General features: G+C 64.4%; 31 protein-coding genes. 23 read left to right on the top strand and 8 right to left on the bottom strand.

Going from position 1 to position 40,587, the window contains the following annotated elements; all coding sequences use genetic code 11:
* The first annotated feature begins 446 nt into the window (after positions 1–446).
* The gene (locus tag SMA01S_RS19195) at positions 447–2,255 is read left to right on the top strand and encodes a diguanylate cyclase (protein ID WP_066826278.1); all 1,809 of its coding nucleotides are present in this window, start codon (positions 447–449) and stop codon (positions 2,253–2,255) included.
* Positions 2,256–2,486: 231 nt separating this feature from the next.
* Here the strand turns inward: SMA01S_RS19195 and SMA01S_RS19190 are convergent, their stop codons facing one another.
* From SMA01S_RS19190 to SMA01S_RS19180, 3 genes are all read right to left on the bottom strand, one after another.
* On the bottom strand, positions 2,487–3,473 hold the full coding sequence (locus SMA01S_RS19190; protein ID WP_084250443.1) for a purple acid phosphatase family protein: 987 nt from the start codon (positions 3,471–3,473) through the stop codon (positions 2,487–2,489).
* A 10-nt stretch (positions 3,474–3,483) separates the two neighbouring features.
* Positions 3,484–6,105 carry a TonB-dependent receptor gene (locus SMA01S_RS19185; RefSeq protein ID WP_157094044.1) on the bottom strand — a complete coding sequence of 874 codons (2,622 nt, stop codon included), beginning with the start codon at positions 6,103–6,105 and terminating at the stop codon, positions 3,484–3,486.
* A gap of 149 nt (positions 6,106–6,254) precedes the next feature.
* Complete coding sequence (locus SMA01S_RS19180) at positions 6,255–7,271, bottom strand: YncE family protein (RefSeq protein WP_157094043.1); 1,017 nt, start codon at positions 7,269–7,271, stop codon at positions 6,255–6,257.
* A 180-nt stretch (positions 7,272–7,451) separates the two neighbouring features.
* Here SMA01S_RS19180 and SMA01S_RS19175 point away from each other — a divergent pair, with 180 nt between their 5' ends.
* Both SMA01S_RS19175 and SMA01S_RS19170 read left to right on the top strand, forming a co-directional pair.
* The gene (locus tag SMA01S_RS19175) at positions 7,452–8,123 is read left to right on the top strand and encodes a response regulator transcription factor (RefSeq protein ID WP_066826267.1); all 672 of its coding nucleotides are present in this window, start codon (positions 7,452–7,454) and stop codon (positions 8,121–8,123) included.
* A gap of 142 nt (positions 8,124–8,265) precedes the next feature.
* On the top strand, positions 8,266–9,549 hold the full coding sequence (locus SMA01S_RS19170; RefSeq protein ID WP_169804277.1) for a sensor histidine kinase: 1,284 nt from the start codon (positions 8,266–8,268) through the stop codon (positions 9,547–9,549).
* A 140-nt stretch (positions 9,550–9,689) separates the two neighbouring features.
* On the opposite strand, the gene SMA01S_RS19165 is transcribed toward SMA01S_RS19170, so the two are convergent.
* The 4 genes from SMA01S_RS19165 to SMA01S_RS19150 form a co-directional block, all read right to left on the bottom strand.
* Complete coding sequence (locus SMA01S_RS19165) at positions 9,690–10,625, bottom strand: polysaccharide deacetylase family protein (RefSeq protein WP_066826262.1); 936 nt, start codon at positions 10,623–10,625, stop codon at positions 9,690–9,692.
* A 380-nt stretch (positions 10,626–11,005) separates the two neighbouring features.
* Positions 11,006–11,302, bottom strand: coding sequence for a helix-turn-helix domain-containing protein (locus tag SMA01S_RS19160; protein WP_169804276.1), 297 nt, complete (start codon positions 11,300–11,302; stop codon positions 11,006–11,008).
* A gap of 69 nt (positions 11,303–11,371) precedes the next feature.
* Positions 11,372–11,887 carry a DUF2141 domain-containing protein gene (locus SMA01S_RS19155; RefSeq protein ID WP_066826256.1) on the bottom strand — a complete coding sequence of 172 codons (516 nt, stop codon included), beginning with the start codon at positions 11,885–11,887 and terminating at the stop codon, positions 11,372–11,374.
* A 79-nt stretch (positions 11,888–11,966) separates the two neighbouring features.
* Entirely contained in the window at positions 11,967–13,460 is a 1,494-nt protein-coding gene (locus SMA01S_RS19150) for a glycosyltransferase family protein (RefSeq protein WP_369405677.1), read from the bottom strand.
* Between the two features lie 306 nt (positions 13,461–13,766).
* Here SMA01S_RS19150 and SMA01S_RS19145 point away from each other — a divergent pair, with 306 nt between their 5' ends.
* The 5 genes from SMA01S_RS19145 to SMA01S_RS19125 all read left to right on the top strand — a co-directional run bounded on the left by SMA01S_RS19145 (position 13,767) and on the right by SMA01S_RS19125 (position 19,300).
* Positions 13,767–14,639, top strand: a complete 873-nt coding sequence (locus SMA01S_RS19145) for a glycosyltransferase family 2 protein (RefSeq protein WP_084250440.1) — start codon at positions 13,767–13,769, stop codon at positions 14,637–14,639.
* Entirely contained in the window at positions 14,614–15,417 is an 804-nt protein-coding gene (locus SMA01S_RS19140) for a ChbG/HpnK family deacetylase (RefSeq protein ID WP_066826253.1), read from the top strand. The genes SMA01S_RS19145 and SMA01S_RS19140 overlap by 26 nt, the downstream gene beginning before the upstream one ends.
* A 17-nt stretch (positions 15,418–15,434) precedes the next feature.
* Positions 15,435–15,992, top strand: coding sequence for an RNA polymerase sigma factor (locus tag SMA01S_RS19135; RefSeq protein ID WP_084250439.1), 558 nt, complete (start codon positions 15,435–15,437; stop codon positions 15,990–15,992).
* The gene (locus SMA01S_RS19130) at positions 15,982–16,932 is read left to right on the top strand and encodes a FecR family protein (protein WP_066826290.1); all 951 of its coding nucleotides are present in this window, start codon (positions 15,982–15,984) and stop codon (positions 16,930–16,932) included. Before SMA01S_RS19135 ends, SMA01S_RS19130 begins: the two co-directional genes overlap by 11 nt.
* Before the next feature lie 133 nt (positions 16,933–17,065).
* Positions 17,066–19,300, top strand: coding sequence for a TonB-dependent receptor (locus SMA01S_RS19125; protein WP_084250438.1), 2,235 nt, complete (start codon positions 17,066–17,068; stop codon positions 19,298–19,300).
* 387 nt (positions 19,301–19,687) lie between these two features.
* On the opposite strand, the gene SMA01S_RS19120 is transcribed toward SMA01S_RS19125, so the two are convergent.
* The gene (locus tag SMA01S_RS19120; protein WP_157094042.1) at positions 19,688–20,707 is read right to left on the bottom strand and encodes a YncE family protein; all 1,020 of its coding nucleotides are present in this window, start codon (positions 20,705–20,707) and stop codon (positions 19,688–19,690) included.
* A gap of 229 nt (positions 20,708–20,936) precedes the next feature.
* Between SMA01S_RS19120 and SMA01S_RS19115 the strand changes: the two genes are divergently transcribed.
* The 15 genes from SMA01S_RS19115 to SMA01S_RS19045 all read left to right on the top strand — a co-directional run bounded on the left by SMA01S_RS19115 (position 20,937) and on the right by SMA01S_RS19045 (position 40,336).
* Positions 20,937–21,221 (top strand): PepSY domain-containing protein, encoded by a 285-nt coding sequence (locus SMA01S_RS19115; protein WP_066826247.1) that lies wholly within the window; start codon positions 20,937–20,939, stop codon positions 21,219–21,221.
* Positions 21,222–21,230: 9 nt separating this feature from the next.
* Entirely contained in the window at positions 21,231–21,908 is a 678-nt protein-coding gene (locus tag SMA01S_RS19110) for a response regulator transcription factor (RefSeq protein WP_066826245.1), read from the top strand.
* Positions 21,901–23,226, top strand: a complete 1,326-nt coding sequence (locus tag SMA01S_RS19105; protein WP_066826243.1) for a HAMP domain-containing sensor histidine kinase — start codon at positions 21,901–21,903, stop codon at positions 23,224–23,226. The genes SMA01S_RS19110 and SMA01S_RS19105 overlap by 8 nt, the downstream gene beginning before the upstream one ends.
* Before the next feature lie 375 nt (positions 23,227–23,601).
* A complete protein-coding gene (locus SMA01S_RS19100; RefSeq protein ID WP_066826240.1) occupies positions 23,602–24,288 on the top strand; it encodes a response regulator transcription factor in 687 nt (228 codons plus the stop codon).
* Positions 24,278–25,657, top strand: a complete 1,380-nt coding sequence (locus SMA01S_RS19095) for a sensor histidine kinase (protein ID WP_066826237.1) — start codon at positions 24,278–24,280, stop codon at positions 25,655–25,657. The genes SMA01S_RS19100 and SMA01S_RS19095 overlap by 11 nt, the downstream gene beginning before the upstream one ends.
* A 227-nt stretch (positions 25,658–25,884) precedes the next feature.
* Positions 25,885–26,736 (top strand): hypothetical protein, encoded by an 852-nt coding sequence (locus tag SMA01S_RS19090; RefSeq protein ID WP_157094041.1) that lies wholly within the window; start codon positions 25,885–25,887, stop codon positions 26,734–26,736.
* Between the two features lie 21 nt (positions 26,737–26,757).
* Entirely contained in the window at positions 26,758–27,831 is a 1,074-nt protein-coding gene (locus SMA01S_RS19085; protein WP_084250437.1) for a YncE family protein, read from the top strand.
* Between the two features lie 83 nt (positions 27,832–27,914).
* Positions 27,915–31,013 (top strand): TonB-dependent receptor plug domain-containing protein, encoded by a 3,099-nt coding sequence (locus SMA01S_RS19080; protein ID WP_066826230.1) that lies wholly within the window; start codon positions 27,915–27,917, stop codon positions 31,011–31,013.
* Positions 31,014–31,044: 31 nt separating this feature from the next.
* Positions 31,045–32,082, top strand: a complete 1,038-nt coding sequence (locus SMA01S_RS19075) for a YncE family protein (RefSeq protein ID WP_066826228.1) — start codon at positions 31,045–31,047, stop codon at positions 32,080–32,082.
* A 3-nt stretch (positions 32,083–32,085) separates the two neighbouring features.
* Positions 32,086–33,435 (top strand): 2-hydroxycarboxylate transporter family protein, encoded by a 1,350-nt coding sequence (locus tag SMA01S_RS19070; protein WP_066826226.1) that lies wholly within the window; start codon positions 32,086–32,088, stop codon positions 33,433–33,435.
* Positions 33,435–34,160 carry a hypothetical protein gene (locus SMA01S_RS19065; RefSeq protein ID WP_066826223.1) on the top strand — a complete coding sequence of 242 codons (726 nt, stop codon included), beginning with the start codon at positions 33,435–33,437 and terminating at the stop codon, positions 34,158–34,160. Before SMA01S_RS19070 ends, SMA01S_RS19065 begins: the two co-directional genes overlap by 1 nt.
* Before the next feature lie 26 nt (positions 34,161–34,186).
* Positions 34,187–34,705, top strand: coding sequence for a hypothetical protein (locus SMA01S_RS19060; protein ID WP_066826220.1), 519 nt, complete (start codon positions 34,187–34,189; stop codon positions 34,703–34,705).
* 134 nt (positions 34,706–34,839) lie between these two features.
* Positions 34,840–36,246, top strand: a complete 1,407-nt coding sequence (locus SMA01S_RS19055) for a TolC family protein (protein WP_084250444.1) — start codon at positions 34,840–34,842, stop codon at positions 36,244–36,246.
* Complete coding sequence (locus tag SMA01S_RS19050) at positions 36,243–37,262, top strand: efflux RND transporter periplasmic adaptor subunit (protein ID WP_157094040.1); 1,020 nt, start codon at positions 36,243–36,245, stop codon at positions 37,260–37,262. Before SMA01S_RS19055 ends, SMA01S_RS19050 begins: the two co-directional genes overlap by 4 nt.
* Positions 37,259–40,336 carry an efflux RND transporter permease subunit gene (locus SMA01S_RS19045; protein ID WP_066826215.1) on the top strand — a complete coding sequence of 1,026 codons (3,078 nt, stop codon included), beginning with the start codon at positions 37,259–37,261 and terminating at the stop codon, positions 40,334–40,336. Before SMA01S_RS19050 ends, SMA01S_RS19045 begins: the two co-directional genes overlap by 4 nt.
* Positions 40,337–40,587 lie beyond the last annotated feature (251 nt).

Below are 40,587 nucleotides of genomic sequence, written 5' to 3'. Positions count from 1 at the left end.
GGGCCGATTCCGGACTGACCGCTTCTAGGACTGCGGCCGGCCAAAGCGGACGTAGCTTGGCCAAGCGTTCCGATGGCAGCAACTGGGCCGCTAGCGGCCAGTCCGCCTTTCAAATCGGGAGCCAATATAGCGGACTTGGATGCCGCATCGTGCATATTTGCCGCGGCCCGAAGAATCCCGTTAGGCGATCGTCTTCACCCATCGGATTGTTTTGCTTTATGCGCCAAATTCCGCCCGTTCGGCTTACAAAGGACCTCCGCAAGGGCTGCCGTTCGTTAATCTCATTGGTTCAACCGACGTAGAGCGCGAATGCGAGAAACCTAGATTCAAACTCGATCAGGCCTGTGTGATCAATGTTCGTCGACAGTTGCCGCTTACCTGTTTTCTGCAGGTCCACTGAGGGCGGCCTTAACCTTTGGGTGGTGTTCGCTCGATAAATTAGAGAGATGCGGCTCGCGACTATCACCAACTGGGCCTATGGCGCGACAGTCGCCCTGACCCTCCTTTCCGGCGCGACGATGATTCTCGCCTCAAATGCGCAGGATCGCGAGCGCTCGGCTGTGGAGCAGCGCTATCGGCTCGACCAGGCGACGGAAAAGCTTGGCGACGAGGTTTTCGCGCTGACGGATCGAGCGCGTCAGTATCTCGACACCGCCGACCCGACCTACCGCCTTCTCTACAAACGCGAAGCCGCGGCCCTCGGTTCGGTCGAGAACCGCATCGCTCACGTCGGCGATGCTGGCGCCAATACCGACGAGTTGGATACGCTGAAGGAAGCGATCCGCTGGGCAGACACGCTACGCGACGAACAGCGCGCAGCGATCACCGCGTTCGATGGCGGCGATGAGAAGAAGGCGCGTGCCCTCGTGTTCGGCGCAGAATATGAGCGCGAGCTCGACCGCACTCGTTCCATGATCGAGCGTTTTCAGTACCGGCTGGACCAGCGTACCGAGGCGCAGGTTGCCGCGGCTACCCAGGCCGCACGTGCTTGGAAGAACGTATCCGAGGCGGCCCTTGCCGTCACCGCTCTGCTCTTCTTGTTCGTCCTCTATTTCGTATTCCGGCAGCGCGTGCTGAAGCCGGTCATCCGCCTCAGCGACGTGGTGAATCGGCTTGCGGCGCAGGATTTTGCCGTCGAGCCGCTGAATTTGAGCCAGATCGACGAGATCGGCGACATGGCACAGGCCATTCAGATATTCCGGGAGAACGGCCTCGAACGCCAGCGTCTGCAGGATGAACGGGATGCGGATCGCGCGCTGCGCGATCTTCTTTCGCGTATGACCCAGCGCATGCAGGGCTGCGATACACTTCGCGACCTGGAGGAGATCGCACGGCGCTTCATTCCGGAAGTCGTCCCCGATCTCGCCGGCCGGCTTTACCTCGTCGATGCAAAACGCAACGCGGTCGTCGAAGCCTGTAGCTGGCTCGCTCCACGCTATTCGCAGCGGGAATTCGCGCCCGCCGCGTGCTGGGCGTTACGGCGCGGCTTGCCGCATCGTCCCGCCGGCGCGGCGATCGACGTCCCGTGCGATCATCTCGACATCCAGGACGAGCTGGCATTCGATACATTGTGCCTGCCGCTGAGCGCTCACGGCGAGACGTTTGGCCTTCTCTATTTCGAGCGGAAACCCGAGACGTCCGATGTACCGTCGACGCCGGAAACATACCTGACCATGCTCGCCGAGAATATCGGTCTGGCACTCGCCAATCTCCGCTTGCGTGAGCAGTTGCGGGCGATGGCCATGGGCGACGCGCTTACCGGTCTTGCCAATCGCCGCCAGCTCGACGCGACACTCGAAGATGTGCTGGCCGATGGTGCGCATGCAAAGCAACCGGTCAGCTGCCTGATGGTCGATGTCGATCACTTCAAGCGGTTCAACGACAGCTTCGGCCATGATGCCGGCGATGCGGTGCTGCGCGAAGTCGGCGCTGTGCTTCGTGGCGCGGTGCGTGAGAAGGAGTTGGCTTTTCGCTATGGCGGCGAGGAATTCCTGCTCTTGCTCCCTGGGCTCGACGCCGAGCAGGCAGCGGCGCGCGCCGAGGAAATTCGCGAACGCATCGCCGGCCTTTGCCTGATCCATGAGGGCGTCACGCTTGGACCGGTAAGCGCATCTGCGGGCATAGCGACCGCGCCGGTTCACTGCCCCATCGATCGGCTAGTGCAGGCCGCCGATGCTGCCTTGCTACGGGCCAAGGCACGCGGGCGGGACAGGGTTGAAGTTGCGACCGTGCGCGGTAGCCGAAGTGCGGCTTAACAACCTGACCGTGTAACTCGCGTCAATTGACACGCGGGTAGTCGTTGGCGGGACCTGCCGCGGCTACGCTCGCGGATAGGCGCGCGGTCTCTTTCTTTCCGGCTACCTATGAGGCGCAGTTGACCTGCCAACTTGGCGCGAATTCGGTCGGCGGCCTAACATAAACGAATGGCGGTTTTCAGCCCGTGCGATTTGAAGTTTCTACGACCGAGATTAGGGGCGTTCCTGTCATCAGTCATCGGTCTGCTTTGGCTTGGGTTTAAGGTCCTGTATTTCCCCGCCATTGCGAAGGATCGATGCCTCATACACCTTGGAGGCACCCCAGTCGTAGAATGCGAAGTCGAGTTGTTCCGGGCCCAGGCGCCAAAGCGACAGACCCGATTGCGACATGACGAAGCGGGTACCCTCGACTTGGTTGACGGGCCGAACGGTCGAGCCGCAGCCGGTCGCGATGAAGTGCATCCCGGATTTATAGATATGTTGCATGTCGTGATCGTGACCACAGACATAGGCCTGCACGCCGTGCCGTTGCAGGATCGGAAGAAGATTGAGGATCAAGTCCGGACCGTTGCCGTGCTGGCCCCCGGAGAAGATCGGATGATGGCCAAAGACCAGTTTCCAATCCGCTTTCGACTGGCCCAATGCCTTGTCCAGCCAGCTATATTGCGCATCCGCATTCTGGTCGTGCACCCGATGCTCAGCTGTCGCCGCAGGCTCCTTGCGGTATCCCGAGACCAGCGGCGAGGTGTCGATCATGAAGATATCGGCATTGGGCACGCCGATGCTCGCCCCTGAAATGACATAATATCGGCCTGGCATGGTCCAGCGCGAACTCTTGCGCGAATAATCGATCTGCGCCTGCGGATTGCCCTTATAATCATGATTACCGAGAAGGGCGTACCAGCGGCGCTGGAGTGAGGGCGCTGTGTAGACGTCCTCGAACGATTGCTTCCAAAGCGGATCGTCGACCGACTGGACCCCCGCATTGTAGAAATTGTCGCCAAGCGCGAGCGTGAAACGGCTGTCGATCTGCGTGGCAAGCCGGCCCATCTCGTCCGCCACGCCGCGCTGATGTGGCTCGCCGCGGCGACCCCAGTCGCCGATGGCGAGGAAGCTGATGGCGCTGGTGGGTTGCGCTTTGAGACTGCCGAACGGCGCCGCAGCGGCGGCTGCGGCGATACCGCCCAAAAGGGCGCGGCGATTGGTCTGCATAATCATGGATCAGCCCTCAGAATTTGAACTTGATGCCGCCCTCGAAGGTGCCGTCGTAGAATTCACGCTGGATCGGACGATCGGGACTGCCTTCGTAGATGCGCAGCGCCTCGTTGGTGAGGTTCTTCGCGTTGAAATAGACCCGCACGTTGCGGGTCAGGCCGATCGACGAGGTGAAGTCGAGCGTGGTGCGCGGGCTCTGGAAGACGTCGAGCGCGGGTGTATCGCCGATACCGAACAGGTTCGTGCCGACATATTGCGCCGACAGCCGGAGCTGGACGCCATGCGCCTCGTAATAGACCGCGGCGTTCCAGGTCCATTTCGAGGTCGCCGGCAACTGCCTTTTTTCGCCGCTGCGGAGTTCGACCTGGCTGTCGACATAAGTGACGTTGGCGCCGACCCCGATCCCGTCGAACGGCGCCGGCAGAAAGGCGAAGCGCTGGTCATAGGCGGCTTCGACGCCGCGAGCATACGCGGTCGGAATGTTCTCGAACGTGTCGAACTCGACCTTGGTCACGCCGGGAAAGTTGACCGGATCGGTGCCGAACGCTGTGCGCTTCGCGACGTAATTGCGCAATTCCTTGTCGAACGCGCCGAGCGACAGAATGCCCGAATGCGGCAGGTATTTCTCGATCGAGAGATCGAAATTGTTGCCGGTGGTCGGCTTCAGGTCCGGGTTGCCGCGCGTGATGATCTCGTTGTCATGGTCGATCGTGATCGGCGCGGCGACCTGAGAGAAGCCGGGCCGGCCAATGCCAGTCGAATAGGTGGCGCGGATCACCAGGGTCGGGTCGAGCGAATAGCGCAGCTGCACCGTCGGGAAGACGTTGGTGTAATCGCGCCTGCGCGTGACGGGATCTGGGCTGAGCAGGTTGCCGTCGGCGTCGAAGCTATAGCTCTGGTACGTCGCCTTGGTATGTTCGACGCGCACGCCGACGACCCCGCCGAGCTTGCCGGCGTCGAGCGTGTACATCGCATAGCCCGCATAAATGTCCTCCCTGGCCCGGAAATAGCCACCGAGGTCGGGGGTGAAGGCGGACGGCGACGAATTCGCCGCCAGCGCCTCGATCCCCTTTTCGTCGATCTGCGGCCCATTGCTATAGCGATCGCCGTAGAAGTCGGTGATCGCCGACCCGAGCAGCGCGCCGGCCGTGGTCGGCGCCAGCGTGAAGCTTTGGTTGAACGGGGTATCAGTCTTGGTTCGCAGCCGCACCTGGCCGCCGAATTGTAACCGGTCGTTGGATCCGATCCAATGCGTGTCGAGCGCGCCGTTGGCGGCGTAGGACCATTCGTGGTCGTCGGCCTTTTCCTTTGTGTTGCTCAGCTTGGCCAGCTTGTAGAGCGACGCGTTGTTGGGATCGGTCGCGCCGCCGACGATCGCCAGCGCCGGAAAGTCCGGGTTGCTATTATCGTAGCTGAACGGAACGTTCTTCGGCCCGTTGAAGGTCGTGCCGTAATTGCGGCCGACACTGAATGTCGCCTTCGAATAAGCCGCGTGATAGTCGAGCGTGAACGCGCCGAACCGGTCCTTGCCGCCGATCACATAGACCTGGTTGCGGTGCGTCTCCTCCTCGTCAGTACCCTTGATCGTTATCGCCGTCGTGGTCGCATAGCCGGCTGGATTGGTCGGATCGATGCTGAGTGTGTCCGCCTGCTTGGTGTTGTCGTCGAATTCGCCGAGCTTGTCGTAGGTAAGACGGTTCTTGAGCACGGATTCGACATAGCCGGCAACCGATGCGCGCAGATAATATTGGTGATTCTCGTTGGGCGTGTAAGCGAACTCGCCTCCATAGCCGAAACGGCGACGGTGATAGTCGTAGCGCCGCAACTGGTAATCGGCGACGGCCTTGTTCACTTGACCTGCCGAAAACGCCGGCCCCGCCGCCGAGGTCAGGCCGGGTTCGTCGACATAATCCTCCTCGATATCGTCGAAGCCGCGGCGATCCTCGCGCCACGAGCCGGTCAGCACGATCGAGAAGGGCTTGTTCGCCCCGCCGAAGCGTCCGCCGACCGCGAGGTCGAGATTGAGCGGCCCGCCATGGCGGTGCTCGGGCTCATAGCCATAGCCGATCGCGCCGTCGGCGAAGGGGTGCGTCACGTTGGCCGCCGAGCGCGGCGTCAGTTCGATAGAGCCGCCCAACCCTTCGGCATCGTGGTTGGGCATGCCGGTCTTGGTGACGATGAAGCCGTCGATCGCGCCGGTCGGAATGGTGTCGAACTCGACCGCGCGGCCGCTGCCGAAGACGGTGCCTCCAGGATTGGTGTTGAGCAGCACCACACCGCCATAGGTGGCACCGTTGAGATTGCCGTCAATGCCGCGGATGTTGACGAAACGTCCCTCGCCGGTGTCGCTCGATAGTGAAATGCCGGGCACACGGCTGAGCGCCTCGGCGGCGTTGAAATCAGGATATTTGGCGATGCTCTCCGCCGATTGGACTTCGACGATGTTGAGAGCGTTCTTCTTGACCTCGCGCGCCTTCTCCTGATCGCGCGGCGCGGTGATGACGATATCGTTCGGGGCAGGCGCATTCTGATCGGCGTCGCTCTTTCCGTCTTTTTCCGCCTCTGCCGCATAGGCCGGCGCGGAACCGCACGCGAGCACCGCGCTGGTCGCCAGCAGGATCGCCAATTTCCTCATGATCGTGAGCCCCTTCAACCGAAAGACCGACGGTCCGCGCGAGCGCTCGCCTGTCGCTGTGCGGCCGGTGAGCCGGGATTGTGACGCTTGGGGGACTCACGATCTGGGTTGGCGTCTTTTAATGTCTGTGTCGCTTCCGGACTCGCCGCTCAACGCGATGTGACGACCAGAATGTGGAATGTACCCGGCTTCGGCTGTGGCTTGCCGCCCGGCGTCGCCGGCGGCGCGAGATCCGCGGTCGGAAGGTAGATGGCGCCGGTATCGGAATCGAGCGCCGCGGTTCGCGCACCCGGCTCGGTGGGAATCGAGCGGATGACGCGCGCGCCGCCATCCAGCGCGATTTGCACCAATGTACCGTCGCCGCCGCACGGAATGAACGCGACGCGACGCCGGGTGTCGACGACCACCGTGTCGGGGCCGGCGCCAATGTCGAGCAAGCCGACCAGGCGATGATGGCGGACATCGATGATCGCGGCCTTGTGATTGGCGCAAGCACTGATCGCCTGTCCCGTCGCCGGGTCGAATGCGAGGCCGGTCGGCCCCTCGCAGCCGGTCAGCACCAGCGCCGGGCCGGCCTTGCCGGTGCGGAGGTCGGCCGTCTCGACCTCGCTCAAATCTTCATTGTTGACGATCAGCGTGTTGCCGTCATGCGTTGCCGCCTCAAGACCCGGCTTCAGGGTGATCGTTCCCGTCACCTTGCGGGCGACCGGATCGACCAGCGAGATCGTGCCCCCTTTCGCATTGACGACGACCAGGCGCTGGAGGGAGGCGTCATAATAAGCCGCGTCGGGATCATTGCCCACCGGCACCCTGGCCAATTCCTTTCCCGTTTCGGTGTCGAACAAGCGGACGGTATTGTCCCGTGCGCTCGTGACCGCGAGCAGGTGTCGGTTCGGGATCGGCACCGCGGCGTGTCCTTTGGCGATACCGGAGAACGGCGCCTTGGCGGTGTTCCGCACGACATCGGCCGCCACGACGATGTCGCCGTGCGTGACATAGACCTGCTTTGTCGCCGAATCGATCGCGGCATAATCCCAGCCGCCATCGCCGGGCGCAGCGATCCGGCCAGTGACTGCATAGTTGCCGCCGCGGTCAGCGGCTGGGGCGGCGGACGCCGCGAGCAACGTTGCTGCGAGAAGCAGGGAGTTTGACAATTGCCGAGGCATGACCGGTTCCTCAATTGGTGGTTGGACCGCGCGAGTTGCCGCGCTTTCGGGGAGCCCGCCAAGGCCGTGGGCAGGACATTGGGAACTTTCAATCCCTATGACGGCCGGGAGTCGCCCGAACCGAGCTTCCGCCCAACTCCGCTCTGGACGGCGAGGGTTGCACAGCGGCATCTACGGACCATGCGAATTCTTCTGGTCGAGGACGACATCCAGACGGCGCTGTTGATCGAGAGCGGGCTCGCCCGCTCTCACACAATAGTGCATGTCGCGTGCGGCGCGGAGGCCATCGCTTCCGCGCGCTCCGGCGAATTCGACGTCGCCATTCTCGATCGGATGCTGCCCGATATCGATGGCCTCGCGGTTCTCGACGCCTGGCGCTCGCTCGACATCCGGATACCGGTATTGATGTTGACCGCGCTCGGGACGGTGGCGGATCGCGTCAGCGGCCTTGAGGGCGGGGCCGACGACTATCTCGTGAAGCCGTTCGCGATGGACGAGTTGCTGGCCCGGATCGCAGCGCTCAACCGGCGCTCGATCCGCGACGATCCGCCGACGCACTATCGGGTCGGCGACCTGTCGCTCGACCTACTGCCGCGGCGGGTCAAACGAGGGGGCCGCGACGTGCATCTGCAACCACGCGAATTCGATCTCCTCTATCAGCTGATGCGCAACCCTGGACAGGCGGTGACGCGCAAGATGTTCCTAGCCAGCGTCTGGGGCATCCATTTCGACCCGAACACCAATATCGTCGACAGCCATATCAGTCGCCTGCGCGCCAAGCTCCGGCATGGCGGCAGCGATCCAATCGAGACGCTGCAGGGCGTGGGGTATCGGTTGCGCGTCGATGCGTGAGTTGTGGCGGAGCGCCGCCTATCGCCTGGCCTTCGGCTATACCGCTCTCTGCGCCGTGGCGGTTCTGGCGACCGGCTTCGCTGTCTATTACGCCGCGAGCGCCATGGTGTGGCGCGATTTCGATCATGCGATCACCGAAGAAGTGACCGGGCTCAAGCGCGAATATGGCGAAGGCGGGCTGCCCGACCTGATGGACGCGCTCACCCGCCATGCGCGCCGTCCCGGTAACCCCTATCGTTATGCGCTGTTCGACCGCGGCGGCGGCGTGGTGGTGAGACAATCGTCACTGCCGGACGCGGTGCCCGGCTGGAGTGAAGCGAGGCTGGAGCCATCGGGGCAACCATCCTGGCATGCACGGTTCTTCGCCGAGCGCCTCCCCGATGGCGAAACGTTGATCGTGGCGGGGGACACGAGCGAGCTCGACCGCTTGCGCGACAGGCTGTTCGGCGCCCTTGCCATCGGCTTCATCATCATTCTGGGGCTCGGCGCGGCCGGCACGATCTTGTTCGGCCGCCATTTGCGACGACGGCTGGAGACCATCTCGACGACGGCCGAGGCGATCATGGCTGGAGATTTACGGCAGCGCGTATCGGTCGGCCCCTCGGGTGACGAATTCGACCGCGCAGGGGCGTCGCTCAACGCGATGCTTGACCGCATCGCACAACTGGTCGAGAATCTGCGTCAGGTCTCAAGCGACGTCGCCCACGATTTGCGGACGCCGCTGCAGCGCCTGCGCAGCGCCATCGAAAACGGGTTGAGCGGGACGCAGGACATCGTGCCGCTTCGCGATGCTCTTGAGCTCGCGCTTGGACAGAGCGATGCGATGCTTGCGCTGTTCGAGGCCATCTTGCGTATCTGCGAGGTGGAGACGAGCGGCCTCCGAGACCGGTTCGAACCGGTCGACATCGCGGCGCTGGTGCGGCGGGTCTGCGAAATGTACGGACCGGCGATCGAGGATGGCGGCAGGACGCTCGCTTGCGACAGCGAAGGTGCCGTGCTGGTGCTGGGTGATCGCGAACTGCTCATCCAGATGACGACGAATCTCCTCGATAATGCGCTCCTCCACACCCCCGAAGGCACCGAAGTTACGGTAAGCACGCAGCACGGCGGCGCATGCGCCCGATTGATCATCGCGGATACCGGTCCAGGCGTACCGGAACGGGATCGCGATCGCATTACGCAGCGCTTCGTCCGCCTTGACCGAGCCCGCACGACCACCGGGCACGGTCTCGGCCTCAACCTCGTAGCGGCAATAACTGCGGCTCATCATGGCCAGCTGGTGATCGAGGACAATTATCCCGGTTTGCGAGCGACTATTTCCTTGCCGATCGTCGACGAAGCAAGCCGGGTCGTTTCGTCGGGGTCCACGTCTTGCATAACCATGAACATCGTCGATCCACCGCAAGGCTCACAGGAACAAGGGTGACACATCGCAGATGGCGGAGCCATCTGCATGCGTGAGGGCGCACCCCATCGTCTGGTAAGAGCGAAGGCGTTCAAGCCTCTCAGGTGAATCAAGCGGGCGGCACCGAATCGATATCGTGAAGGGACTGGGATACCATCGACCTAGCGTCTATCATTGTCGACCTGATCGTAAGCAGCCTGGATATCCGCGGGTGGGTCCTCGTCGCCTGCTTCCGGCAGATCGCGATGCTTCAGGATGGCCCAACGCTCTAGCCAGTCTGTCCCCTCTTTGTCCGCAATAGTGTCGGGAGTGCGATAGGCTGGGTCGCGCATCGCCCGATCCAGACTGACGGGACGGAGACGAAAGCGCCGGAACAAGGCAGCGAGGTCGTCGATCGAGTCCGCGTTGAGCCGGGTGCAATGCAACAGCATGACCTGGGCGATGTCACGCCTGAACAACACGCGTCCGCTCCGGATCGACCACTCGATCCTGCGCGCGGTGTAGGCCAGATATTCGGCCTTGATCCGCCGTTGGCGCGCAACGTCCTTCCGCGCGATCGCATCGTCATAAGGTTCTGCAAACTCCCAGTCGTCGGCATCGATCGTAACCGGGGCGATGCGGTAGCCGTGCGTGGAAAGCCAGCCGTCGATCGTTCGCTTCACCGACGCGGGAAAACCGGTTTCGAGGTAGGGATGCCGGAACCAGCGCAGCCGCCGGCCGTACGGACGAAGAAGGCCGGTGGTGACCGGCTCGCCGCGAACGATGTCGGCTATATAGGCCTCCGCGCCGAGCGCGTTGGGGGATTCGTGCGAATATGTGTGGTTCCCGAGGTCTATGCCGGCATCGAGCCAGCGCTGGAGATTGGCGATTTGCCGGTCGCGCTGCAGCTCATCAAGTTTGCCTTCATTGACGAACCCCGTCGCGGGGAAGTGATGTCGCTTCAGCCCCCGCAGGATCATGAGGTTCAGATAATCGACATATGCTTGGTCGTTGAGAATGGTCAGCGCCGGCAGGTCGTCGAACGTCAGCGCGATCCTGGCTTCGTGTGGCCGGGCGGCGACAGGTTGGCTGACCAGCAGGAAGGTGATCGCCCACATCGTCCTGAATGCCGATGTCAGCGCGACTAACCCGCATCCACCGTGGCGCTCTCCACGACCGCCTGCCCTCGAGTTCAGCGGTCGACGAGAGCGATCGCCCGCCATTTGCTCCCGCGCCGACGCGTCAGTTCGACCCCGCAACGCCCGCAATGGCTCATCTCGAATCCGGAACCTGACGCTGAATTGCCCCAGCTTATACGAGTCGGGTCCGGCACGTGTAGGCCGAACGAACAGAGAAGCTTGTCGATTGCCATCGGATGTCCGATCGGATGTACCGGCGCCCTTATATCCCAAGATATAGCCTCGTAATTACTCGATTCGAACAAGTTGAGAAACCGGCAATGCTGGACATACGACGGTTCAACAATCCCAGGCCGGCATCATTCATTGTGTCGCAGCAATTCCTTGTCGAGCGCCGCTGTTACCCATTTCTTCGACAGCCCGACCAACTGCGCATAGGCTCGTGCCAGGGCGATCGACGTGTCCCGCGACGGCAGCCGGGCAAAGTCCGACCTCTCGAGTGCGTCGACCGTCTCGCGATCGGCGCCGATCTGCCCGGCGACATCGTCCAGGGACAGCCCCACCCTCAGTCGCCCGCGCCATAATGCTTCGCCGACCTGGATCGATATCGCCCAGGCGGGCCGCTGTGCGCCGTCCGCCGCGTCGGACTCCGTCACCAACATGCGCCTGCAGGCTCGGCGGGAAGGGTCGACCGATAATATCGCATCATCAAACCGGTCACGGCGTCAATCCAACGGAGAAAAGCCGAAGCCGCGCAGATATTGCATCTTGATCGCGACGACGGTGACGCCCGGTCCTGCAGTGACCACGGCCTGATCCAGCCTGGGCTTGCTGCGGCCCAATGACTGGTTGGCCGGCACCCCCGCCCCGTCGCTCCAGAAGGAGAATTTGTCGCGCTCGACACGGTTATGGCGAAGCATCAGCGCGTAGCGGCCCGGGCGTGGTACGCGGACGCAGATTTCGACGCTGCCGGCCGCCGGCAGCCGTGAGCGCATGCGGCGGAAGGTTTTGCCTTGAGCCAGCAGGTCGGTATCAGGGCTGAGGAAGTCGTCCGGCGTCGCGGGATAGAGTTCCAGCCACAATTCCCCGCGCCGATCCTTCAGCCCCTGGACATTGACCTGGATGGCCGGACCGCGACCGGCCCTGCACTGCTCCGCGTCCTGCCCGATCTGTTCGGCACCGGCCGAGGAGGCATAGATGGAGAGGAAGGAAAGGCCGGCAACGAATATGGTCAGGCGCATCAAATCCGGTCCGGATGATAAGGAAGTCGATAACCAGACGTTGCCGACTGGCCCGACCCGCACCCGTCCGCGGCATCTTTCATCGCAATTGCGGACGATCGCGGCGACGATAGACAAGCAAATGCTCGTCCTCTCGCGGTACCGACAGGATGAGGCGGTAGTCCTGCGCCAATGCGGCCGTAACGACGCCCAGGCTGTCGCGGTTCCACGGCGCCAGTGGACGATCCAACGTCACGACCACCGGCGGACGACCCGCCATGATGCGCCGCACTTCGGCCGCCTCGTCGATCCCGGTCGCCCCCTGTTCCGGCTCGTAAGCGAGCGTCGAAGGGAAAGCATAAGCGGTCGGCAGGCAGGCGCGCGCGAGATGATAAAGGATCGAGTCGCCCGCGAAGACATAGGGACATTCGTCACCGTCGTTCGCGGCCATTGCCTGGGCGACGCGATAGGCCGACCCGCGGTCGTCGGGTTCGGTGGCGAGGTGGAAAACGAACAATATCGCACCGATCACGGCGGTGCCCGCGAGGGCAGCTCGCCAGCGTCCCAACACCGGCGCCGCGATCATCGTCAGCGGCACCATCAGCGGCAGGGCATAATGATCGAAGAACGCGCCGATCATCGCGAACGCGACCAGCGCAGCGGCAAGCCAGCCGAAAGCGAGCAGCGTTTCGCTCCCTCGCGGCCGTGCTCGCCACGCGACGACCGTACATATGATGAAGGGCGACAATTGCACTGTCGTGCCCGTCAGGCGCGCCGTGATCTTTGCCGCGGGATATCCCTTGCGCAATGCGACCGAGGCGAAATTGGCGAACCAGAATGCCTGAAAGTTGGCCGGGCCGCGCGCGTAATAGCTCGCGACGATCGCCGCGGTCGGCGCAATACCGAGCGCGGCCCAAATCGCGCTTGCGCCGGCCATCGCCGCCCAACTCGTGCCGGCGCGGCGCAGGAACCAAAGATGCGCGAGCCCGAAGAACGCCCCTTCCACGACTGGCGTGTACTTGGTCTGGATCGCCAGACCGGCAAACAGGCAGGCAGCGCAGCCGCTGGCCATGATCGCCTGCCGATCGGTGCGCCGGGCGAGCTCGGGCAGCCGCAATGTCAGCAATCCCGCCCCGGCCATGAACAGATTGTAGAAGACCGGTGATTGCCCCCCGCGGCCGCTGAGCAGCGAGAGCCACAGGATATAGGCCGCGCCGGCCGCCGCGGCGCCTGCCCGACTTGCCCCGAGCCGCATGCCGCCGCGCGCGACGAGCGACGCGGTGGCCGCGGCAAACAAGGTCGCAATCAACTGATAGGCCAGGATGCCGTCGCCGGGGAGCAGGCGGATCGCCGCGAAGATCAGAAACAGTCCGACCGGCTTCCTGTCCCATATATCGACATAGGGCAGCGCACCGTGCAGCATATGGTCGCCGACCAGCAGGTAATATTGCTCGTCGACATGGATGATCGGGTTGCCGAAATCGCGCGCCCGGATCGCGGCCGCCAACGCCAGAAACAGCGCGAACATGCCGATCCGCGGCAGACGTGCCGGCGCGATGCCTTCCGATCGATCGATGAATGCCGCGGTCGCCACGGCCGATCCATCTAGGCGGCAGGGACGGCGGCGTCATGCGACATATTTTTCGCGATCCCGGTGCGGGATCGCACGAGCATGTCGTCCGGCAATCGCCGTCCGCGGGTGCGGCCAACGGTGAATCCCGGGTAAATTTTTTTTCGCATCATTCGGTGCGGATCGTCCGCAGGCGTGTCGTCACTGAATGTGGGGCAAAGGAAGGCGGCGCCGACACGATGACGGGCGAACCCGCGGGAGGGCGGATCGCCGCTGCGTCTCGTCCGGTCGCCGTCTTCTACCCCACCCCGCTTCCATGGACGGCCAGCAATGTATCTTGATCTCGATCCGGTCAGCACCCGCCATATGCCCCGGCTCGACGACCGGAATCAGCGCACCTGGAGCATATTGCTGCCCTTCTTCAATGAGCGCGACTATCTTGCCGCGACGATCGCCAGCCTGGCCCGGCAAACGGGACCGATGACGTTGATCCTGATCGATAACGGATCGACCGACGACAGCGCGGCGATCGCCCGCGCCGCGTGCCGGGATCATGGTGCCGATTATCTGCTGATCACGGAGCCCAGGCCGGGCAAGGTCGCGGCGTTGCGCACCGGCCTCGGCTGGGTACGCACGCCATTGGTTGCGACCTGCGATGCCGACACGCTCTACCCACCGCACTATCTCGCCACGGCCGAGGCGATCCTGGCCAAACCCGGCCGTGTCGCCGCGGGTGCCTATTTCGTCGCGCCCGGCGTCGACAACGGAACGCTCCGTGCCACGGCGCGCTTGTTCCTGACCGTCGCACGCCTGCTGCCGCACCAGTCGCATGCCGGCGGCGCCGGTCAGGCATTCCGGACGTCCGCGTTGCGCGCCGCTGGCGGGTTCGATCCCGATCGCTGGAATTACGTGCTCGAGGATCACGAGATCATCCATCGCGTGATGCGCGCCGGGACGATGGGATATGCGCAGGATCTCTGGTGCGCCCCGTCGCCGCGCGAGCGCGACCGCGACTCGATCCGTTGGACATTGTTCGAGCGGCTGGTCTATTCGGCCGCGGCGCCTCGGGCCGGCGACTGGTTCTTCTATTCATTCCTGGCCGCGCGGCTGCGGCGGCGGCGCCTGCTCAGCAACCGGATCCGCGAACGGCGATATCAACATCTCGAAGGACCGGCATTTGCCTCGCCTCATCCTGTGTTCTGACGATTTCGCATTTTCGCGCGGTGTCAGCGAGACGATTGCCGGCCTTGCATCGACAGGAAAGATCAACGCCATCAGCTGCATGGCGGTGATGCCCGGTTGGACCACCGACAGCGCGCTGCTCGATGGGCTGCCCGACCATGTCCAGATCGGCCTGCATTTGACGCTGACCGAGGAGGTTCCGCTGACACGGATACCGCGGCTGGCGCCCGCCGGCCGGTTGCCGGCGATCAACCCGCTCGGTCGGATGGCGGCGCGCGGCCGGATACCGCTCGACGAGGCGGCGGCGGAGATCGCGGCACAGTTCGATGCCTTCATCGCCGCGCTCGGCCGGCCGCCGGCCTTTGTCGACGGCCATCAGCACGCGCATGCGCTTCCAGGCATCCGCGATATCGTCCTGGCGGAAACCGCGTTGCGGGCGCCCGGGGCATGGATCCGCGATTGCACCGACCGGTTGACGGCGATGCTGGCGCGCCCCTTTGCCGGCAAGGCGATCGGCAGCGCCTGGCATTCGCGCGGGCTGCGCCGCGCCGCGGCCGCGGCCGGGCTTGCCACCAATGACAGCTTTGCCGGTCATTATGACTTTGCCGGCGACTATCGGACCCTCTTCCCCCGCTTCCTGCGCAAGCCAGGCGGAATACATCTGGTGATGTGCCACCCCGGCGCGGGCTCGCGACCCGGCGATGCGATCGCCGCGGCGAGGTCGCGCGAAGCCGAAGCCTTGCGCAATTGGTCGATCGCCGACATGGCGGCGATTGGAGGTCTGGCGTTCCCTGCCTGACCGAGGACGCGACGACAGTGGCAGACGGCGGTCTCAAGGCCATTTTCCTTGCGCAACGTCCGACGCTGCTCCGTCTGCTGGTCGCGCGGCTCGGCAATCGCGAGGATGCCGAGGATGTGCTCCAGGACATGTGGCTGCGGATCGACCGGCTTACCGATCAGCCGGTCGCCCAGCCGGCGGCATTCCTCTACCGCATCGCGGCCAATCTCGCGACCGATCGCCGGATCGCGACCGGCCGCCGCGGCGCGCGCGATGCCGTCTGGGTCGACAGCCAGCCGCACGCCGACGAACTGCCCGATGCCGAACGGAGGCTGATGGCGCAGCACCAATGGCAACAGGTCGAAGGTGCCATTGCCGACATGCCCGAGCGTATGGCGATCGCTTTGCGCATGTTCCGGCTGGAGGAGCAGTCACAACGCGCGATCGCCGAGCATCTCGGGATCAGTATCAGCGGCGTCGAAAAGCTGTTGCAGCGCGCATATCGCAAAATTCACGATCGGCTCAACCGATTTGCTGAGGATTCCGAAGCGGCGCGTCGTCAGCATGGGGAAAGGGGCACGGACCGTGCACGCTGAACAGTCGGATATCATCGATCAGGCAATCGGCTGGCATGTTCGCCTGGCCGATGCCGACGAGCATGGCTGGGCCGATTTCATCGCCTGGCTTGAAGCGAGCCCGGCGCACGCCACGGCCTATGACGCGATCGCAAAGGACGATCGCCTGATCGATGGGAAGCATTTCCCCGCGCCCATGCCGGCCGCCGGCAACGACAACAGCCCTGGCCGCCTTCGCTGGTCGTGGTTGATCGCCGGCACGGCGGCAGCCGCGATGGGCGTCGCGATGCTGGCGCCGTCGCTGATCGCGCCGCGTTCCTCGCTTTATGTCGTGGCGACCAGGGCCGGCGAGCGCCGCACGGTTGCGCTGCAACCGGGCACCAGCATCGAATTGAGCGGCGGGACGGTGCTGCGCCTCGATCGCGCCAATCCACGCGTCGCAACGCTCGATCATGGCGAAGCGCTGTTCCATGTCAGCCACGACGCCGCGCACCCCTTCACGATGACCGTCGGCTCCATGACGATCCGCGATCTCGGGACCGTCTTCAACGTCGCCCGCGACGGCAAGGGCCTGACGATCGCCGTGGCCGAGGGATCGGTGCTGTTCCAGCCCGGCAGCAAGGCGCGGAGGCTTGGCGCCGGCGACGCGCTGGCGGTGCGCGACGACGGGCGTGATGTCATCGCCTCGAAGATCGCGCCCAATCTGGTCGGCGGCTGGCGGACCGGCACGTTGAGCTTCGACAATAAAAAGGTCGGCGACGTTATCGCGGCGCTCAAACGGCTATATGGGTTCAAGCTGGACCTGGACTCCGGCTTGTCCGAACGCCCCTTCACCGGCATGGTCCGCTTCACTGGGGTCGCCGATCGGGATGTCCCGCATCTGGCGGAAATGATCGGGGCGACGTGGCGGCGTGACGGCGAGCGATGGATCCTGTCCGACGGGGCATCGGCCCCGCGCTAACGCGCGCCTACGCAGCCGGCCCGGCTTCGGCCTCGCAGCATTCCTGTTTTTACTAGCGGCTTGCTTGCCACGAACGGCGCTAGCCCGTGACACCGCGATTTCGATCCCCCCGACGACGCTCGACATCGCCTTGATGACTCTCGCCCGTGAGGCGGGAGTAGAGATCACCAGCACCGAAGCAGGGCTGCGAACGGTCCGTACCGGACCAGTCCTGGGAAGTATGTCAGTGCGCAAGGCGCTCGACCGTCTCCTCTCCGATACCGGTTATCGCGCGATCGCGGTGGCCCGCGGCTATCGCGTCGTGCGGGCGCCCGTTCGCGCGGCACCGCGCAAAGCGAAACCGATCGCGACGCCGCCGCCCTCCCCTCGCGAGCCCGACATTGTCGTGACCGCCAGCAAGCAGCGCGTGTCGCTGTTGCGTTATCCCGGGAGCCTGATGGTGATCGATGCGCAGCAATCGCCGCCAGCGGCAGCAGGAACGATCACCGATCTCGCGCCCGGCACCCCCATCCTGCAAAGCACGCAACTGGGCGCCGGACGCAACAAGGTGTTCATCCGCGGCATCGCCGACAGCAGCTTCAGCGGCACCACCCAATCGCCGACCAGCATCTATCTCGACGATGTGCAATTGACCTATTCCGGACCCGATCCCGGTCTGCGGCTATACGATATGCGCCGGATCGAAATATTGGAGGGCGCGCAGGGCACGCTTTACGGTTCCGGCGCGATCGGGGGCGTGATCCGGCTGACGTCCAATCCCGTCGATCTGTCTGCCGTGGCGGGCGCGGTGTCGGGCGGCGTCACCGCGACCCAGGGAGGAAGCACCGGTTTCGATGTCGCCGGCATGGTCAACCTGCCGGTCCTGAAGGATCGGCTCGGGATCCGCGCGGTCGCCTATGACGTGCATGAGGGCGGCTATCTCGACGATGTCGGGCGCGGCCTAAGGAACGTCAATCAGGGCGACACCTTTGGAGGAAGGCTGGCGCTGCGGATCGACGCGGCCGATGGCTGGCAGCTGGAGGCAAGCGGGGCTGGCCAATGGATCGACACGCGCGACGGCCAATATGCGGAAACCGCTGAGGGGCCATTGACGAGGCGCTCGCGTATCGCCCAGTCCTTCGACAACCGACTGCTATTCGGTCGCGTGACCGTCACCAAGGATTGGGACAGCGGGCTGCGGTTCTTTTCGGCGACAGGGATCGTCGGTTATCGATCGACCGACCAGTTCGACGCCACGCCGCGGCGCCCGCCAGGGTCGACGTCTCCGCCGGTCATCTATACCGCGAATCGCGACAAATGGCTGTTGAGCCAAGAGGCGCGCCTGTCGCGGTCGCTGCCGAACGGCAATTCCTGGGTCGCCGGGTTCACCCTGGTCAGGGACCAGGACATATTGTCGCGCGCCGCCGGCTCGCCGGGGAATCCGTTGGAGATCATCGGCGTGACCAACGTCACCAAGGCCGCCTCGGCCTTCGGCGAAGCGACGCTTGCGCTGCTGCCGGGCCTTTCGGTCACAGCGGGGGGGCGAGCCACGATGGCCCGAACCGACGGCGATCCTTCAGCCACACCGCGATCGGCGAAGTTCGTAAAAGGCCGACTGAGCCGGCGACTGGACCCGACACTGGCCTTTTCGTGGCAAGTCGCTCCGCACCTCGCATTGTTCACGCGGTTCCAGACCGGATACCGGACGGGCGGATTGGCCGTCGCCGCGGGCATGGGCAGGGTGGCCGACTACCGCTCCGACACCATTACCGTCGGCGAAATCGGAATACGCAAGCTCCGCGACGGCGCGACCGGCCTTGCCTTTTCGGGCAGCGTTTCGGCCGCGTATTGGAGCAATATCCAAGCCGACCTGATCAACCGCCGCGGCCAGCCTTATACCGATAATATCGGAGACGCCCGGATCGAAGCAGCCGAGGGCGCGCTCGACTGGGTACCGATCGCCGGCCTGCATGCCGAGGCGTCGTTCCTGTTCACCGACAACGAAGTCTCTGGCCCCATCGCTGATCTATCGACCGACAACAACCGCCGCCTGCCGGAAACCCCACCATTTGCCGGGCATTGGGGCTTGTCCTACGAATGGACCATGCGCGGCGTTGCGCCCTGGATCGGATTCAACGCCGATTATGTCGGCCGGTCCGTTCTCGGCACGGGCGATCTCCTCGACGTGAGCCAGGGAAATTACTGGCTGCTGGGACTGTCGGCCGGTGTACGTCGCGGCGGCCTGCGCATCGACCTTGCGGTCGATAATCTGACCAACAGCAAGGCCAGTCGCTTCGCTTATGGCAACCCATTTTCCCTGACCTATCGCGACCAGACGACGCCATTGCGCCCGCGCAATGCGCGGCTTGGCATCGCGTTCGGCTGGTAGGCCAACAGTCAACCGATAACCGGCGCCAGGGCAACGAGGGGAGAAGCATCCTCGACAATGAAGACATTTGCTTTCGCGGTCGCGGACAGCGAATCCCCGATGAACGAGGGAGAAATGGCCGATTGCGGCTGCGTCGGCTGGAGCGAGGCGGAGACCAGCGCGAGCTAGTTGGCCTTGGTCGCTGTCACGATGATGTCCGAGTCTTCGGCAATGCGTGCTGGGGAGGCTTGGTCTGGTCCGCCGAATTCGTCACCAAAGGATCGGCAATTGGCTGCGCGGGGGGTAACCGGGAGCCCGTAGCGAATGCCTGCGCGGTACTCAGGATACAGGCGACGCTGCCCGGCAAAACGGGCATCAGGCGCTCGGTGATTTCCCAATGTTTGCGTTTCAGCGCGGGTCGAACATTAACAGCTTGAGCGTCCCGGGCCGGACACGAGGACGGCCGCCTGATGCTGCCGGGGGGTCGGTATCGGCAGCGGCGACGAACAGCCGGCCGCTCGCCGGATCGACCGCCATCGTTCGCGCGCTGACTGCGGTCGCGATCGGTGCCATCGCCCGATAGCGGTCAGGCGAAACCTGCTGATAGACCGAAATTGTGCCATCTCGCCCGTTCGAACTGAACACGCGTTTGCGTTTGGAGTCGAACGCCACCGCGTCGCTGCCCAGGCCGATGGGCAGTTTCGTAACGACTTGGCCTGTCCGGATATCGACGACCATCATTGTCGCATTGACGCAGCCCATGAAGACCCGCCCATTAGCGCTGTCCAGCGCGAGGCCGTGCGGCTTGTCACAACCCGGCGTAGCCCAGCGCGCGACGACGGTATTGGAACGCGAGTCGACCTTGAGCAGATCGCCCTTCTCTTCACCGGCGGCATAGACCGATCCCTTGTCGTCGGAGGCGATGTATTCGACCTTTTCGCCGGCGGCGATCGTCGCGATCGGAGCACCGCTCCTGGCATCGATCACGCTGATCGTTCCCGGATCGCCATCGACCACGAAGACATGGCCGGTCGCTTTATCCAATACCATGCCATCGGCATCGTCGGCAGCCGCGATGCGGCGCGTGACCTTGAGTGATTTGAGGTCGAACGCCACGGCTTGGGCCGCCTCGCCGTCGTCGGTGAAGCCTTGGCCGGTCGCGATCGAAATCGCCACGCCGTGGGTCCCACCCGGCATCCCGCTGACTTCCCCCACGATATTTCCCGCCGCCGCGTCGACCACGGTAACGCGGTCGCCGTGCGCGACATAGACTTGGCCAGTGTCCGCGCTGAACACGACATAGTCCCAGCGGTCGGGCGCGCCGAGCGCGACGCTGTGCGCCAGGACATAATTCGCGGCGGGCGCTGCCGGCGCAGCACTCGCCAGCAAAAGGCTGGCCAGACCAGGAAATACATCTTCATACAGCAACCTCGCGCCAGAATGAGCCGTGCAATACCGCGCGAACCAAGCACTTGTCGCGCGCTCGCTGCTCTTTTCCGAAGAGATTGGGAAAAGACAATTAGCCCCGTTCCGGCCTGCGACGCCATCGGCGTTAACGCACATTGGGAAAACCGACATCTGCCGCCACGGCCGCTCAATCTATAGAATGGTAAGGAGCGGTGGCGGCCATTGTCGGCCGCGAGTTAGGAGTAACGACATGAAGAACCTCGCCCTCATTGCAGCGATTGCGCTGGTCGCAACAGTCAACCCGGCCGCGGCTGCCCGCAAGGCCGCGCCCAAGCTCAGCATGGCGCAGGCCCGCGCGATCGCGCTCAAGATCGCGCCCGGCCGGGTCAAGGACGCAGAGTATGAATATGAAGGGCATGGCTGGCGCTATTCATTCGACATCGCGCAAGGACCGCGTATCCACGAGATCGGAGTCGATGCGATGACCGGCGCGATCGTCGAGAATTCTTTCGAACGGCCCGGCGCGAAGGATTGATCCGACCGCATGCGTATTCTCCTCGCCGAAGACGATGCCGAGACCGCCGCGTTCATCGAGCGCGGGCTCGGCGAGCTTGGCCATGTCGTGACTCGAGTCGCCGGCGGGGAGAATGCGCTGCACCTGGGTGCAACGGAGACCTTCGATGCGATCGTGCTCGACCGCATGCTCCCGGGGATCGAGGGCCTCGACGTCTTGCGCCGCCTACGCGCCGCATCGGTGCGCGTACCGGTGCTGGTGCTGACCGCCAAGGGCGGCATCGCCGATCGCGTCGCCGGGCTCGATGCCGGGGCCGACGATTATCTGGTTAAGCCGTTTGCACTCGCCGAGCTCGCCGCACGGCTCAACGCGTTGCTGCGCCGGCCGCCGATCAGCGACGTGATCACGCGGCTGGCGGTCGGCGACATCGTTCTTGACGTGCTGCGCCGCGACGTGACCCGCGGCGGGCGTCCAGTTCATTTGCAGCCGCGCGAGTTCGCCCTGCTCGATTTACTGATGCGCAATGCCGGGCGCGTCGTGACGCGGACGATGTTCCTCGAACACGTCTGGGGATTTCATTTCGATCCGCAGACCAACATCGTTGAAAGTCATTTGAGCCGGCTGCGCTCGAAACTGCGCGAGGGGTTCGCCGACGACCCGATCGAGACGATCCGCGGCGCCGGATACCGAATGCGCGCCGATGGCTAGCCTGCTGAAGAGCGCCGCCTATCGCATCGCCTTCACTTATGCCGCGGCTTTCGCCGCGGCGATCCTGTTGCTGGGCATTGCAGTATATTTCGCCGCCGATGCCGAATTTCGCCAGCAACGCGACCATGCGATCGCGGTCGAAGCGGCCGACCTGTCGCGCGAGTCGGGCGGAACCGCAGACATCGCGCAGGAAATCGGTGAACGTGAGGCATCGAAAGCGGCGACGGACACTTTCGGCTATGCGCTGTTCGATCGTAGCGGGCGACGCGTCGCCGGGTCGCTCGATGCCCCACGCCCGCCGCCAGGCTTCAGCATGATCGTATTCCGCGACCCAAAGGAAGGCCCGGACGTCGCCCGTGCGCAAGCGGTCGATCTGGCCGACGGGGGCCGGCTCGTCGTCGCTGCCGATTCCGAAGCGATCGAGGCAATCGACCGGACCATTCTGACGCTGTTCGGTGTCGCGTTCGCTGTCATCGTGGTAATCGGCGCTGCTGGTGCGTTGATGTTCGGACAATATCTGCGCCGCCGCCTCGGCGCGATCAGCGACACCGCGCGCGCGATCGTTGCCGGCAATCCCGATCAACGCGTGCCGGTCGGGCCACGCAACGATGAATTTGACGCGGTCGCGCTCGCGATCAATGCAATGCTCGACCGCATCGCCGGGCTGATGCAGAATTTGCAGCAGGTGTCGAGCGACGTGGCGCATGATCTGCGCACCCCGCTGGTGCGATTGCGCAATCAGCTCGACCGCGTGGGTCATGACGACGGCGCCGCCCAGCGCGCGATTGAGCTTGCCGACGAACTGCTCAAGCTGTTCGGCTCGATCCTGCGGATTACCGAAGTCGAGGGCGGCGGCCTGGATCAAGGCTTCTCGCGCATCGACCTATCGGCGCTTGTCGAAGATGTCGGCGAGGGGTTCCTGCCAGCGATTCATGACGGCGGCCGCACGCTCGATTGGCTGATCGAACCGGCCATCGCGGTATCTGGAGATCGCCAACTGCTTGCGCAATCGATCGCCAATCTCCTCGACAACGCCAGCGTGCACACGCCCCCGGGTACCGCGATCCGGATGATGCTCGACGCCGACGATCGCTGGGCACGACTGTCGGTTGCTGACAACGGCCCCGGCGTGGCACCGGCCGATCGCGATGCCATTCTGCAGCGTTTTTTCCGCGCGGAGGCGAGCCGCACGACGCCAGGCAATGGTCTCGGCCTCAGCCTGGTCGCTGCGGTGGCGAGCGCGCACGGCGGTGAGGCGGTGGTAGCCAGCAGAGCGCCGGGCCTTAGCGTGACGATGGTACTGCCGAGGCTGCGATAGTCAGGCTAACGCGCTCGCAACGAAGAGCGAACTCAGCAAGGCTGGGCGCGGTGCCGCCAAACCTTTTAGCGATCAACGCAGGGATCGCATCGAGCTAGTCGCTGCCACTGGCCCGTCCGTGAATGGCGTCCACACCGCCGCCGGTTCCCAGCACCGAACCTTCGTTCCAGCCGCCGTGCCACAGCGGATCGACAACATTGAGAAAATACAATGAAGCACGAGAGCGCAGCGCTCGTAGGTTGGACCCCATAGCGAACCTGCGCCGGACGAGCGCGGCCGCGATACTATCGGCTTGTGCCGGTCGGCGAAGGAGGGGCACTTGCTTGCAGTTCGGCGCTCGCGCGGGATCATCGCCACCCATGATCGGCACGGTCGATGCCCGACATCCTGATCGTCGAGGACGATAACAAGACGGCTCGCGAGATTGCCGCGGCGCTGGCCGATAGCGGTATGGGATCCGGCCATGCCGGCACCGGCGTCGAGGCGATCGCCAAGGCGCGCTCGTCGCATTATGACGCGATCATCCTCGACCGTATGCTGCCCGGCGGGCTGAACGGGCTGGAGGTCTTGGCCGCACTGCGCGGCACGGGCGTCACCACGCCAGTGCTGTTCCTGAGCGCGCTCTCGGCGGTCAGCGACCGGGTGCGCGGGCTGCGTGCCGGCGGCGACGACTATCTGACCAAGCCGTTCGACTTCCTCGAACTGACCGCGCGGGTCGATGCGTTGGTTCGCCGACACGCCCAGGATGTACCGGTGCCGGAGGTCGAGCTAACCATCGGTGACCTGCATATAAACTTGTTGATGCGGACGGTGCGGCGCGCGGGCATCGAAATAGAGTTGCTGCCGCGCGAATATCAGTTGCTCGAGCACCTCGTGCGTAACGCCGGCAGTATCATGACACGAACAATGATCTTCGAGCAGGTATGGGGGTATCATCTCGACGAACGAACTAACGTCATCGACGTCCATATCGCCAAGCTGCGTCGCAAGCTGGAGGCCGGGGGCGGCCCGGCCATGATCGAGACCGTGCGCGGCGCAGGGTACCGCTTCGTTGCGGCTTAGCGAACTCCGCGGCGCGACCAGCTTTCGGCTGGCGCTGTGGTTCGCCGCCTTGTTCGGCTCGGCGTCGCTGCTGTTCGTGGCGACTATCTACATCAGCACCACCCATTATCTGTCCGGCAACCCGGACGAACGGATGCGCGCTGAGGCGGCAAGCTACGATAGCCGATCGCACAGGGTCACCGAATCGCTGATCGACCAGCACAGCGTCGCCGACCTGACCGGGCGGCGGCCGTTCGGGCTGTTCGATCCGCACGGGAATTGGCTCGCAGGCAACCTGCGCCAATTGCCGTCCCCACGGCCGGCGCTGGAGGAGTTTTTCGAAACGACCGTGAACACGACGCGCGAACACACGATCTACCGCTCAATTCTACACCGGCTGCCAAATGGCAATTTGGTTGTCGTGAGCCGCAATATCGAAGAACTGGGCAAGTTTCGCGAGAGGCTGCTCGACGTGACGCTCCTCGCGTTCGTCCTGATGATCGTGCTCGGTGTCTCCGGCGGGACGCTGGTCGGAATCGCTTCGCTGCGCCGGCTCGATCGGGTGACACAGGCGATCGAGGGCATCACGCGCGGCGATCTGGCTGGCCGATTGCCGACACGGGGCACCAACGATGACATAGACCGGCTGGCACGCGTGGTGAACTCGATGCTCGACCAGATCGAGCGCCTGATGGGTGAAGTGAAAGGAGTGTGCGACAGCATCGCTCACGATCTGCGCACACCGCTTACCCGCCTGCTGGCGGGGCTTGAACGCGCCAATCGACGTAACCTAACCGAAGCGGAACGTCGCGCCGAGATCGAGACGGCGATCGTCGAGGTCGGGGCGATGCTGTCCACCTTCGCTGCGTTGCTGCGTATTTCGGAGATCGAGGACGGCGCGCGGCGAGCCTCATTCCAACTCGTCGATCTTGGTCGCGTTCTGGGCGATGCGGTCGATTATTTCGAGCCTGCGGCCGCGAGCAAGTCGATCACGCTGCGCTTCACGCAATCCGATACCGGACCGGTCGAGATGCAGGGCGACCTCGACATGCTGTTCGAAGCGGTCGGCAATTTGATCGACAACGCGATCAAGTTCACGCCGCCCGGTGGATCGATCGGGGTCGAATTGCGCGACGGACCGGAGATCGTCGTCACCGACACCGGTTGCGGGATCGCTGCCGACGATCGCGAAACGGTCAAGTTGCGGTTTTATCGAGGCGGACGTGCACAGGAAACGATCGGCAACGGACTAGGCCTGCCGCTGGTTGGCGCGATCGCGCGTTTGCATGGACTGGAGCTGGCCATCGGCAACGCCGCGACCGGGTGCCGAGTCGCGATCGCGCCGCCGGCCCCGGAAAACCACGCGCCGATGCGTCGCGCTACGTCGTAGAACATTAAATTCCGCTAATGTCCGATCACATGCTGCAGGCACAGCCGCGAGCTATTGCGTCGTTCGTCTTCGCAGTTGCAACATAAACGCGCATTAAATCGGTTTAATAAATCCACTTTAGTCTTGCCGTCGCACCACACGATGGCCTCACTTCATCGAGCAGGACGGCAAGAAGCCGCTTATCGACGGGGAGGGAAAACGTGGTTTCGCGTATTTCGATATTTGCGTTGGCGCTCGTCGGCTTGCCGATAATGGCCTCAGCTGACGACTACATCCCCCCCGTGGTCGGTGGAAAAACCTACGTTCAGCATCAAATTGTAGCCGCTAAGACCCGGCATCCTGAAATCCTGTCGATCATCGTCGAGGGCAAGCGCGACAGCGACAAGTCACCGGTCGTGCTGGGATCGACCCGCGCCAGCGGTGCGGTGTTCACGGCAGCGCCTAAACCGGCTTGGAATGTCGGCGGCAAACTTGGCCCCAGGGGTAGGACCTATGTCGTCCGCACGCCGTTCGTCAGCTCGACCGACCATCCCATCGGCACGATCGTGATCGCCTTCGCCTATCGCAAGGGACAAAGCATTGCCCGGCTCGACGGTATCGCGCGCGCTGTTTCGGCCGACATGGCGCGTGCGACGTTGAGCGCGAAGAACGCCGCCGATCCCTATCCGTACGACAACGCGTGGGGACCGAACACCTATGCCCAGGCGCTGACCGAGCGGATGATCGCCGGGCACCCAGACCTGCTGGTGATGATGATTCACGCGACGCCACCGGGCGGTAAAGCCAATATCATCATCGGTTCCAATATCGGTCGGATTGGCAAGATGGCCGACGAAGACGATCTGCGCGTGATCGAGAAGGGATCGACCAACCTCGAGATCGGCGGCGACAATGATCGCTTTGAGACCGAACTGCCGTTACTCGACGCCAGCGGCAAGCGCATCGGCGCCCTCGGCCTCGTGTTTCGCTACAAGCCCGGCGACGACAAGGAGGCGATCCATCGGCATGGCCTCGCCATCCGGGACGAGATCGCTGCGCGCATCGCCGATAACGCCGCTCTATTTGCCCGGCGCCGCTGATCCCCTCGGAAAGAGACAGCCATGAAGCCTTTCTATCTAATCCCCACTGTCGCTCTACTGATGCTCGCGACCAGCGGATGCAAACAGCCCGGATCCGGCAATGGCACTGCCGGCGGCGGCAACGTCGCAAGTCCGGCGAATGCCTTGGCTCCGCTCAAGCTTGCTGGCTCGACCGACTTCCCCGGCTATACCGGTGACTTCGACCATTTCTCAATCGACACCAAGGACGGCCGGATGTTTCTGGCCGGCGAGGAGAGCGCCGAGCTTGAGGTCATGGACCTCAAGACGGGCAAGATAATCACCCGGATGAAGGGCTTCGGCGTCCCGCACAGCGTGTTCTACATGCCCGACGCCAACGAAATCCTCGTGGTCGATGGCGAGAAGCCGTCGCAGATATTCGACGCTGCGACGCTGAAGGTAAAGCGCGCCTACGCGCTGCCAAAAGGGGCGGATTCGATCGGCTATGACGGTGCTTCGAAGCATCTTTGGATCGTCACCGGCGGTAAGGATGTGCCGCAAAAAGACAGCAACCTGATCGAATTGGATCCGACCACCGGCAAAACGATCAAGTCGGTTCACTTCGATGCGGACCATGTGGAGGCGATGGCAGTCGAGCAGAACGGCCCGCACATCTACATCAACGTAACCGACAAGAATTATCTCGCGGTCATCGACAAGGCGTCGGGCAAGGTCACCGCGCAATGGCCGATCATGGCTGCCGAGCAGAACGCTCCGATTGCCATGGACGAGGCCAATCGCCGCCTGTTCGTGGTGACGCGCAAGCCCGGCAAGCTGGTCGTGCTCAATGCCGATACCGGTGCTCAGGTCGCGGAGTTCAAGGCGCCGGAGCGCACCGATCAGGTTACTTGGGATTCCGGTAATCGCCGCATCTACGTGACCGGTGGCGAAGGATGGACCAGCGTTATCGAGCAATACGGCGCGGATAAATATACCGAAGCCGCCAAGGTGACGACGCTGCCCGGCGCGAAAACCGCGATCTTAGACGCGCCGAATACGCGACTCTGGATCGCGGCGTCACCCGGCGAGACCAAGGCGATAGGTAAGGTGCTCAGGTACGACATCGCGCCGCGTTGAGGCGCGCAAATAAGAACCCGGTTCGTCCGACAATCTCGCGCTCAGAGCGGGAGCGACGTTTCGGTTACTAAGGGGAGGACATAATGATGACGTCACTTCGTTCGACGCGCTTGGCACTATCGACCGCGCTCGGTACCAGCCTGCTGCTCCTTGCGCTGCCCGCTTATGCTCAAACCACGCCTCCGTCGGCGCCACAGCCCGCCGACAAGTCCGATGAACAGGAGCAGCAAAAGGATATCATCATCACCGGCTCGGCCCTGCCGACCACCCCGGACCAGGTCGCGGTCCCGGTCAGCGTGATCGGGAGCGACGAAATTCAGCGCGGCGGCGTTGCCAACAACGCGCTCGAACTGATCCGCAAGCAGATTCCGTCCTTCGCAGGACGCAGCAATGCGGGTAACAGCAACGCCAACAACACCAACCAGAACACCGCCGGTGGATCCCAAGCGCAGTTGCGCAACCTTGATACCTTGGTGCTGATCGACGGGCGTCGGGTCGCGGTCAATGCCATCGCCGGGCTCGGCGGTAAGGTATTCGTCGACCTCGCATCGGTACCGGTCGCCGCGATCGATCGCGTCGAGGTGCTGACCGACGGGTCGTCGGCGATCTATGGCTCGGATGCGGTCGGTGGCGTGATCAACTTCATCCTCAAGAACGACTACGAGGGCGGGTCGGTCGATGGGCGCTATGGATTTGCTGACGGCGGTTATCGCGAGCGCAGCCTCAACTTCACTGTCGGACATAACCTGACGCGCGATTGGAACATCACCATCGCCGGCGGTTATGCCAAGAGCGATCCGTTGTACCAATACCAGCGCGGTTTCACCTCGCCGTTCTACAGCACCGCAACGGCGGTGCCGGGGTCGGTCGTCACCGGCGGCTTCTTCGGCGTGCTCGCACCCGGCCTCGGTAGTCCGGCACAGCGCAATCCGACCGGGATCGCGGCGACCGCACCAAATTTTGCGGCGTTGATCGCCAACGGCACGTACATCAACACGCCGACGACCACGTCGCCACAAACGTCGCCGCCCACCGCCAACAGCAATATCGCGATAGCCGGCACTGGCATCGGCGGCACCTACGATCTGTCGCGATACCAGACGATTCTGCTGCAACAGGAGCAGAAGGCGATCGACATCAGCACCAACGCCCGGTTGTTCGGGGATGCGGTGCGCTTCTATGCCAGCGCGCAACTCGCTGAAAACCGTAGCTTCACCCAGTTCCGGCCAGTCACCACCGGCGTGACACTGGCGCAGGGCGCACCGTTCAATCCGGTCGCAGGGACGCTATCAGGCATCACCTTCGGCAGCACCTCGGATCCCAAACGGTATTTCAATCGCAACGAAAGCCTGCGTCTCACCGCTGGCTTCAAGGGTGATCTGGGCGGCAGTTGGCGGTACGATGCCGCGTACGTTCACAGCATCAATATCCTCGACCAACAGCAGCAGAACGTGATCTATGCCCCGAACGTGGCACGCGCGCTCGCCGGCGGGTTCGACGCGAGCGGGAATGCGGTGGCAGGGGGCGCCTATAGCAAGGTGTTCTCAAGCTTCTCGCTCAACGCGCCACTGATATTGGTCCCGGCGCTCGACCCGCTAGCGCGGCCCGGCACAGTCAACCGTACGACCTTGGCATCGATCTACGGCACCGAACGGCTGCATGCCGCGAGCAAGCTTGATTCGTTCGATGCCACCATCACCGGGGCGCCGGTCACACTGCCCGGCGGCAAGCTGTCGATCGCCGTCGGCGCCGCCTACCGGCGTGAGTCGTTGTCGGGAACTCCCGATGCGAACGGCTATGTTCATACCGACCCGAACTATTGCAACGACGGCGGTACGCTGACCAACAATCCATCGAGCTGGATTGGCGGGCAATCCGCCGACCCGTTCCCGGTCGCATGCTCAACCAATGCTGCCGGATCGCGTACGACGGCGGGGCGCCGGATTACCTCCGAATTCGCGGAAGTCCGCCTGCCGATCTTCGGCGACGATTTCACTATTCCCGGCTTCCACGAATTCGACCTGATCGGCGCGATCCGGCACGAGAACTACAGCGATGCGGGCAATTCGACCGTGCCGAAGGTCGGCTTCTTTTGGAAGCCCGACAGCCAAGGCGTCCTGACGATCCGGGGCACCTACGCGAAGTCGTTCACCGCGCCGCCTCTCTACCAGGAGTATGGGCCGGTCAATTTCCGCCAAGCCGGTCCGGGCATCATCCCTGCCGCCTTCCCTGGCCTAGCCGCCGGGCTGTCGCCGGTCGAGGACGGCGTCAATCCCGGTCTACAGCCGGCCAAGGCGACCTCTTATTCGCTGGGCGTGGTGTTCAAACCGCCGGTCATCGAAGGCTTGCGTCTTTCCATCGATTATTCGCTGGTCAAAGAACGCGGACTGCCGGGCGGGATCGGGTTCAGCAACATCTTCCTCGACGTCAACCAGAACGGATCCGCGTCGTTGTTCGCCGGCAATATCGCCAAGGGCAACTTCCCCGGCATGCCCGGCGCGACGCCGTTCACCAATCCGGGTGATCTGCGCGCTTATCTCGCCGCCGACCCGGCCAACTACGCCAACGTCTATGCGATCGACCGGTTTACCAATCTCGGCGGTATTCGGGTCAAGACGCTCAACGGCACGATCGATTACGAGCGCGACTTCGGCGGCGCGGGAAAGCTCACGTTCAACTCGATCATGGCGGTTTTCCTGAACTATCAGTTCCAGGCGCTACCGAGCCAGAAATTCTACGAATATGCCGGCACCGCGACCAATGGCGGTACCGGCGTCCAGGGTGTGCTGCCCAAGTTCCGCTCGTACACGTCGGTGAACTGGGCGATCGGCGGCTTCGACCTGACCATAGCCAACACTTATGTCTCTGCAGTGCGAGACCTGGGTGCGGGCGGGATCACTTACGAAACCAATGCGGCGCACACCCCACCGACCGCGTTCGCCGGTCGGATCAAGCCGTACACGACCTTCGATCTGCGCTTGGGATACACGCTCAAGGATCGCGACGGGCATCCGAGCGGATTCGCCATCGCGGTCGGGGTCAACGACGTGTTCGACCGCATGCCGCCGGTATCGACCAACGTCTTCACGCCAAGTGCGGCCTATACCGACAATACGGCGGACGTCTCGACCTACTCCGCGATCGGCCGGCTTGGCTACGTCCAGGCGTCCGTGAAGTTCTGACGGTCGCGAATTCGGATTGTCCAGAGGAGAAATGAGCGTGCGCAAAGTGATGATGTCGGTTGCCTGTGTGGCCGTTTTAGCGGGGTCGGGCGTCGCGATCGGCGCGGCGAAGCGGACGGCGGGCGGCTATGCGATCACACGGGTCGGTCTGCCGGGCGACGGTCGTGGCGACTATGTCACGGTCGATCCGGTGGGTCGCCGGCTGTACGTCACGCACACGACACGGGTGCATATCCTCGACCTCGACACGCTCCAGCCGATCGCGACGGTCGAGGGACTCGACGGTGCGCATGGCGTTGCGCTCGATGCCGCGGCGGGGCACGGCTTCGTGTCCGACGGCAACACCAATTCGGTCAAGATGTTCGACCTCGCAAGCGGCAAGGTGCTCGCCTCGATTGCGGTCGGGACCAAGCCCGACAGCATCCTGCGGGATCCCGCTTCGGGTAAAATTATGGCGTTCAACGGCGATTCGGAGGACGTCACCGTTATCGAGCCCGCCACCGCCACGGTGACCGCGACGATCAAGCTGCCGAGCGGTCCCGAATTCTCCCAGGCCGACGGCAAGGGCAAGGTTTGGGCGAACATGGAGGAGACCAGCTCAATCGTCGAAATCGACACCGCGACGATGAAAGTCACGCGCACCTTTCCATTGACCGGCTGCGATGGCCCCGCGCCACTCGCGTTCGATCCGGTCAACCGACGGCTATTTAGCGGCTGCGGCAACAAGGTGATGATTGTGACCGACGCCGATAGCGGCAAGGTCGTCGCGTCGGTGCCGGTCGGCGGCGATCCCGACGGCATTGTGTTCGACGCCGTCCGCAAGCGCGCGATTGTTGCCAATCGCGACAAGACCTGGACGATCGTCGCGCAACGCGGGCCGAACAGCTATGCGGTCGCGCGGACGTTGCCGATCGACGAATATGCCAAGACGATCGCGCTTGACCCGAAAACGCACCGGCTGTTCTCGTCGACCGCCGACTTGGTCTGGCCGCCGGCGGTCACGGGCAAGAAGCATTTGCCCAACGCCCAGCCGGGGACGTTCCGGCTGATCGCCGTGTCTGAGAAATAGACGATGTCACTCGCGCCGGCCAATGACGAGGGATCGTCCGAGTCAGTTGCCGCGCCACCGCCGGTCAACCGCTGGTGGCGATTGATGGACACGCGCGTCGGTATCGTGCCGGTACCGGTATTCGTCGTCATCCTGGCGATCATCGCCGTCTATGTGCGATCGGGAGTGGTGCCGTCGGACCTGACGATGAACATCCTGATCCTGGCGGTCGGCGGCTTCGCCTGCGCCGAGATCGGCAAGCATATCCCGGTGGTGAAACGGATCGGCGCCGCGGCGATCATGGCGACGTTCGTTCCGTCCTACTTGGTCTACGCCCATGTCATTCCCGTGCCGCTCAAGGACTCGATCAGCACCTTCGCCGAGCAGAGCAACTTCCTCTATTTGTTCATCGGATCGATCATCGTCGGCTCGATCCTCGGTATGGACCGGCGAATGCTGATCGGCGGCTTCGTCAAGATTTTGGCGCCAATCCTCGCGGGGTCGCTTGCCGCAGCCGCGGTCGGCATCGCCGTAGGGACCGCGCTCGGGCTCGGTCTGTGGCACGCCACATTCTATGTCGTCCTACCGGTGATGGCCGGCGGCGTCGGCGAAGGCGCGATACCGCTGTCGATCGGTTACGGCGCGCTGTCGGGCCATGCGCAGGGTGACCTGCTCGCCGAAATCCTTCCCGCCGTCATGTTCGGCAGCCTCGTCGCGATCCTGCTCGCGGGCGGGCTCAACCTGCTCGGACGGCGGCGGCCGCTGCTGACCGGCAACGGCAATCTGCAGCCTGGTGAGCACGACATACCGCTGACCGGCGAGGATGCGCCGCGCTTCACGCCCGACCTGCAGACAGTTGGCGGAGCGCTGGTGCTCGCGATGACGCTCTATTTTGTCGGTGCCCTGACACAGAAGTTTACCGGCTTTCCTGGCCCTGTGACGATGTTGTTTCTGACGGTGCTTCTGAAGCTCGGCCGTGTCGTCTCGCCGCGGCTCGAACAGGGCGCCTATCGTAACTATCAATTCTTCGCGAGTCTGGTCACCTATCCTTTGCTGTTCGCGATCGGGGTCGCCAAGACGCCGTGGGAAAAGCTGATCAGCGCGTTCAACGCGCCGACCATCTTCACCGTCCTGGCCACCGTCGGCACGTTGGTCGTCACTGGATTTTTCGTCGGCCGCGCGGTCAACATCTATCCGGTCGAAGCGGGGATCATCGCCGCCTGCCGCGCCAGCCAGGGCGGGACCGGTGATGTCGCCATCCTGGGCGCGTCGGACCGGATGATGCTGATGCCGTTCGCACAAGTCGCGACGCGGATCGGCGGTGCGATCACGGTGACGCTCGCGCTGGCGCTGTTTGCGCGATTCGGCACGTGATGGGCAATTGGGGCATAGCGCTGGCCGCGGTGATGGCGGCCACGCCGGCGGCAGCACAGACCTATGGCGATACCTTGCTGACCGCGATCGCGGCTCGGCATCCCGGCGTGGCGTCGATCCGCGTCGCGACGACGGCGAAGGACGGCCGGCCTATAGGCATCCGGCGTGGCGAGGCGGCAGCCGTGGTCACGACCGTCCCGCTGACCACAGCGATGGGCGATCCAATCGGCGTGCTCACCGTCACCGGGCGTCGCCGCATCGCCGCCGGCCCGATCGCGCGCGACATGGCCCGGCGCATCTATGTCGCCGATAATCTGATTGAAGCCGATCCGTTCGTTGCCGGCGCGATACGCGATCCTCGAGCACAGGCGCTGGTCGACCAGATGCTCGACCGTTTTCCCGATCTCATCACGCTGGCGCTGCATGTCGCGCCGCTGGGGGCGTCGAACACGATCATCGCCTCGAGCTTCGGTCGGATCGGCAAGCCCGCCGACGCCGACGACGCAGACGTGATCGCGCGCGGCACTATTCGGCGCGAAGTGACCAACGCAGGTCGCCGGCTAGCGGTAGAGTTGCCGCTGCTCGACGCAAGCGGTCGAGTGATCGGCGCGCTCAGCACCAGTTTTCTGATCGAGCCGCGAGGCGGCAACGAAGCCGCCTACACCCGCGCGCTTGCGGTCCGGGCCGCGCTTGCCCGCCGCATCCCTTCACTTGCCGCTTTATGACCCTGTCCTCGTTCGGGAGACCACCGATGCACCGCCGCCTCGCCTGCCTGACTGCCGCCGCACTTACCCTTGCCCCCGTGGCCGACGCCCAAACCGTGCCCGCCAAGAACTGGACTGCGCCGGCAGGCCGCATCTATGCGCAGCAATTGTCTGACGAGACGATGAAGGCGCACGCCGAGTTGCTCAGCGTCACCTTCCACGGCGTGCCTCCGGGGATGTCCGACACTTATACGATGTTTGCTGGCTCGTACGCCGACCGCATCGGCAACCCCGACGATCCCGACGATATCGACGTATCGAAAAAGGGCATTACGATCGTCGATCCCCGCTGGCACAGGACCAAAGACGCGTCGCCAAAGTTCGTCGTGCTGATGCCGTTGCGCGACCGCAGCGGCGCGAACATTGGGCTTATCGTCTACGCCTTTAAGGTTCCGGTCGCTAGCAACCAGTACGAGCGCAGCCTGTATCTCAAGGCGCTCGACCTGCGCGATGCGCTCGCCAAACGCATTCCGAGCTACGCCGCATTGTTCGCATCGGCAAAATGACGCCGCTACGGCTTTGTTCAGAAACATTGGGAAAATCGAAAGCGACGGCAACGGTCGATCAACGTACGGCTTGCTAACCCGCTTGCCGGCGGCCCTCCGCTCGCTAACGAAGACAGAAAATGGATCGCCGCCCGATGAAAGCCGACGAGCGCAGCCATCTGCAACGATCGCCCCAGCGGCCTGTGGAGACGAGCCGTCCGCGCATCAGAGCGGCTCGCGTCCTCCTGTTGCTCCCGCTCGCCGCGTGTGCGCACTATGCGCCGTCACCGCTGTCGCCTGCGCCGGCGGTGCTCGCCGCGCCTGACGCGGCGGCACTGTCACAGGCAGCGGCGACAATTGACCGGCCGTATCTCAAACCCTTGGCGGTCGATCTCGCCGCACCACTCGACGGCAATGCGGTGGCGGTGCTGGCGGTGGTCAACAATCCCGATCTGAAGGCGCTACGCGAACGCGCCGGGATCAGCGACGCGCAAGTGTTTGCCGCCCGGCTGCTGCCTGATCCGACCTTTAGTTTCGGCGCGAGCAAGGTATTGTCGGGTCCTGATCCGTTGCCCGATCTGGTCGGCGCGCTCGGCTTCGACCTCAACAGCTTGCGCACGCGCGGGGTCAAACTGGCCCAGGCACGAGCGGCCGCAAGACAGGTCCGGCTCGACCTGGCCTGGAACGAGTGGCAGACCGCTGGACAGGCACGGATTCAGGCGGTGCGCATCCTGGCGCTGGTCCGCAACTTGACGCTTGCCGACGCCACGCGCGCCAATGCGCGGTCGCTGCTCGATCGCACCCAGCGCGCAGCGGCGCGAGGCGACCTCGCCGCCGATCAGGATCAGGCGGCGCGCACTGCCGCCGCCGATGCCGAAGACAAGGCACGCACCGCCGAGCGCGATCTGGCGGCGGCGCGGTTCGAATTGAACCGCTTGCTCGGCCTGCCGCCGCAAACGTCGTTGCTGCTTGCATCGCCAGCAATCCCTGACGTGCCGCTCGACCCTGCAAAGCTGTTCGCGATCGGGCAGGTCAACCGCACCGACATCAAGGCGCTGGAGGCGGGCTATGCCTCGCAGGAGGCGGCCACGCGCAAGGCGATCATGGACCAGTTCCCAACGCTCGCGCTGACCTTGACCGGCAACCGCGACACCGCCGGCAATTTGATCGTCGGACCGGCGATCGACTTCACCGTGCCGCTATGGAACCGCAACCGCGGCGGCATCGCGATCGAGCGCGCGACCCGCGCGGCGCTCAAGGCTGAATACGAAGCGCGATTGTCCCAGGCCCGCGCAGAGATCGCTGCCGCGGTGTCCGGCATTCTTGTCGCGCGGCGCCAACGCGACGCGGTGCTGCGCGACTTGCCATCGGCAGAACGCTACGCGACAGCGACCCGCCGCGCGGCGGGTCGCGGCGACCTCGCGCTCTCCACCGCCGAAACCGCCGAACAGGCGCTTCGCGACAAGCAGATCCTGCTCGCCCAGAGCGACCAAGCGATCGCCGAACAAATGATCGCGCTCGAACTTCTTACCGGCACGCTGAGGGAGGCGTGGACGCAATGACCAGAACCACGATTTGCGGATTTGCGCTGCTGCTGGCCGGCTGCTCAGGTGCCGACGATACCGCCAAGGAACCCGAGCCGGTTGCCTTGGTCAAGCTCGCGCCGGTCGCCCAAGGCGGCGGCGGGCAGCAAATTACAGTCTACGGCGCGGCCGAGGCCGGCCGGCTGGGCAAGGTAGCTTTGGTCGCGCCGGCCGAGGCGACCGTCGTCGCCATCGACGCGCCCGCCGGGACGCAGGTAGGGCAGGGCCAAGTGGTGGCGCGGCTGGCGGCGTCGCCGACCACGCGGGTCGATCTGGTCAAGGCGTCGAGCGACGCGCAGGCATCCGACGCCGCGCTCGCACGCGCACTACGCCTCCGTGCGGACGGTCTAGTCAGCAACGCCGAGGTCGATGCTGCGCGCGCCGCGGCGGAGTCGGCCAAAGCCTTACGCAGCAGCATGGCGCAGCGCGCCAGCGGGCTGACGCTGCGCGCCCCCGCGGCCGGGGTGGTCGAGATCGTGACGCCGGCGGTAGGCGATCTGGTTCAACCGGGCGCGGCAGTCGCGTCGGTCGTGCGGCCGGGCAATGCGCGCGTCCGCTTCGGGATCGATCCCGGCACCGCGCGATCGATCCGCCCCGGCATGGCGCTCAGCATCGCCGGTAATACCGCGCGCGCGCCGCTTGCCGCGACGATCGCGTCGGTCAGCCCGGTGGTCGACCCTCAGACCCGCCTCGCCTCGGTCTATGCCGACGTGCCGGCGGGCAGCGGTATCAGCCCAGGCGAGGCGTTGACCGCGACGATCGGCGTCGGTGATAGCACCACCGCGCTGACCATTCCCTATGCCGCGTTGCTCGACGATGCGGGGCAAACTTACGTCTATGTCGTCGCCGGCGGCGTCGCGCATCGTCGCGACGTCGCGACGCAGCCGTCGACCGGGGACCGAGTCACCGTGATCAGGGGTCTCAAGCTCGGCGATCGCGTCGTGGTCGAGGGTGGCACCGCGGTCGAGGACGGCATGAAGGTGCGCACGCAATGAGCGAGGACGCCGTTTCCCCGACCCAGTCGGCGGCGCATGCCCCGAGTGCGCTACAGCGGCACGCCCGCGCGCTGTGGCTCGCTGCCGCGCTGATCGTACTGGGCGGAGTGATGGCGGCGACGCGGATGCCGGTCAGTCTGTTTCCGCATATCGACTTCCCGCGCGTGGTGGTGTCGATTGATGCCGGCGACCGCGACGCCCAACAAATGACCGCCGAGATCACCCGCCCGATCGAGATCGCACTACGTGCGGTCCCCGGCGTATCGCGGGTGCGATCGACCACCAGCCGCGGCTCGGCCGAAGTTGCAGTCGATTTCCCTTGGAGCCAGGACATGGTCGCTGCCACGTTGGCGACGCAGACTGCGCTGGCGACGACGCTGCCCGATCTGCCCGCCGGCACGCGGTTCGACGTGCGGCGCTCCGACCCGACTATCTTTCCAGTGCTCGGTATCGCACTGACGTCGAAGACGCTCGATCAGAATGCGCTGCGCCAGATCGCCGAGTTGCAGGTCCGTCCGGCGCTTACCGCGGTGCCGGGCGTGGCCGGGGTCGACGTGCTCGGCGGCTCGCCGCGCGAACTCGCGATCGACGTCGATCCGGCGCGGGCGCAAGCCCTCGGCCTGTCGCTCGACACGATCGCCGCCTCGCTCGGCAAGGCCAACGCGATCCGCGGTGTCGGCAAGCTCGAGGATCGCCACCGCCTGTATCTCGTGCTGAGCGAGAACCGACTGGCGTCGATCGCCGATCTTGCCGCCACGCCGGTCAAGGCCGGCGCCGCGGGCGGCGCCGGCCTGGTGACGCTGGGCCAGATCGCGACAATCCACCCGTCGGTCGAGCCATCCTTCACCAAGGTCACGTCGAGCGGCCAGGACGCCGTCCTGGTCAATATTCGCCAGTCGCTGAGCGGCGACACGGTGCGCATCGTCGGCGATATCGATGCGCGGCTGAAGACGCTCGGCCTGCCACCCAGCGTGACGGTCACAACTTTCTATGACCAGTCTGAACTGGTCACCGGGGCGGCCAATGCGGTCCGCGACGCGATCCTGATCGGCGCGGTGCTCGCGGGACTGGTACTGTTCGTGTTCCTGCGCTCAGGACGGCTGATGCTGATCACCGGGCTGATGCTGCCCGCGGTTCTCGCCGCGACCTGTCTATTGCTGTTCGCGTTCGGGATGAGCTTCAACATGATGACGCTCGGCGGGATGGCGGCTGCGGTCGGGCTTGTCGTCGATGACGCGGTGGTGATGCTCGAACACATCATGCGGCGGTTGCAGGAGGGCGCCACTTCGATCGGGAAGGCGGCGGGCGAGATGGCTAAACCGCTGTTCGGATCGACTGCCGCGACGATCGTCGTGTTCACGCCGCTGGCGTTCGTCAGTGGCGTGACGGGCGGGTTTTTCAAAGCGCTGGCGCTGACGATGGTCGCGTCCCTCGGTCTGTCGCTGCTTTTCGCGCGTTACCTGCTTCCTCTGGTGTCCGAGCGGTGGGTGCGGCAGCAGGATGTCGAGGCGGCGGATCGTGCCGGCGCGTTCATGCGTCTGCTAGAGAAATGGAACGGCCGTGCCGGCGACCGCGCGCTGGCGCGGCCCGGCCTTTTCGTCGCTCTGCTCGGCATCGGCATGGCGGTGCTCGGCTATGCCGCGTGGAACCACGTGCCGTCGGGGTTCATGCCGGCGATGGACGAGGGGGGGTTCATCCTCGATTACAAGGCAAAGCCGGGATCGGCGCTGAGCGATACGGATCGGCTGCTGCGCCAGGTCGAGCAGATCATTTCGGCGACCCCCGAAGTCGCGAGCTATTCGCGCCGCACCGGGCTTCAGCTCGGTGGGGGACTGACCGAGGCGGACGAGGGGGATTACTTCATCCGGCTGAAAGGTGGATCGCGTCGCGACATCGAGGAGGTGATGGCCGACATTCGCGGTCAGGTCGCGGAGAAGGTGCCCGGACTCGAGATCGAGACCGCGCAGTTGATGGAGGATTTGATCGGTGACCTTACCGCGGTGCCGCAGCCGATCGAGGTCAAGCTGTTTGGCGACGATCCCAAGCTGCTGGCGGATTCCGCGAAGAAGGTCGGCGAGGCGATCGGCAAAATCAACGGCGTGGTCGAGGTGGTCGACGGCCTCCGCGTTGCCGGCGACGCGCTGACCATCAAAGTCAATCCAGCGGCCGCGCTGCAACATGGGCTCGATCCCGACGCAGTCACCACTCAGGTCGAGGCGCTGATCGCCGGCACGCCCGCGACCCAACTGCGGATCGGCGAGCAACTCGTCAACGTGCGCGTCCGCGCCGCCGCCGAACTACGCTCGCATGCCGACGATATCGCTCGCCTGCCCTTGGTCGCGCCCGACGGACACCTCGTGCGTGTCGGCCAGATCGCGACAGTGTCAGTAACTCCGGGACAGGAGCAGATCACCCGGGAGGATCTCGCGCCGTTCATCGCGGTTACCGCCCGGCTTGAAGGTCGCGATCTAGGTTCGGGGATGAAGGATGTGCGCGCGACCGTCGCCGGCCTCAAACTGCCGGCGTCGGTGCGCGTCGACTATGGCGGTCTCTACGCGCAGCAACAGCAGAGCTTCGCCGACCTGACTGTGGTGTTCGTTGCCGCCTTGTTACTGACTGCGTTGCTGCTGACCCTGCTGTTCGAGCGCATCGCCTGGACGGTTGCGGCGATCGCGACGGTGCTCCTGTCCGCAGCCGCGGTGCTGTGCGGATTATGGATCACCGGCATCGAACTCGACATCTCGGCGCTAATGGGACTGACGATGGTGGTGGGGATGGTCACCGAACTGGTGATCTTCTACCTCGCCGAACTCCGGCTCGACCGTACGCTGGTGTTGGCTGACCTTCGCGAGGCCGGCGAAAAACGCCTCAGGCCGATCCTGATGTCAGCGCTTATCGCGGTTCTAACGCTGGCCCCGCTCGCGCTGGGGGTCAGCCGCGGTGCCGGGCTGCAGCGCCCGCTCGCCACCGCGATCATCTTCGGGTTGACCGCTGCCGTGCCGTTGGTCCTGTTGTTCCTGCCGGCGGCCCTGGCTATGATGGCCCGCGGTCGACGGGTTGACGCGTCCCTTTAGTCCATCACAATGACCGGCACGCCGAAGCCGTGCCGACTACGGCTTGCCTCCGGCCTGAAGAATGACCTTTTTTTAGGTCGCCGTGATCATCATCCAATGACGGCTAGTGGGCGCCAACTGCCGGCATGGCGCGGCCCAGGCCTAGGGCCGCGCCGCTTTCAGAGCTCCGTTTTCTACGCCAGCTTCAGGGCATCCTCGATATCCACACCCCACCCAGATTCGGACATTCCCTGCCTACATGAATAAACGTC

It is taken from the genome of Sphingomonas mali NBRC 15500 (assembly GCF_001598415.1).
GTDB lineage: Bacteria > Pseudomonadota > Alphaproteobacteria > Sphingomonadales > Sphingomonadaceae > Sphingomonas > Sphingomonas mali.
Note: the sequence above shows the minus strand (reverse complement) of the source record. Positions and strands in the feature narration are given on the sequence as shown.

What these genes read in the sequence shown, in the direction of transcription:
- SMA01S_RS19155 (WP_066826256.1), bottom strand. Translation starts at nt 11,887, where the DNA reads ATGCGCCTGACCATATTCGTTGCCGGCCTTTCCTTCCTCTCCATCTAT.
- SMA01S_RS19050 (WP_157094040.1), top strand. Translation starts at nt 36,243, where the DNA reads ATGACCAGAACCACGATTTGCGGATTTGCGCTGCTGCTGGCCGGCTGC.
- SMA01S_RS19070 (WP_066826226.1), top strand. Translation starts at nt 32,086, where the DNA reads ATGTCACTCGCGCCGGCCAATGACGAGGGATCGTCCGAGTCAGTTGCC.
- SMA01S_RS19180 (WP_157094043.1), bottom strand. Translation starts at nt 7,271, where the DNA reads ATGCCTCGGCAATTGTCAAACTCCCTGCTTCTCGCAGCAACGTTGCTC.
- SMA01S_RS19060 (WP_066826220.1), top strand. Translation starts at nt 34,187, where the DNA reads ATGCACCGCCGCCTCGCCTGCCTGACTGCCGCCGCACTTACCCTTGCC.
- SMA01S_RS19085 (WP_084250437.1), top strand. Translation starts at nt 26,758, where the DNA reads ATGAAGCCTTTCTATCTAATCCCCACTGTCGCTCTACTGATGCTCGCG.
- SMA01S_RS19065 (WP_066826223.1), top strand. Translation starts at nt 33,435, where the DNA reads ATGGGCAATTGGGGCATAGCGCTGGCCGCGGTGATGGCGGCCACGCCG.
- SMA01S_RS19165 (WP_066826262.1), bottom strand. Translation starts at nt 10,625, where the DNA reads ATGTGGGCGATCACCTTCCTGCTGGTCAGCCAACCTGTCGCCGCCCGG.
- SMA01S_RS19125 (WP_084250438.1), top strand. Translation starts at nt 17,066, where the DNA reads ATGACTCTCGCCCGTGAGGCGGGAGTAGAGATCACCAGCACCGAAGCA.
- SMA01S_RS19115 (WP_066826247.1), top strand. Translation starts at nt 20,937, where the DNA reads ATGAAGAACCTCGCCCTCATTGCAGCGATTGCGCTGGTCGCAACAGTC.
- SMA01S_RS19100 (WP_066826240.1), top strand. Translation starts at nt 23,602, where the DNA reads ATGCCCGACATCCTGATCGTCGAGGACGATAACAAGACGGCTCGCGAG.
- SMA01S_RS19080 (WP_066826230.1), top strand. Translation starts at nt 27,915, where the DNA reads ATGATGACGTCACTTCGTTCGACGCGCTTGGCACTATCGACCGCGCTC.
- SMA01S_RS19045 (WP_066826215.1), top strand. Translation starts at nt 37,259, where the DNA reads ATGAGCGAGGACGCCGTTTCCCCGACCCAGTCGGCGGCGCATGCCCCG.
- SMA01S_RS19195 (WP_066826278.1), top strand. Translation starts at nt 447, where the DNA reads ATGCGGCTCGCGACTATCACCAACTGGGCCTATGGCGCGACAGTCGCC.
- SMA01S_RS19190 (WP_084250443.1), bottom strand. Translation starts at nt 3,473, where the DNA reads ATGATTATGCAGACCAATCGCCGCGCCCTTTTGGGCGGTATCGCCGCA.
- SMA01S_RS19075 (WP_066826228.1), top strand. Translation starts at nt 31,045, where the DNA reads ATGAGCGTGCGCAAAGTGATGATGTCGGTTGCCTGTGTGGCCGTTTTA.
- SMA01S_RS19175 (WP_066826267.1), top strand. Translation starts at nt 7,452, where the DNA reads ATGCGAATTCTTCTGGTCGAGGACGACATCCAGACGGCGCTGTTGATC.
- SMA01S_RS19110 (WP_066826245.1), top strand. Translation starts at nt 21,231, where the DNA reads ATGCGTATTCTCCTCGCCGAAGACGATGCCGAGACCGCCGCGTTCATC.
- SMA01S_RS19105 (WP_066826243.1), top strand. Translation starts at nt 21,901, where the DNA reads ATGGCTAGCCTGCTGAAGAGCGCCGCCTATCGCATCGCCTTCACTTAT.
- SMA01S_RS19185 (WP_157094044.1), bottom strand. Translation starts at nt 6,105, where the DNA reads ATGAGGAAATTGGCGATCCTGCTGGCGACCAGCGCGGTGCTCGCGTGC.
- SMA01S_RS19145 (WP_084250440.1), top strand. Translation starts at nt 13,767, where the DNA reads ATGTATCTTGATCTCGATCCGGTCAGCACCCGCCATATGCCCCGGCTC.
- SMA01S_RS19055 (WP_084250444.1), top strand. Translation starts at nt 34,840, where the DNA reads ATGAAAGCCGACGAGCGCAGCCATCTGCAACGATCGCCCCAGCGGCCT.